Source organism: Microbaculum marinisediminis, from assembly GCF_025397915.1.
Lineage (GTDB): Bacteria > Pseudomonadota > Alphaproteobacteria > Rhizobiales > Tepidamorphaceae > Microbaculum > Microbaculum marinisediminis.
The window spans coordinates 112,510-169,266 of the sequence record NZ_JALIDZ010000013.1 but is presented as its reverse complement, the minus strand read 5'-3'; the positions used below and the strand labels follow the sequence as shown (position 1 = coordinate 169,266).

Below are 56,757 nucleotides of genomic sequence, written 5' to 3'. Positions count from 1 at the left end.
TTCGGGCAGGCGGTAGTACGGAATCCGGCTTGATAGGTGGTGCACGTGATGCACCCCGATGTTGGCGGTGAACCACCGCAGCACGGGCGGCAAGTCATAGTGCGAGCTGCCGTGCAGCGCCGCGTCGTGGAAGTTCCAGTCCGGATCGTGCTCCCAGAGCGTGTCTTCAAACTGGTGTTGAATGTAGAACAGCCAGACGCCGAGAGAAGCTGCGAGAAGCGTTATCGGCAGTTGCACGAGCAGGAACGGCACCACGCCGATAAGCCAGATAACCGCAGCGAATAGGAACGCGATCGCCAGGTTCGTCATCATTGCGCTCACCCAAGACTGCCAGTCACTGCGCATGAGGTCCGTCGGGAGCCGATGGCGCAAGATGAACAGATAGGCCGGTCCCACGCCGAACATCACGATCGGATGGCGGTAGAGGCGGTAGAGGAGTTGGCGCAATCGTGTCCGCGCCCGAAACTGTGCCACGGTCAGCGTGTTGATGCTGCCGATATCGCGGCGATCGAGATTGCCGGAGCTCGCATGATGCTGGGCATGGGAATGCCGCCAGGAATCATAAGGCGTCAGTGTCAGGACGCCGATAGCGCGTCCGACCCAGTCATTGGTGGACCGCCGGCGGAAGAAGGATCCGTGGCCGCAATCGTGCTGAATCATGAAGAGGCGGACCAGGAAGCCCGCAGCCGGCAGAGCGAGGAGCAGTCCTAACCAATAGCCGGCGTCCAACGCTGCCCACATCAGGACCCAGAGCAGCACGAACGGCACCGCTGTGATTCCCAATTCGAACAAACTGCGCGCCCTGTCCGCGTCGCGATATGCGGCAAGGTCCCCCATCAAACGACGGGCATCTGGCTTCGCTTCAGATTGTTCATGCATGCATGATTTTTCCTGATTAGATGCGGCGGTCAAATGATGAAGACCGGCAAGGTCGCCGGGCCCCAGATTCTGCGACGTTCGGCACGCTGGAAAAGCCGACCAATGGCCAGTAAATCTAACAAGATGTCGCAGAACCGTCTGTACGATATTGGACACCCCCTCCGGCGGGTATGGGTTGAGGCTCCCAGCGGGCACGCCCGGAGCCTCTCGTTCGGACATCGCGGGGCCGGACGACACTCGGCGCCCGAACGGTCTCAAACGGCCGCCTCCGTGCCGCTATTTGAATTCGCAGAGGTTGCCTGAAGGGAGCGCCTTATGACGACCAAATCTCAATTGAAGTTCGATGCAAACGCCTTGCTCTCGAAGCTCGATGGCGGCCGCAGCACCGCCGAGTTCCGAAAGGATCAGATCGTGTTCTCGCAAGGGGAAGCTGCTGACGCCGCTTTCTTCGTTCAACGGGGAAGAGTGAGGATCAGCGTGCTTTCCGAGCAGGGCAAGGAAGCCATCGTGGCGATGCTCGGCGAAAACGAATTCTTCGGCGAAGGGTGTCTTGCAGGACAGCCTCAGCGCATTTCAACGGCAACGGCTGAGACAGATTCACTCATTGTAAGGCTCAAGAAGGAAGCCCTTGTCAGTCTGATCCATGAGGATCCGGAATTCTCCGAGTTGTTCATTGTCCATCTGCTCAGTCGCGCCGTACGCACCGAAGCCGACCTTGTTGATCAGCTCTTCAATTCAAGCGAGAAGCGTCTCGCCCGAACACTGCTGCTTCTGGCGAATTTCGGCCAGGAGGGCAAACCGCAGCCGATGATCGCGAAGATCAGCCAGGAGGCCTTGGCCCAGATGGTCGGAACGACGCGGGCTCGGGTGAGCTTCTTCATGAACAAATTCCGAAGACTGGGCTTCATTTCCTACAACGGCGGGATTGAGGTGCACAGTTCGCTGCTGAATGTGGTCTTGCACGATAAGCCGCACATCGAACGTTGACCCGCCCGGCGGAAAACCGCGTGCTGGATGATGGCGGGACCGCAGGCTCACCGGAGCGCAATCCGCCCTCTGGAGGTCAATACGACCAGAATCGCGAGGCCGATGACAGCGGAAATCGTGGATCCACCCAGGATACCGAGCTTGGCCGCGTCGAGCGTGCCGGGAGAGTAGGCCAGGCCCGCGATGAACAGCGACATGGTAAAGCCGATTCCGGTCAGGAAAGCACCGGCGGCCAGGAACGACCAACTCAGGCTGGTTGCCCGAATGGCAAGGCCAAGGCGCATAGCGAGCCAACTGAATGCCAAAACGCCGATCGGCTTGCCGAGCACCAGACCTGCAAAGATGGCCACGGAGACCTGCTGTCCGATGTCGGCACCGGAAATTGCCACGCCGGCATTGGCCAGTGCGAAGATCGGCATGATCACGAATCCCGCCCAAGGATGGAGCATCAATTCCAGCCGCTCCACAGGGGAAAGCGATTCAGTCACCGCTCTTCCGGCTCGGCGAAGATCGCTTCGGTCCGGGCCATGCCCCTCTACCTCTTCTTGCGTCGGTTGCGCCAATACGCGCCCGAGAATACTGCGCAGGCGTTCGTCGCTGACCCAGATCCGCGTCGGCGTCATCAAGCCGAGCACGACACCAGCCACCGTGGCGTGAATGCCTGAGGCGTCGAAGCACAACCAGACCGCCGCACCGAAGAAAAAATAGACGGGAACACTCCGAATACCCAGACGAGCCAGCCCCGCAACTGCGGCAACGACCAGTGTCCCGAGCGCGAGCGCAAGCCAGTTCAACGCCTCGCCGTAGCCGACGGCCACGACCAGGATCGCTCCCACGTCATCGAAGATCGCCAAGGACAGCAGGAAAAGGCGCAGGCTTGGTGGAATGCGGGAACCGAAAAGCGCCAGGCATCCGATGACAAAAGCCGTGTCTGTGGCCATCACCGTGCCCCAGCCGTGCACGCCGGTCTGTCCGACCATGAGCACAAGATAGAGAGCGACCGGAACCACCATGCCACCGAGCGCTCCGGCGAACGGCAGCGCGGCGGTCCGCAGATTTCGCAGCTCGCCGAGCACGAGCTCCCTTTTTAGCTCCAGTGCGACGACGAAGAAGAAGAAGGTCATCAAGCCGTCATTGATCCAGTGCTGCAGTGAGCGTGTGAAATCCAACGGCCCGAAATGAAGGCCGATCGGTATTTCCCAAAACGCCAGGAAAGAGCTTGACCATGAAGAGTTCGCCAGGCCCAACGCAGCAAGGGCAGCGACGAGCAGCAGGATGCCGGAGGCAGCTTCAATCCTCAGGAAGCGTCCGAATGGCTTGGAAAAGCGGTCGGCGATTTCACGGGGGAGGCCCTGGCTGTCTTCAGGCATGGTGCGGACAAATCCCCTTCCTCATCCCGTATGCTGGTGGGAGCTCATTATGTGGGCTCGTTATCGGCAGGCGTATCGTGACAAAGTCTGCTTGGACGTCCCCATCTTACAGGCCCCGACCAAGACTTAGAAATCGGGGCCATGGGAAGCGGATGGCTGCGGGCGTCGGCCGAATTTCGGCAAGGACAGCGATCCGGAGCCAGTGATCGCGAAGATCAGCCAGGAGACCCTCGCCCAGATGATCGGCACGACACGCGCCCGCGTCAGCTTTTTCATGAACAGGTTCCGCAAGCTCGGCTTTATTTCCTACAACGGCGGAATCGAGGTCCACCCCTCGTTGCTGAATGCAGTCCTGCACGATCAGCCGTACATAGAGCGCTGAAGCCCTGTCGTTTCGTCCGATGATCAATTCTGTACAGCCATCGCCTCGCTGCAGGGCGTAAGTTAATCAATCCGGATCGTTCGATAGAACCCCGGATTCTTGCAAATCGGCCATAGCCCCTCGATCGCCGCCACATCGGGCCGGCAAACGCAATTTCTTCGTTCGATGGCGACCTTGAAAGGAATTCACCATGCCCAATTTCAAGTGGATGCCGGCAGTTGCGGCCGGAATGCTCGCATTGGCGATAGCGTCTCCCACGTCATTGGCTGCCGGCGAGAGCAGCTGGTGGGATCGCATGGGCCGGATGATGGGGGGCGGGCCGCCAATAGGCGAATGGGCTGAGGGCCCGATGATGGGTCGTCATGGAACGGTTGGCATGAGTGGACCTATGATGGGCCTTGGCGTCGACATGATGCTCGAGCGCGTCGACGGCCGGCTCGCTTACCTCAAGACCGAACTGAAAATTACCGACGACCAAGAATCAGCTTGGGATGAATTCTCCGCGACCATACGCAGCACCGCCGAGAGGCACAATGACACGATGCGCTCGATGATGGAGGAGTATTCCTCCGGCGAATTCCTGAGGGAGTCATTGCCCGATCGGCTGGCCCTGCAGGAAACGCATCTGGAAGCTCGCCTCGAACAAGTGCGTGCAGTTCATTCTTCGGCCGACAAGCTCTTCGCGGTCTTGACCGACGAGCAGAAAGAAATCGCCGACGAGATCGTGCTGCCGACAATAGGAATGGGCGTGGGCCGGCCGCGCGGTTTTGGCCAGCAGGATAACTAGGTGGTGTTGACGAAGTGCCGGAACCAGAGCCGGATCGAGGCGAGATGGATGAAGCCGAGATAGATTTCGGCGGTCTTGTCGTAGCGGGTCGCGAGGCGGCGTAAGCAGCGCAGCTTGTTGAAGCACCGCTCGATACGGTTTCTCAGCGCATAGACGAAGTCGTCGATCTGGACAGGATTGTTGCGGTTTCTGCGGGCCGGTATCATTGGCACCGCGCCAGCAGCTTCAAGCGATGTGCGGATATGGTCGCTGTCATAGCCCTTGTCGGCGAGGAGAACGCGCGGAGCCGGCCCATGGGCGTTCATTAAGACGTCATAGCCCTTGTAGTCGGAGACTTCTCCGCCGGTGATCTCCGCGGCTATGGGCAGGCCTTCGGCGTTGGTGCGAAGGTGTATCTTGGTCGTGAAGCCACCTTTTGAGCGCTCAAAACCCTGCTTTTGAGTCCCCCTTTATCGCCCGCAGCTTGATGGTGCGCGCGAACGATGGTGGAATCGACCATCGGCAGGCTGTCGGGTACCGCCCCGCTCTCGGCTAGCGCCTCGAGCATCAGCTCCCAGACGCCGGCGAGTGTCCAGCGGCGGAACTGGCGGTAGACCCGCGTCCATGGACCAAAATAGTCGCGAAAGTCACGCCATGGCGCACCGGTGCGTGCGATCCAGAAGATACCGTCCAGCACCCGGCGATGATCTGAAGGCGGCCGGCCTCTCTTGCCACCGGTCGCCACCACGAAGGGTTCAAGTACCCCCATTCCTCGTCCGTCATCAGCCCGCGAACCAAGACCGCCTCCCAAAAGCCAGTCTTGAATCACGCTTCGACCGCGTTGGGAATCAGCTTCGTCGATAGGACTCCAAAAATGCGATGCCCTTCAAATGCGCCGCCCAATGCTGGAACGAGACGCCGCATTGGGTCATGATCGATCCATACATGTATGTGGAGGCTGACATGGCTTACGAATACGCGGCGTATCCGAGCCCGGGCCTTTCGCGTCGCCGTATCGCCGCCTTGCCCGCCGGAGATGCAGCCCTCGCCGGATCAACCCATTGACCCGCCTCATCGTGCGTCACCGCACGACCTACCGCTACCGGCAGCCGACGGCGTTCGGTCCCCACCGGCTGATGCTGCGTCCGAAGGAGAGCCGCACGCTGCGCCTTCACAAGTATGAGCTGGAGGTCTCTCCCGCCGCGGCCGTCAGCTGGGCGCATGACGTGACGGGCAACAGCGTGGCGACGGCGACCTTCCTTGAGCCCGCCGACGCGCTCATCATCGACAGCGTCGCCACACTGACGCTCGATGTCGAGAAATGGCCGGTTTTCGACATTTCCGCCTCGGCGTCGACCTATCCTTTCCTGCTGAGCGAAGACGAGATGACCGATCTGGGCGGTCTGCGCCTGCAAGCCTATCTCGACCCCACCGGAGAGTTGCGCGAATGGGCGCGGGGTTTCGTCGCCCACGAGGGCACGGACACGCTATCGCTGCTGAAAGACATCAGCCAGGGCGTCGCCGCGCAGATCGTTTACGAAGAGCGCGAAGACGAATCCGCGCAGTCAGCCGTCCAGACGCTGGCGCGCGGCAAGGGCTCATGTCGCGATTTCGCGGTGCTGTTCGTCGATGCGGTGCGCGCGCTGGGCTTCGGCGCCCGGATCGTCTCCGGCTATATGTACGACCCGGATCGCAACCTGACCGGCTCGGGCGGCTCGGGCTCGACCCATGCCTGGGCGGAGGTCTACCTACCCGGCGCCGGCTGGATCATGTTCGACCCCACCAATCGCAGCGTGGGTGGTTTCAACCTGATACCGGTCGCCGTCGCGCGTCACATACGCCAGGTCATGCCGGTTTCGGGCAGCTTCATCGGTGATATCGCGGCGTTCGAGGCGCTTGACGTGTGCGTCACGGTCACGCCGGCATAATTTCCTCAATGCCGATTCTCATCAGGGACTTTGTCAACACCACCTAGGGCTTGTTGAGTATCAGGCTTGTGCTATCGGCGTAGCCCGTTTTGCCGATGAGGAGGATGCCCTGGCAGCCCATGCGTGTGTTGAACTCGGTATCTTTGGGATTAGCACCGCGCGTCCCGTTCAGGCAGCCTCAGCCGCACATCGAGCGCAGAACCGCCGTTGGATTCGCCCGATGATCAATTCTGCACAGTCCTCACGTCTGTACAGGCATAAGCTTTTACTGAAGGGTTCGTCCTCCTCAGATCCAAATGCCGTTAAGCGGCGGAAGCCGCCTTGGACGTTTGTCCCAGCCGGGCCCGGCGGGAACGAGTTTGGGCGCCACTTGTGGGAGCACCAAAATGACAACACTGAGTCTGTTCAGGGAGCCGCTCCGGACGACACCGTCTGTGATCGAAAGACAGTGGTCGGTTCCGGAGATCCATCCACGAAGCCAGCAATACCGCATCGAGCGAATGGCAGAGCTGCTTCAGCGCAAGGAAACTCTCCTGCGGGAAGTGCATCACCGTGTCGGCAATAGCTTGCAGATCATCGCGAGCATTCTGGCTCGGGATGCACGCAAAGTGCACTCCGAGGAGACGCGCCTGCATCTGGAGAATGCCCACCGACGCATCCTGGCGGTGGCAACTGTGCAGCAGCAACTCCAGACCTCACGCGAGGGGGGCAGGTCTGAACTCGCACCCTATCTGCGCCAGCTTTGTGAGAATTTAACTGCATCGGTTGTCGGCAACGCCAAGAGGATCGCGATCGATGTCCAGGCCGACGCCGACACGGTCTCATCCGCGGTCGCGACGAACATGGGTCTCATTGTCACCGAGTTGGTCATCAACGCCCTGAAGCATGCCTTCATGGCCGATGCCGGCACCGGCAGGATCACGGTGACCTATCAGGTCGATGGGCACGCCTGGAGGCTAACCGTTTCCGACAACGGTGTCGGCAAGCCCAATATCGATCAGTTCCCGGCCGAGATCAGCCTAGGAACGGGCATCGTCGCGGCGCTAGTCAGGCAACTCGACGCGCGCATAGAGGCATTAACGGGTCCCAACGGTTTCGGAACCTTGATTTCGATTACCGGTCGTTTTGACTGCCTCACCCACTAAACAGAAGGAGAAGAAGTCATGAACAAGGACCGCATTATAGGTTCGGCGAAGGAAGCCAAAGGCAAGCTCAAGGAAGCAGCCGGCAAGGCCGTGGGCGACGCCAAGCTGGAGGCTGAAGGCAAGTCCGACAAGATCGAAGGCAAGGTGCAGAACGCAGTTGGCGGACTGAAAGACGCAATCAAAGGCAAATAGGGTACATGGCCGCGTGTATATTCCCGTCATGAACCGCAAATTCAATGAGAACGGCGGGGTGCCGTCGACGTCGACGCGATGGACCTCCGTTTCCCTGCCGGGCGTATTCCCCCCGTCCCCCGGACGTCCGGCTCAAGGACCCCGGCCGGCCCCCACCGGCCGGGGATTTTTTTTGATAGAGGTCATCCAACCATGAATCGCAATGTGCTCTATCTAGTCATCGGTGTGCTTGCCGTGGCCGCTTCGGTTCTAGGATATCAATTCTACCAGCAGCAGAGTACCACCGGCATACAGATCGACGTGGGCAAGGAAGGCGTTTCGATCGAAACCAAATAGTACTGCAGGTCACTGACGGCGCCGTGCCGCAGCGGCAGAAGTCGGTTCGGAAATCGGCTCGCGTGCAAAGAGGCAAGTTTGGCTCAGTGCGGAAACTGGAGATAGATCATGTCGCTCGGACTCATACTCATCATTATTCTCGTTATTTTCCTGCTGGGTGGCTTTAGCGGCCGCTTCGGCGGCTACGGGTACGGCTTCGGTCACGGTGGCGTCGGCGTCATCGGCGTCATACTGATCATCCTCGTCGTTCTGCTTCTGACGGGGCGGCTTTGACCTCACGTCCGGGATGTCGAGATGAGCCGCCTTCACGCACACCCACAAAGCACTTCGTCGCGCGTAACGGGTGGATACGGACAGCGGTGCTCGGAGCCAACGACGGCTTTGTTTTTACGACAAGCTGATCGGCGCGGTCGCCGCCGCGTCGACAAACCGGAACGATGTCTTGATTACAGGTGTCGCGAGACGGGTCGCGGGAGCCATGTCCACGGCGGCCGGCGAATACGTGTCGGTCAGTTCGCAATCGGACACTGAGCAAGCGGATCTCGCCCGTGAGCGTGACCGGCGACGCAGGTTGCATTTTGGTTAGCCTGCCGCCAGGCGAATTTTCTGATCGAGTCCATTGTCCAATGAAACGCCTCGTCGGCAAGGATGCGCGCCAACCCGCATTCGACAGATTTAGGTTCACGAACAGCCACATCCCCTCAACCAAATCGGAACGTCTTGCCGGCAACCTAGCAACCGGGTTGCTCAGTATCGAGTTCGCGACGGGCGGACCCACGCGGTGGCATCCCAAGCCCGCCCCGATGCGGGGCCGTTGTAGTCACCGTCCACATCCTGATCGCGTTCGAAAGAGAGCAAAGGGGCGAGTCCGGGGGCGGTGAGGTGGCGCGGCTAGCTTTGGCCGACAAGTCGATCGACCTAAGAAAGGCGGGTTCAGTCAATCGAGGATTGCTTTGCCGCCGCCCAACAGGCTTCGCTTACGCGGTTCGACCGGGAGTAGACACACGCTAGCAATCGCCCCTTATCTTTCGTCACGCCTGTGCATACCTTGTCGGCGTCGGCTATGCAGGCTGCACGCAAATCAGATTCTTGGTCCAATCCCTGCAGGGAGTGAATGCCAGTGGGAAGATATCGCTGGAAGGTGCGGCTATTGCTGACTTTGAGGACCTCTATTTTGCAGGCGCCAGACAGGTTATCACCGTTCGCATAAAGGCACGCGGCGATTCGGCCTCGTCCCATGGAAACACCACTACAAACGGCAGCTATTTCGCCCTCGCAGGATGACATCATGTCGTCGGCTTGAGCCGTACCCGGCATAGTGATGAATAGAGCAGTCAGCAGACTGGCGGCGACCACGCTCAGCCGCAGGCGCAGATCTGTCTCCGTCTGTGCGGCAACTCCGCGGCGCTCGTCCATTTCGATGGGACGATCCGGTATAGCTGTCCCGGTCACGGGCGCCAGCCAAGGAGGCTATTCACGGCTTCGACTGTTATCTCGGGCACAATCAATAGGCAGAGCCCGGCCATGACCGCAGCGGTCAGGCAGATGTAGAATTGGCGCGAGCGCTTCTCACCCAGCTCAAATCGGTACCAGTACATTCTTCATACCTCCCGTGTTCGATTGTCGCGCTCGGTCTTTTCAGTCCGCAACCGCGCTGCGCGGACGACCGCCGCGGCGATCGAAACGAGTTGAAATGAATTGGGTCCGCGTCTGGGCACGGGCAGCAGGATGGAGGTCGATTCGATGCGATACGCCAGGAACGATATCCCTTCCAGCGGCGCTTCGATGGTCTCCACATCATACGTACCCGCCGATTGCTGGCGGTCGAGGCCCTCGACGAAAAACGGTCGCGAAAATGTAACGGCAGTCCGGCGGACTCGTTCGTGCATTTGCATTTACCGGCCTTGCAGCCCGATATCCTTCAGCCAGTTGTCGACATCCAGCATCGCTTGGTCGGGCGACAGGTTGTAACGGCATCCGGCCGCGGCGATCAGGTCGGCGGTCGTGACGATTCGAGCGTAATCCGAGATGGTCAGCCTTTCCCACTTGGCCCGTGCTTCGCGCAGATGATGTCGAACGAATTCGCGCCTGCCGATCGGGCGGGCGGGTTCGGCGGCGAACTTCGGATGCTCCTCGGGATCCATCGTGATCGACAAGGCCCGACGGCGGAGGCCGCGAAAACGGCCTCCGCGTTCGGTGCGGCCGTCCGGCTAGTTGCTGGTCGGTGCGTTCTTGCCCGCGTGCTCGGCCTTCTTCTCGGGGCTCTGTGCGGGTTTCGGATCGCCGACCGGCTTTGCCGTGTCGGGGCTGACGGGCGCGGACTTCGTGGAGTCCTGAGCGGCTTTGACGGGGGTGTTTTCGGTAGCCATGATTCCCTCCTTGGGGACAGGCTGGTAGAGCCACAGCACAGGATTGTGCTGAAAGGCTCGGCGCAGCAGTGAAGCTGCGTCATCGGCGGCAGGACACGCCTCGCCTGCGGCACGGCACATTGGCCGAATCCGACAGTAAAAGGTGACCCGCTTGATCGAATAAAAGCAATTTGTGCTCGCCCGCAGGATATTCTTGAGTTGTATGATGCAGGCGGTCTGGCGGTTTTAATACGCGGATTGACGCCAAATCGACAAGTTTTACTGTAACTATTCCGCTTTTATTTGGTGCCAACCTTTTATTATATGGAGTTCGTATTGCAGGTTTTCAAGAGGGCACCTTCCCGCACAACGATTTTCGCTTGAACAGCTTTGTGGCGCTCCACACCCGCCGCGCAACGATCCTGGCCGACACGCCGTAAGCGCGCGCCGCTTTGGCTTGGGAAAGGTAGCCTTCAGTGACCGGCAGCGCCATCTCCTCTCGACGCAGCGGCGTCGGACGGACATTCGTGCGGATGTTTATTCGGACCCTCCGGTGAATGCTGAAGTCTGGTAGCTCCGGTCTCCCCGCTTCTGTCCGAATGGACAACTGGAGTTGGAGTTCCCCCGGTTTGATAGACACGATCCGAGTTGTGAGAGGAGAGAGTCATCATGCCGAGAACGAGGAACCCTTACCCGCCTGAGTTCAGGGAGCAGATCGTTGCCCTGGCGCGAGCCGGGCGCTGCGTTGAGGATCTGGCGCGCGAGTTCGAGCCGTGCGCCGCGACGATCCATGGCTGGATCAAGCAGGCCGATCGTGACGGAGGCCGCTGCTCCTTCCGAGCAGTCGCCGCCGGAGGAAAAGTCACCGGAGCGGATTGGCCGCGAGGACTTGTACGAGGATATCAAAAACGGCGCGCAACTGACGCGAGTCTATCGAGTCTATTTTGCGATGGTGGCGCTATCGACGGTGGTGGCGGCCATTGGCCTGAACCACAACAGCATGGCGGTCATCATCGGGGCCATGGTGATTGCGCCGCTACTCGGACCGAACGCGGCATTGTCGCTCGGCATTACGTTGGGCGACCTGTCGCTGCTTCGCTTCGGCAGGCTCTCCTGACGGCGTTGGCGGGTGTTGCGGCGGCTCTGGCGTTTTCTCTGCTCGTCGGCGTGCTGCTGAACGTGGACCAGACAATGTCCGAACTGGCAGCGCGCACGCCGGTGGATCTTGGCGACGTTGTGCTGGCACCGGCGTCAGGCTGCGCGGGCGCGGTGGCGTTCACAACAGGGGTGTCAGCGGCTTTAATCGGCGTCATGGTCGCCGCGGCGTTGTTGCCGCCGTTGGCGACGTCCGGTCTGCTGCTCGGCGGCGGACATCCCATCCTGGCCAAGGGAGCCTTTTCGCTGTTTATGGTTGACTTGATTTGTGTGAACCTGGCAGGTGTGACGACTTTTTGGGCGCAAGGCATCAAACCGACGAGATGGTTGGAGAAGGACCGGCCGTGAAAGCCATGCGCACTGCCATTGCGCTGTTGGTGGTCCTGTTGGCAGTGCTGGTCGGGATGACCCTGCTGGTACGAGTGGTTTGAGCATGGTCGGTGCAGAAGCGGTGAGGGTACAATGGACGGGCATTCATGCGTCCATTCGCCTATTTTTTGTTCTACTTATTGCGCCGCTTGGCACAAAGTTGGTCGCTGCACAAATTGATACGCCGGTCGGCGTCTGGCTGCACGCAAACAAGCGGATCCAAGTTCAGATTTTCCCCTGCGGCGACCGACTGTGCGGGAAAATCGTTTGGTTCAGATGGCCCAACGACGCACAAGGCCTGCCGTTGGTCGATTTAAAGAATAAGAATCCGGAGCTCCGCTCTCGGCCCCTTTTGGGACTTACCGTCCTCCGGGGCCTTAGGCACACCGGAGAGAACACATGGACGGACGGCAAGATCTACAATCCGGACGATGGCATCAACTATGGCGCTCAAATGTCGATACAAGATGACAGTACTTTGCGCGTCCGCGCTTACGTGTTCCAATCTGCATTGGGCGAGACGCAAGTTTGGACGCGCGTCCGTTGATTGTAGTTCGGGTGTCCGTCGTCAGGGATTTTAGAGGTGGACACATCTGGTGAGACAGTTTGGCGGCATGGCTAAGGTGGATAGGGCACTGGTATCAATGCCGGGTTGCCTCAACGAATTCAAACAGAATAGTTACTACTACTCCGAATGCCCTCAAACTGACCAGTTCTCACGCTGGAGGCTGGCCACGGCGTTCTCTTCCGCGCGGGCTATATATTCGCGTGTCGTCGGCAGGATATCGATCCGGCGAGTAAGCTGCATCTGGAAGACCACCATCGTGCGTCGTCGGAAGCCGATTTCGCAGAGCACCAGATAAAATTCCCACATTCGCACGAAACGCTCGTCATAGAGCGCTGCGGCTTCGTCGGCCCGAGCCATGAAGCGCTCGCGCCAGTGGCGCAGCGTCTCGGCGTAGTGTAGCCGCAGGATTTCCACATCGGTGACAAGGAGGCCCAACGGCTCCACCGCGGCGAAGATCTCCGACAGCGATGGCAGGTCCGCGCCGGGGAAGATGTACTTGCGCATGAAGGGATTGATCGGCGCCGGCGCGTCGGCATAGCCGATTGTATGGATCAGCGCGACGCCGTCTTCGGTCAGCAGATCCCGAACGCGGGTGAAGAACTCGGCGTAATTCTTCTTACCGACATGCTCGAACATCCCCACCGAGACGATCCGGTCGAACGGACCCTCGACTTCGCGGTAGTCCCGCAGCTCGAAGCGCACCCGCAAACCGGCCGGGGAACCCGCAGCCCTCTGCATGCTGTACTCGTGCTGCTCGGTGCTCAGCGTAACGCCGGTGACATCGGCGCCAAATTTCTCGGCGAGATACAGGGCCATGCCGCCCCAGCCCGATCCAATGTCGAGCACCTTCAGGCCGGGCCGATCCAGTGTCAGTTTCGCCGCGATATGCCGCTTCTTGTTTTCCTGCGCCGCTTCCAGGGTATCTTCCGGGCTCTCGAAATAGGCACACGAGTACTGGCGATCGCTATCCAGGAACATGCTGTAAAGATCGGAAGACAGATCGTAGTGATGCGCCACGTTCCGGCGCGCCCGGCCGATCGGGTTGGCCTGCTTCACGCCCTGGCCCAACCGTTCGAGCAAGGCCACCCAGGGGTTTGTTCCGGAAACGCCGTAGTTGCGCGCCACCACGTCGAGAAAGTCGTAGAGACTTCCGTCCTCTATCGCCAGCCGGCCATCCATGTAGGCTTCGCCGACTGACAGAGCCGGATTGAGGGCGAGCGTGTATTCGCACGCCTTCGAGGTCAGGCGCATCGTGGCGGCCGGAGGCGAGCCGTCGCCGATCGCGTGTGGCCGCCCGGTGGAATCAATCACGCAAAGGCTGCCGTCCCGGACAATGGATCTAAGTATCGCCGTGAATAGCATCTGATAGGCTCGAACTTCCGTGCTTTGAAGAACCAGGTCCAGCTGACGCCAATGGGCAAAGTACCATAATCTCGTGGTTCCGCGGAAGCATTCGAAGGGAAGCTGGGTCGCGGCTCGGGAAATGGCCTGTCGGCGTGCTAGCCAAACCGGGTTATTATCGAGAATTTGGGCGCTGGATATAAGGCATTGAGATTAAATAGAGAATTCTGTTGAAATTGGTGGTGGGGTAAGAAATGAGGTAAAAGCCTTATGGCTATGGCCTCAGCAAATGAATTCCATCCCAGCGCTGTATTGGCGGAAGCGCTCCTCCGCTACCACCTTAACCCCCACGGCATGGGGAATGCGACGGGTTTCGAACTAATATATAAACATTTGATATTATTGTATTTTTTTAAATAACACTAGAAAAGATGTACCAAAAACTGTACCAAACTTATGTACCAAGCGAATGTCACTGGACTTGCCCCGAACGCTGGACCGCTGCCTTGGGCCTTCTCGCCTCTTCCAGGTCATCGGGTGGCAGGTGGCCCCGATGGATTTCATGAACTCGACCGGCGACTTGTTGCCGATCGAGGAATGCGGTCGATCGGTGTTGTAGTCATGGCGATGACGCCGGACAGGCCGCTTCTGCACGGGCGATGTCGGCATCGACGTCCTCGAGGCCGAGCAGCATCTGGTCGTCGTCGAGGCGTTCGGAGCGACGGCCGAAGCGATTGCGCTGCAGCAGCTTGACAATGTGGCGCAGCCGATCGATCTCGGCGCGCGCCTCGGCCCGCTTATGGTCGAGTGCTGCAACCAGATCGCCGATCAGGTGATGCAGCACCTCGATATCATCCGGCAGGGCGGCGAGATCGATCTCCATGGACCGATTCTACGCCCATCCCCGGCCAGGCGCCGAACCCTATACGACGCGTGAGTCAATCCGCCGCATCGTCCGCTTCACCCTGCCAGTGCCGGCCGCCAGCGCTGGTCCGGCGCGCGCCAATCAATCCCTTCCAGCAGGTGCGAGAGCTGCTCCGATGTAAGCGACAGCGTCCGTCCCGGCTCGACATTGGCCGGCCAGACGAAGACGCCATGTTCCAGTCTTTTGGTGAACAGACACAGCCCGGTCCCATCCCAGAACACGATCTTGATGAGATTGGCCTTGCGGCCCCGGAACACGAAGAGATGGCCGGTGAACGGGTCCTGGTGCAGCACCTCCTGGACGAGCACGGCCAGCCCATCCATCCCCTTCCTCATGTCGGTATAGCCGAAGGCCAGATGCACCTTGGTGCCGGCAGGCAGCAGGGTCATGACGCGACCTCCCCGCCGGCGGGCGCATCGACGACCTCGACATCGACGAACCGGACCTGCTCCTCCTGGCGCCAGCGGCAGAGTACGCGCCGGGCAATGCCAAAGCGTCGTGCCACTTCGGAGACGCTGGCACCGGGTCGGGCTGCCTCGGCAAGGATATGGGTGCGCTGCGCGTCGGTAAAACGGCGGCGATGCCCGCCACGCACCGGTGGCACGACCGGTGCCCGCGGTACCTCCAGACTGGGATAAGTCACGTGACCTGGGGTGTGACCAAAGGTGTGACTCTGCCTGTGACTTAAGGTGTGACTTATGCCGCCGCGGCGATAGAGCAGCTTGCACACTGGTGCTTCAGGTTCGGCCTTGAACTTCGCCCGCCAGTTGCCGAACGCCTTCAGCGACAGGCCTTGCGCCTCGCAATACTCTCGCTGATTCAGGTCGCTACGCTTCCAGGCCTCGTGATGCGCCCGCCAGAACGCCTCGCCATAGCGCGTCCTGCGACACGGTTCTTGTGACATGCCGATCTCCTCTCGCTTCAACACTGCGAAGCCGAGAAAACCGGAAATCTGCCAATGACGCCAAGTGTGTAGGAAATGGACGGTTACCCGAATTCCCTGATCTGCAGGATCAATTCCCTGATCTGCAGGATCAATTCCCTGTTCGCCTTCAAAGAATTCCCTGTTCCTGGGAGCAGGGAATTCGCTGTCAACGCATTGATTTTGCGCCGAGAATGGCGGGCCACAAGACGCCTCCGATGCCTAAATCGAGGCAATTTCCCTGTATTTTCCCTGTAAACAGGGAAATGTCGGCAGAGACGGGTTCGCGCCAGACTGCCAGCTACACCAATTCTCCAATGATTTCGCTAAAGCCACCTTTTTCGGAATCGGCTCAGAGCAAGGGATAGATAAGGCCGCCGCATCTATTGCGGACACGAATACTTTCCTCGTCCTGGATATTGCGAATCGCCAAAGCTCCTATACTAAGGATAGAATAGGATCGCACTTATGGCCAAGCGTAAGCAGAAGAAGCGCCACCACAAGACTCCCCGGCTCTACCTCAGCCGCTTTGCCACGTAATTACCGAGCGAGGAAGAAGAACTTTGGGTCTACGACATGGTTCTCGACGACGCGCGCGCCTCGACTCCGTTTAAGGAGGGGTGGGAGAAGCACGCGTACCGGATGGTTTTGCCGGACGGAACTCGGTCAGATGCCCTCGAAGACGTATTCGAGAAACACTTCGAGACGCCGGCGGCGCCGCTATTCGACAAGCTCATTGCCGACAAGGCCCTTGAAGCGGCAGACAGGGAAATCTTCGCCTCCTTTCTCGGTCTGATGTTTGTTCGCACCGACGGATTCCGACATCGATGGGCGCAGACCCAGCTCGCGAGAGAGCAACAGAAGCAACGCCTCGTCGCGACAAGCGACAGCATGTTTCACGCCTACATGCAGAAATTCGAGGCGGACATGCGTCCCCTATCGGACGCAGAAAAGGATGAGATCCGCCACGCTTGGCTTCACCCAGAAGGGCACGATTTATCAGTCAACAAGGGTTGGACGCTCCGGGCTCTGGTAGAAATAGAGAAAGCGGCGCCGCAACTCCACGCCATGCAGTGGTCGGTTATGTCGGCGAGCAGCGATAGCTACTTCATAACTGGCGACGACCCGGTGGTTTGCACGCTCTCGCCAAAGAACGACCTGCCCTTTGGCCCCAGCCTCGGCAATCCGTACGTACAGGTCACGTTTCCGCTTTCGCCAAAAGCCTGCCTATTGGCGAGCTGGGACGAAAACGCCCCTCGGAGGATTAATTTGCCTTCGGACGGCGTCCGCCACTGCAACACATTGCGCGCGATCCACGCCACCCGAGAGCTGTACGGCCCGCGAGAAGACGAAGCTGTTCGACAGCTCGCCAGGCAGTATCGCGATGCGCGCCCTAACTCGGCCGTCGATCTCGACGAAGGCGTCGAGTTGTCTCGCGTCTTCCTACATCGCGGCAACGAGGAACCGGCGTAGCTCGGATCAAGAGTTACGGCTTGTTACCCAGACCCAATACCGCCCGGCTAGCCCCGCCATGGCACGATTCCCGGCGCGGCTATGTCTGGTAGCGCTGCAGGCCCAGTTCGCTGACGTCGACGTCGGGCGTCTGCCCCGAGATCAGGTCCGCGAGCACCCGCGCCGAGCCGCAGGCCATCGTCCACCCCAGCGTGCCCCGCCCCGTATTGAGATACAGCCCGTCGATGCGCGTCGCGCCGACGATCGGAGGTCCGTCCGGTGTCATCGGCCTGAGGCCGCACCAGAACGTCGCCTTGTCCATCTGACCGCCGCCGCCGAACAGGTCGCTGACCGAAAAATCGAGCGGTCCCCGCCGGCCGGGCCGCAGCGACAGATCGTATCCGGCGATCTCGGCGGTGCCGCCGACCCGGATCGACGATCCCAGCCGGGTGATGGCGATCTTGTAGGTTTCGTCCATGACCGTGGAAACCGGCGCGCACTTCGTCCGCGATCGGCAGCGTGATCGAGTATCCCTTCACCGGATAGACCGGCAGGCGCAGGCCCAACGGGCGAACGAGCGCGGGCGAATATCGGATCGCTCACAATGCGATGGCGAACAGTTCGCGGCGCCGCCTTGCGCCGGCGCAGGCGGGATGGTGGGCAGCGGGGAGCCGCGCGGCGGGTTCGAGGGGGCGGCGGTTGACCGCCGCGGCGGCGCCGGCGCGCTCACGCGCCGGGCTGGATGGCCCCCTCGGCGACAAACCCGTCGATCTCCGCGTCGGCATAGCCGTATTCCTTCAGCACCTCGCGGCTGTGCTGGCCGAAAACGGGGGCGGCGCGCCAGACGCCGGCCGGCGTCTCGTCGAACTTCACCGGAAAGCCGATCGTCTTGACGGTGCCGTGCCGCAGGTGATCGCACTCCGTCACCATGCCGCGAGACACGGTCTGGGCGTCGCGGTGCATCTCGTCGACCGACATGATCGGTCCGGCGGGTACGCCGGCGGCGTCGAGGACGGCCATCCACACGGCGGTGGTGCGCTGCGACAGCCGCGCGTTGAGCTCCTGTTCTAGCGCGTCGACATTGGCCATCCGGGCGCCGTTGTCAAAGAACCGGGGATCCGTTCCAAGCTCCTCGGCGTCGAGCGCGGCGACCAGGCGGTGCCAGTTGGATTCGTTCGCCCCGCCGATGTTGATCCAGCCATCCGCCGTCCGGTAGGCCTGATAGGGCGCGTTGAGCGGATGGCGGGATCCGAGCGCGCCGGGACTGTCGCCGGTGGCAAAGCTGATGGCGGAGTGCCAGTAGCTGAAGGTGATGCCTGCCTCGAACAGCGAGGTGTCGACCATCTGTCCCTTGCCGGTGACGTTGCGGTTGTGAAGGGCGGCACAGACGCCCATGGCGGCGAGGATGCCGGCGGTGATGTCGGTCACCGGCGCGCCCATCTTGACCGGCGGTCGGCCGTCGCCTTCGCCGGTGAAACTCATGATGCCGCTCATGCCCTGGGCAACCAGGTCGAAGCCGCCCCGCGTCGCGTAGGGACCGGTCCGGCCGAATCCCGACACCGCGCAATAGACCAGCCGCGGATAGGTTTCGTGCAGCGTCTCGTAGGAAAAGCCGAGCTTGGCCATGGTGTCGTGGCGGTAGTTCTCGATCAGCACGTCGGCCTTTTCGAGTAGCCGCCGCAACACCGCCTTGCCCGACTCGGTCTTCAGATCGAGCGCCAGGCCGCGCTTGTTGCGGTTCATCATCATGAAGGCGTACGAATCGTCGTCTTCCGAAGACTCCGAGGTCACCCGGTCGCGGCGGGTGTCATCGCCGCCGGGCAACCGCTCTATCTTGATGACGTCGGCGCCCATGTCGGCCAGCATCCGGCCGCATGTCGGGCCGGCCATGACATGGGCCAGTTCGAGAACCACGATACCGTGCAGCGGCCCCTTGCGCGCGTCGTCCATAGTTGCCTCCTGAATTGTACGATCAGTCGCGATAGTGCACGCCCGGCAGGACGCACAGCATCTCGAACAGGAAATTGGCCGCGGTCAGCGCGGTGTTGCCCGACGGATCGTAGGGCGGCGATACCTCGACGAGGTCGGCACCGACCAGATCGAGGCCGCGGCAGCCGCGAATGATCTCAAGCGCCTGCTGCGGCAGCAGGCCGCCGGGCTCCGGGGTGCCCGTGCCCGGTGCAAAGCCCGGATCGAGCGAATCGATGTCGAAGGTCATGTAGACCGGAGCGGTTCCCACCCGTTCGCGCACTTCCTCCATCAGGGGGCCAAGCGAGCGATACCAGCAGTCCTCGGCAGGAACGACGCGGAAACCCTGCCGCCGCGGCCAGTCGAAATCGTCCGCGGCGTAGCCGGTGCCCCGCAGGCCGATCTGCACGCTGCGGCCCGGATCGACCAAGCCCTCCTCGACGGCACGCCGGATCGGCGTGCCGTGGGCGATCGTCTCGCCCGACATCGTGTCGTTGACGTCGGCGTGGGCGTCGACGTGGATCAGCGCCACCTTGCCGTGCCGGCCATGGATCGCGCGCAAGACGGGCAGCACCAGCGTATGGTCGCCGCCCATGCCGAGCGGCCGCACACCCTTGCCCAGCAGGTCGGAATAGAAAGTCTCGATGATCCGCACGCTGTCCTTGAGGTCGTACGGATTGGTCGGGATGTCGCCGACGTCGGCGACCGACAGTGAATCGAAGGGGGCCGCCCACGTCGCCATGTTGTAGGGCCGGATCAGCACCGATTCGGCGCGAATCTGGCGGGCCCCGAAGCGCGTGCCCGAGCGGTTGCCGGTGCCGATGTCCAGCGGGATGCCGACGAAGCAGGCGTCGAGACCCGTTGCATCGGCGACGTGGGGAAGCCGCATCATGGTGGCGATGCCGCCGAAGCGCGGCATGTCGTTGCCGCTCAGCGGCTGATGAAGGGTCCGGTCCATTGCGGGGCTCACGCTGCGGCCTGTGTCGCTTCGACCTGCGACAGAGCGCGATCGAACCGGGCGAACATGTCGGCGATCTCGCCGGCCTCGATGATCAGCGGCGGGCAGAACGCGATCACGTCGCCGATCGCACGGATGATCAGACCTTCCCGGTGACAGGCTTCGGCAACCGCCTGGCCGGTCGCGCCGGGCTGGGCGAACGCCGCTTTGGTTGCCTTGTCGGCGACCAGCTCGACGGCCCCAATGAGGCCGGCGCCCCGCGTCTCGCCGACCAGCGGCCGGTCGGCAAATCCGTGCAGGGCGTCGAGGAACGGTGCGCTCATCGCGGCGGCATGGCCGACGAGGTCCCGCTCCTCGATGATGTTCAGGTTTTCCAGTCCGACGGCGGTGGCGACCGGATGGCCGCTGCCGGTGAAGCCGTGGCCGAAGGTGCCCACCTCGGCGGATCCGTCGGCGACCGCCTCGTAGATCTCGTCGCTGATCAGCACCGCGGCCAGCGGCGCGTACGACGAGGTGATCTGCTTCGACAGCACCATCACGTCGGGATCGATGCCGTAGGTCTCGCAGGCGAACATCCGCCCCGTCCGACCGAAGCCGTTGATGACCTCGTCGGCGATAAGCCAGACATCGTGCTTGCGCAGCACCGCCTGGATCTTCTCCCAGTAGGTGCGCGGTGGGACGATGACGCCGCCTGCCCCCATAAGCGGCTCGCCGATGAAGGCGGCGACCGTGTCGGGTCCCTCGCGCACGATCGTCTCGTCGAGTTCTTCGGCGAGACGGGTCGCGAAGTCCTCCTGGCTCTCGCCGGGTTCGGCGCCGCGGTAGTGATGCGGACAGGAGACATGGAGGAAACCGGGCAGCGGCAGGTCGAACAGCCGGTGGTTGGGCGGCAGACCGGTCAGGCTCGCCGCCGCGATGGTGATGCCGTGATAGGCCCTGTGCCGCGAGATGATCTTTTTCTTCTCCGGCCGGCCGCGGGCGTTGTTGGCATACCAGATCAGTTTGATCGCCGTGTCGTTGGCCTCGGAGCCGGAGTTGGTGAAGAACACCTTCGTCAGCCGCTCCGGCGAGATGCCGACCAGCCGCTCCGACAGATCGATCACGGCGGGGTGCGATTTGTGGGCGAAGGAATGATAATAGGGCAGTTTGCGAAGCTGCGCGTCGGCGACGCGCGCCAGCCGTTCCTCGCCAAACCCGACGGCGACGCTCCACAGGCCGGCCAGCCCCTCGATGTATTCCTGGCCCTGGTCGTCGACCACGTAGATGCCGTGTCCGCGCTCGATCACCATCGGCCCGATCTGTTCGTGGCGGCGGGCGTTGGTGGCGGGATGGAGATGGTAGGCGATGTCGCGCGCGGCGGCGGAATTGGGCTTCATGGCCGTTTCTTTCCTTGCGAACCCTGCGGGGGAGTGTCGGAGCGTCAGCGTCCGACGAACTGCGGCGTCTTCTTTTCGGCGAAGGCGGCGCGGCCGATTCGATAGTCCTCGGTATCGAAGCAGTCGAACGCTTCGTTAAGCTCGGCCTCGGACAGCGGGCCGGGCTCGGCGAGCCGGCGCACGAAGCGCTTGTGCCACCGGTTGACCAGCGGCGCGGCTTCGGCGATTCGACCGGCCGTCGCCATCGCGTCGGCCTCGACGTCGCCGTCTGCGACGCAGCGCGTCACGAGTCCGATCCGCTCGGCCTCGCCGGCGTCGATGATGCGGCCTTCCAGGAGCAGCTCGAGCGTGCGCCGGCGGCCGATCAGCTCGACCAGCATGCCGAGCTCGTCGTAGTCGACGGTCAGGCCGAGCCGATTGATGGGAATGCCGAACCGGCTGCTGCGACCACAGATGCGGACGTCGCACATGCTGGCGATTTCCATGCCGCCGCCCACGCAGACGCCGCGAATCAGGGCGACAGTGGGATGGCGGCAGGTGCCGACCTTGAAGACGCTGGCGTTGGTGCGCCCGGCGTAGTCTTTCGCCTGCGCGCGGCCTTCGCGTTCGCCGCCGAATTCTGTGATGTCGCTGCCGGGGCAGAACGCGCGCTCGCCGGCCCCGCGCAGCACCACGCAGCGCACCGAATCGTCGGCGGAAACCGTGTCCATGATCGCCCCCAGGCGATCATACATGGCGGTCGTCATGGCGTTCAGCTTGTCAGGCTGCGAGAGGGTGACGACAGCAATGCCACCGTCGCGTTCCAGTAGCACGTCGCCAGCCATGTTCCCTCCGTGATGCGTGGCGTCCGACTTGTCGGATGATCGTGGTGGGCACTATAATCACTCAAAATGTTGTCTGACAACTCCCCCGACCCGGCGGGACAATCTGCGAAGGGACGACTTTTCGGTGGCTCACAGGCAGCGTGCGGCAGCGCCGGACATGATTGCGGTAACCTTGCGCGAGGAAATCGCCGAGGGCGTCTATGCGGAGGGCCAGCGTCTGCCCACGGAACGCGAGCTGTGCAGCCGGTTCGGCGCCAGCCGGGCGACGGTCCGCGATGCCATCTCGAAGCTGAAGCACGACGGCATCCTGTTCAGCCGCCGCGGCGCCGGACTGTTTATCGTCGGATCGGGCAACGGCCACGCGTTCCGCATCCCCCCCGACGCCGCTGACAGCCGCGAAGACCAGGCACAGATCTTCGAACTTCGTATGGTCATCGAGACGGCCGGCGCCGCGATGGCGGCGGACCGCTGGAACGATAGTGATATCAAAGCGATAGAAGATGCCGTGCAGAGCATGGAGGCGGCCCTGACCGACCGCGAGGCGGCGATCCAGGCCGACACCGCTTTCCATCGCGCCATCGCCCAAGCGACCGGCAACCGCTACTTCATCGATTTCGCGCGGCTGCTCGACACCAGCCTGCGCAACAATGTCGAGCTGTCCTATCCGCCCGCCGCACAAGACGAATCGGTGCTGGCCAAGAACTACATGGAGCATACCGCCATCTACCGCGCGATCCGCGCCCGCGATCCCGACCGAGCCCGCGCGGCGATGCTCGTCCACCTGACCACGGCGGCCGAGGATGCCGGGCTCCTGCCCGCCCCGAAAGGCCGCCAGAACTAAAATCCACACATCGTCGACAACAAGTATTTGTCAGACAAACTTTGTCTGGCTAGTATGCTCCGGCCGCATCGCAAGTCGCGTACGGCAACCTAGAAAATAGCCGACAATGGCAAGCTTGGAGGGAACTATGTTCCACAGTGTAGGAACGATTGCCGCCGCCATCGTGGCAGGCGGCGCGGTAATGATGGCACCCCTGGCCGGACACGCCGCCGACTATCCGTGCGATAGCGTCGAATGGATCGTCGGCTGGGGTGCCGGCGGCGGCAGCGACACGTTCGCCCGCAGCATGGCACCGGGCGTCGGCGACGCGCTGGGCGTACCGGTCACGGTGATCAACATGCCGGGCGCCTCGTCGATCACCGCGATGGAAGAAGTGCTGGCGCGCGATGCCGACGGCTGCACGCTATTCAGCGTCACGCCGGATCAGCTGACCAACGAGATCACTGGCCTGACCGACCTCTCCCACACCGACCTGGCGCCGGTGATGCGCGCGCATGTCGACATTGGCATGCTCTACGGCGCCGAGGACGGCGGCATCGGCTCGTGGGACGACGTCGCCTCGGCCGACAAGGAACTGCTGGTCGGCGGAACCGGGGCGGCGAGCTTCGACGAGATCGTCGTCTCGATCATCCTCGACTCGGCTGGCGTCGGCTATCGCTATATCCCCTACGAGAACGCATCCGACATGCACGCCGACCTGATCGGCGGCCGCCTCGACATGATCTACGACGAGGTCAGCGTGATGGCGCCGATGATCGAGGCCGGACAGGTCAAGCCGCTGCTGGCTTTGGCCGACGAGTCGCTCGAGGCCTACGCGGACGTCCCGGCCGCCGGCGGCAAGGGCTATGACGTTCCGCCATCGCTGTGGCGCGGCGTTTCTGTCAAGGCCGGCACCGACGAAGCCGCCGTTTCGCAACTCGAGGCGGCCTTCATGGCGGCGGCCGACACGCCGGTCTACCAGGAGTTTGAGGCCGGCCGGATGCTTAACCTGTATCCGGGGCGTCAGGGCGCCGCCGATTTCAGCGCGACGCTGGCGAAGGAGCACGACGCCTACAAGAGCGTGATCGGCTCCAAGAACTGATCACATTCAGCGGGAGGGGCTAATCATGGCGGATACCGACGAGCAACCGGGCACGCGAGCGGCAATGTTCGCTGAATTGGTTCTGCCGGTCGCGCTGATCGGCCTCTCCCTTTACTTGTGGACCCTGGCGGACCGGTTCACCGGCGGCGCGAAACGCTACGAGGCGATCGGGCCGGACTTCTTTCCCAAACTGCTTCTCGCGATGATGATCGCGCTATGCGCCGCGCAGGTCGTCTCTTCGGTTATCGGACGGTCGCGGACATCCGGCGGCGGCGAAGCGCTGCCGGTCTACTGGGCCGACCTGGCGATCGCGGTCGGCGCAACGGCCGCTTATGTCGCCATCCTGCCGCGCGTGGGTTTCCTGCTGGCGACGCCGCTGTTCCAGTTCGCCCTCCTGTTCTTCGTCTTCCGGGTGCGGCAACCGCGTGTGCTGCTCGTTGCGCCGCCGGTCCTGACGATCGGCCTGACGCTGCTGTTCGTCGGCGTCATGAACGCGCCGCTGCCGCGCGGCCGCGGGGTTTTCGGCGCCTTTAGTCACCTCTTCTACTAGGACGGCACCATGGAAATCCTTCAGGGGCTGCTGCTGGTCCTGACGCCGGACGTGTTGCCCTTCCTGCTGCTCGGCGTGGCGGTGGGAATGCTGTTCGGCGCCCTGCCCGGCCTCGACGCGACGACCGGCGTGGCGCTGCTGTTGCCGATCACCTACGCGATGGACCCGGCCCCGGCGCTGATCTTCTTCAGCGCGCTCTACGTTGCCGGGGTCTTCGCCGGTTCGATCACCGCCATCCTGTTCCGCGTGCCGGGCTCCTCGGAAGCCATCATGACGGCGATCGAGGGCCACGAATTCACCCGCCGGGGCGAGGCGCGCAAGGCGCTGGCCACCGCCGTCTACAGTTCGGCGATCGGCGGGTTGCTGGCGTCGCTGGCGCTGTTCTCGTTCACGCCTTTCCTGGCCTCGATCGCCTTGAAATTCGGACCGGCGGAGTATTTCGCGCTGGCCATGCTGGGGCTGAGCTGCATCGCCGCGATCACGTCGGGCAATCCGGTCAAGGGCGCCATCGCGGCCTTGATCGGTCTGATCCTCGCCACAGTGGGGATCGACGAGATCACCGGCAGCAAGCGTTTCGATTTCGGCGTCTCCTCGCTCTTGTCCGGCGTGCCGTTCGTTCCCGCAATCATCGGCCTGTTCGCGGCCTCGGAGGTCTACCGGCGGATATCGCTGCGCGACCTCGACCTGGTCAGCCAACCGATCGGCAAGCCCGGCAACATCCGCGAAGCGGCAGCGCGACTGCGCCTTGCCGAGTACCTCAAGCTGAAATGGACGGTGCTGCGCTCGTCGATCCTGGGGCTCGGCGTCGGCATCCTGCCCGGCGCCGGCGCCACAACGGCCGCGATCCTCAGCTACACCACCGAGGTGCGACTGTCGAAACATCCCGAACAGTTCGGCACCGGCAAACTGGAAGGCATCGCCGCGCCCGAATCGGCGAACAACGCGGCGACGGTCGGCGCCATGATCCCGCTCCTCTCGCTCGGCATTCCCGGCAGCGGCACTACGGCGGTATTGATGGGGGCGTTCCTGGTCCACAACCTGCAGCCCGGACCGTTCCTGTTCATCCACGAGCGTCCGCTGGTCTATGGCCTGTTTTCGGGCATCGCGCTGAGCAACCTGCTGATCCTAGTGATGGCGTTCATCTTCATCCGGCTGTTCAACCGCATGACGCACGTGCCCTACCCGCTCTTGGCCACGGGCATCCTGTCGATCGCGGTGGCCGGCTCGCTGGCCTACGGCGACTCCACGGCCGCCGCCATCATGCTGGTGTTCGCGCTGCTCGGCCTGGTCTTGGAAGCCGGCCGCTATCCGCTGGCCCCGGTGGTGCTCGGCCTGGTGCTCGGTCCGATCGTGGAGACGTCCCTGCGGCGGGCTCTCCTGATGTCGGACTTCGACCCCTCGGCCCTGGTTGCAACGCCGATCGCCGCGGGCCTGCTATTGCTTGCCGCGGTATTTTTCTTCGGTCCGCTCCTAACGGCCCTGTGGCGTCGTGCCGCCGGCAGGAACTGACGTCACCGCAACGGGAGCGCAGCCGGCGCCGGTAGCATCGGCCGCCTCGACCCGCAGTGCGGGAACATGATTGCGCCGGTCACGGGTCGCGACGAGCGTCCCGTCGGCACCGAGTGTCAGCCCCCAACCCAGACCAAGACAGACGTCGGCAATCATGTCGGGATCGTCGCTGCCGGCGAGCTTGACGGCGTCATCACGGCCCGGCAGGGCGATGTCGCAGCCGGCCACGGCGGCATGGATGACCGCGTGAGCGCATGCCAGCGGCCATCGCTGGAGCCGCGGGGTGGTGCCGTAGGCGACCCGCGAGTCAGCCACGCGGGCAATCTCGATCGCGCGAAACATCGGATAGGAGACGAGCCATGGGCTATCTCATGACAAAACTCGGTCTCAGCGCGCGGCGCAGTTGCCGCGTTGTCGACCTTATGCGGTCAGTCCGGCAGTTCCGCCCGAAGCCGACGTGATCCTTCCCGACTGAACTGATCCACCGCTATGTATACGAAACGGAGGACCACAGAAGGAGCAGCCCGATCTGACTGGTCCAGGTCGATTGTTGAGGAACGGGATGCTGTCACCTGTCGAGTACGAATGGCAGCAGAGAATGAGAACCGAGGGCATCTAGAAAACTCGGGGCGATTCACAATGAACGAGACGCCGGTATCGCCGTCACCGCCTCGGTCGCGTTGTGCAACAGGCTCGCCATCCGATACCCGGCTCGGGACCAACCTGCACAAGCGCTTGTTGCTGTCCCGGACAAGGGTTTCGAGGTCTCAGGTCCAGACAAGGCTAATCTGGTTTTCGCCGCGCTTCGGCGGGCAGCACTTTTCCCGAGCACGCCCCGAAACCAATGCGATATCCCTTGCCCGTCGCATGGCCGCGAAGCGTAATCGTATCGCCGTCTTCGACGAAACGTCGCGTGCCTCCGTCAATATCGATCGGTTCCTTACCGCCCCAACTGAGTTCCAGAAGCGACCCTCGGTTGCCGCGATCGGGCCCCGAGATCGTCCCCGAACCAAGCAGATCACCGACCCGCATCGGGCAGCCGCAGCTTGTATGGTGCGCCAGCTGCTGCGCGGCCGAGTAGTACATCTCGCGGTAGTTGGTGCGCGAAATCGCCGTCTCCTGCCCGCCGTCCGGGGTTAGCCCGATCTCGAGGGAGATATCGTAAAGCATCGGGCCGTCGTCCATCAGGTGCGGAAGCAGCGGCACCTCGCGCGGGGGGGGGTCCACCCGGAACGGATCCAGGGCGTCGGCGGTCACGATCCAGGGGCTGATCGTCGTCGCCGTCGCCTTCGACTGGAAGGGGCCGAGCGGCTGGTATTCCCAGGCCTGGATATCGCGGGCCGACCAGTCGTTCAGCAGCACGAAGCCGAAGATGTTGTCAAAGGCCTGCGCCACGCTGAGCGGACCGGCCGAGGCCTGTCCGACGACCGCGCCCAGCTCGAGCTCGATGTCGAACCGCTGCGACGGCCCGAAGCGCGGCGCCGCGTCGTCCGGTCCCTTGAGCTGGCCCCACGGCCGTCGCAGGGGCGTTCCCGAGACGACCACCGACGAGGCGCGGCCATTGTAGCCGATCGGAATGTGCAACCAGTTGGGCGGCAGCGCGTTCTCGGGACCTCGGAACATGCTGCCGACGTTGAAGGCATGATGCCGCGAGGCATAGAAATCGGTGTATTCGGCCACCCGGAAGGGCATGTGTAGAGTCGCGTCGGCTTGCGCCACGATGTGCGTTCTCAGGCGTGCTTCGCTTTCGGCTCCCTCGCGCAGCAACGCGGTCAATGTGGACCTCAGGCGCGCCCAGGAACTCTGCCCGAGGTTCATGAAGTCGTTCCAGGTGCCGGCGCGGAGCGCCTCGCCGAAGTCCAGCACGCCGGCTTCCTCGAGCGCCGCAACGTCCAGGATCTCGGACCCGATCGCGACACCGCACCGGGGCCGGTTGCTCCCGGTCGAGAACACCCCGTATGGCAGATTGTTCAAAGGGAAGTCGGTGTCGGGCGCGTTGGCACTTTCAACCCAGGATCGAACGAGGTCGGTCATCGGGGATCTCCGTCAGTTGGCGTCTGGCTGGTTTTCGGGGCGAACCAGATCGAAGGTCGGTAAGGCGGGCAGCGGGCCTCGATCCGATCAGGCGGTGGGACGGCGACAGGCCGCAGCCCCAGCGACAGGCGTTGTAGGGCTGCGGAGGAGGCGGAGCTCGGCCAGCCCGCGCGATAGCTTCGGTCGGTAGAAGCGCGGTTTCGGGACGCGTCTCTTCAAGCCGATCGAGGATCGCCATCGACTGCGTCAGCACCGCGCCGTGTCGTTGTCGTCATTCTGCTCTCCCGCGACCTGGCCGACTGGAACCGCCTCGTCGGCGATCCCCTTCAGATCAAGTGGGATTCGGACACGGTAGGACGTGGCCGAGCGCCAGTAGGTCAAAAGCCTCACTTGAGCCCCGGCGTACCGTCGAACTTCTTTTCGAGGCTCTCCCAGCAGTCGATGTAGTTGTCCTGCAGCGGCGCCTCCTTGCCGGCGAACTCGGTCAAATGCTGCGGGAACCGGGTCTCGAACATGAACGACATCGTGTTGTCGAGCTTGTCGGGACCGAGATTCGCGCGTGACGCGCCCTCGAAGGCGTCGCGATCCGGTCCGTGCGGCAGCATCATGTTGTGCAACGACATGCCGCCGGGCACGAAGCCCTGGGGCTTGGCGTCGTACTGTCCGTAGATGTTCCCCATCAGCTCGGACATGATGTTCTTATGATACCATGGCGGGCGGAAGGTGTTCTCGGCGACCAACCAGCGCTCGCGGAACAGCACGAAGTCGATATTCGCCGTTCCCGGAGAGCCCGAGGGCGCGGTCAGGACGGTAAAGATCGACGGATCGGGGTGATCGAACAGGATCGCGCCGACCGGGCAATAGGCGCGAAGGTCGTATTTGTAGGGCGCGTAGTTGCCGTGCCAGGCTACCACATCGAGCGGACTTTGCCCGATCTCGGTCCGGTGGAACTGACCGCACCATTTCACCGTCAGACCCGAGGTCGTTTCCCGGTCCTCGAAGGCCGCGACCGGCGCCTTGAAGTCGCGCGGATTAGCCATGCAGTTGGCGCCGATCGGGCCACGCCCCGGCAGGTCGAACTTCTGGCCGTAGTTCTCGCAGACAAAGCCGCGGCACGGCCCGTCGAGAACTTCGACACGGTAGACCAGCCCGCGCGGGATGACGGCGATTTCCTTTGGCTCGATGTCGATGATCCCAAGCTCCGTCGCAAAGCGCATCCGGCCTTCCTGAGGAACCACAAGAAGTTCGCTGTCCGCCGAATAGAAATACTCGTCCACCATGGACCGGGTGACGAGATAGATGTGGCTGGCCATGCCGACCTGGGTGTTGACGTCGCCGGCCGTGGTCATGGTGCGCATGCCCGTCAGCCAGGTCAGGTCGTCATCGCTGTGCGGCACCGGGTCCCAGCGGTACTGTCCGAGGCTGGTGACATCGTCCACCACGTTGGGCGCCGACTTCCAGTACGGCACATCAATGCGCTGGTAGCGGTGCGAATGCTTGACCGATGGCCGGATGCGATAGCACCAGGTGCGTTCGGGCGGATTGGCCGTGAATGCTGTGCCGGAAAGCTGCTCACCGTACAGGCCATACGCGCAGCGTTGTGGCGAGTTCATGCCCTGCGGCAAGGCGCCGGGCAGCGCTTCAGTCTCGAAGTCGTTGGCCCAGCCGGGCATGTAGCCTTCGGTTGTGCCCCCTGTATTGGGAGCGCGCAAAAGTCCCGAGATCCTTGTTTGCGTGTTCATGCTGGCTCCTTTCCGTTCTCACGACGGTATTGGTTGAGTTTGCAACCAACAAGCAAAAATATGATGATAACGACAAAATCACATGATTTTCGTTCGAAAGCCGTCATGCCCTGTCCGCTCGCAATGGCGGCAAAGCAGACAAGCCTTGCGTTTCACGGTCGCCACAAATCTCGCTACAGGGTGTTCCGGATCGAATGGCGCGTCCCCTTCCACCCAAGATGCCTCGGCGCGACGTCCGCGCGAGAGATTTCCGCCGGCGAGGCAAATCGCTTCGAGGCGGAGTTCATGTCCAGTTTGTCCGGCGAAGACTGTCAAACCCTACGCCTGTTCCCGAAGAGAATAGCATGCCTCTGGACCGTGCGGAGGAAGCAGTCAGGGGTCGTATCGTGCGATCGACCGGAAACAGGATATGCCATCTAGCTGACGCGGTGACGCCGTTCATCCAGCGGGGTTAGCCCCCAAGATCGGAACACCCACGCGCGTTGCAAGCATCGTATGATAATGATAATTTAATATTATGGAGCCGTATTCATAATATATTCGGGGTCACCGATGTCCAGTAGCGTTTCTCCAACCGGGTGCCCAATCTCGGCACAGGCCGCGGCGTTCACACCGTTCGAAGGCGCCTACCAAAGGGATCCCGCAGATTCGCTTCGTTGGGCGAGGGATACAGAGCCGGTGTTCTATTCGCCGGAGCTGGGTTACTGGGTGGTCACCCGATACGAAGACGTGAAATCCGTCTTTCGGGATCCGCTTCTCTTCTCCCCATCCAACGCTCTCGAGAAGGTGACGCCCGCGCCGCCGGAAGCGCAGGAGATACTCAAGAAGTACGGCTTCGACCTTCAGCGGACCATGGTCAACGAGGACGAGCCGCAGCACATGGAAAGGCGTCGCCTGCTGCTCGATGCCTTCCTTCCCGAAAACCTCATCAAGCACGAACCTTCTGTCCGCAACCTTGCACGGCAGTACATGGACCGCTTCCTCGACAAGGGGCGTGCCGACCTGGTCGCGGAGATGTTCTATGAGATCCCCCTGACCGTCGCCCTGCATTTCCTCGGCGTTCCCGATGACGGCGCCGAAGAGCTCAAGCAGTTCGCAGTCGCCCACACCCTGAACACCTGGGGGCGTCCGACCCGCGAGGAACAGCTTGCGATATCCGAGAACGTCGGACGGTTCTGGAAGACCGCCAACGACATTCTGGACCGGATGCGGGCCGATCCGACCGGCGAAGGCTGGATGTACGACACCATCCGCGCCCATATGGACCACCCCGAAGCGGTGCCCGAAAGCTACCTCCGCTCGATGATGATGGCGATCCTGGCCGCGGCGCACGAGACCACGTCGAATGCCACGAGCAACATGTTCTGGACGCTCCTGTCGGATCGCACCGCCTGGGACGAGGTGTGCGAGAATCCCGCCCTGATCCCAAGCGCTGTAGAGGAATGTCTCCGGGTCGCCGGATCAATCGTCGCCTGGCGTCGGATCGCGACCGACGACACAGAGGTAGGTGGCGTGAAGATCCCCAAAGGCGGCAAGCTGATGATCGTGCAGGCCAGCGCCAACAAGGACGGCCGGTACTGGGAGAACCCCGACGACATCGACATCTACCGCGACAATGCCGCCGATCACCTCACCTTCGGCTACGGCGCGCACCAGTGCATGGGCAAGAACATCGCCCGGATGGAGATGCGCGTCTTCCTCGATGAATTCGTCCGCAGGCTTCCTCATATCCGTCTTGCTGACGGACAAACGTTCAGGAACCTTCCCAACATGTCTTTTCGCGGCCCGGAGAGTCTGGTCGTTGAGTGGGACCCGGCGCTCAACCCCGAGAAGACCGACCCGGCGATCAAGGAGCGCGGGACGTCCTTCAAGATCGGCGCACCCGCAAAGGACGACATCCTGCGCCAGGTCGTGGTGGCGGAAACGGAGATGACGGCCGATGGCGTCCTGCGGGTCGCCCTGGCCGACCCGCGCGGTCGCAGCCTGCCAAGCTGGACGCCCGGCGCGCATATCGATCTGGTTTCCGGCGACATCCGGCGCAAGTACTCCCTGTGCGGCAGCCCGCAGGATACTCGGACCTGGCAAGTCGCGATCCTGCGGGAGGACGCGGGCCGCGGCGGCTCGGTGCACTTCCACGAAACGCTACAGGCGGGCGACGTCGTCCAGGTGGCCGGTCCCAAGAACCACTTCAAGCTGGATGAGACCGCCGCTGGCTACGTGCTGGTCGCCGGCGGGATCGGCATCACGCCGATGATCACCATGGCCGACCGGCTGAAGCACGACGGCAAGCGCTACCGTCTATACTATTGCGGATCGTCGCGCGGCCGTATGGGCCTGCTCGAGCGCGCGATTGCCGATCATGGCGAAGCGCTATCGGTACATATCGGCGACGAAGGCAGCCGAATTGATCTGGCAGCCGTTCTGTCGGGCCTCCGGGTCGGCGACCAGGTCTATTCCTGCGGCCCCGAGCGCATGCTCGACGCGCTCGATGCAATGTCGCAGACATGGCCGGAAGGAACGCTGCACATCGAGCACTTCAGCACCGGAAGCTCGATCCTCGACCCGGAGAAGGAGCTCCCGTTCCAGGTCGAGCTGAGCGACAGCGGGCTTACGGTGGAGGTCGCACGCGACCAGACGCTGCTCGACGCCCTGACCTCGGCCGGGATCGACGTGCCCTGCGATTGCAACGAAGGCCTTTGCGGAACGTGCGAGGTTGCCGTTCTGGAGGGCGACATCGACCACCGCGACCGCGTGCTCACGAGCACCGAACGAAAGGCCAATACCCGCATGATGGCGTGCTGTTCCAGGACCAAGGCGGGAAAGCTCCGCCTGGCCCTGTGATCCGCAGCCGGTTCAGTCCAGCCTGATCGTGATTGTCTGGGGTTGAGAGCAGAACTCCAGGCTCCTGACCCCGAACTGCTCCCCAACCCCGGAAATTCCCACGCCGGCGAGCGGCGACGACAGGTCCCTGATCTGCCAGCTGTTTACCCAGACATGCCCGACCCGCAGCTTCGGCGGCAGGGATAGACAGCGGGCAACGTTCTGGCTCCAGATCACCGCGCCGAGGCCGTAGCGGCTATTGTTGGCCAGCGCGATCGCCTCGTCCTCGTCGTCGAAGGGCGCAACATGCATGACCGGCCCGAAGGTCTCTTCGCGCATCATCGTCGCATCGCTGTCGAGACCGACTGCCACGGTCGGGCAGTAGAACGCCCCCTTGTCCCGCTCGTCGCCAAATTCCGGGATCCGGCCGCCGGCCAGGATCTCGCCCCCCTCGGGAACGACGGTATCGACCAGCGATTTCACTTTCTCGCGGTGACTGTGCGACACAAGCGGCCCGATGGAGAACCCGGACCGCTCCGGCTCCCCCATCACGATCGAGTCCGCGACACCCACCATCCGGTCGACATATTCGTCGTAGCGCGAGCGGTGCACATAGACGCGCTCCGTACAGAAACAGATCTGGCCGGTGTTGAAGAAGGCGGAGCGCATGCCGCCTTCGATGGCCCGCTCCATATCGACATCTTCGAAAACCAGCGCCGGGTTCTTCCCGCCAAGTTCCATTGAAACCTCGCGAAGGCCGGTCGCTGCCGTCCGCATGATCGCCGCCCCGGTGGCGGGCTCGCCGGTAAACGTGATCGCGTCGACACCGGGATGCTCGGTAATCCACGCCCCGGTGGAATCGCGTCCGAACCCGTGCAAAAGCGAGAACGCACCATCGGGAACTTCGGAAGCCGCGATGACCTCGGCCAGGATGGTGGTGGAACTGGGCGTTTCTTCCGAAGGCTTCGCAATCGCCGCATTGCCCATCACCAAGGCCGGCGCCAGCTTCAGTGACATCATCAGCAGCGGCACGTTCCAGGGCGCGATGCAGGCGATGACGCCTTTCGGCCTGCGCTGCGTGAGCCACACGCCCTGGAAGCCCCCTTCGCCCTCGAAATTGTTGGACCTGTTCTCCAGCGTTAGGGCCAGCTCGCAGTATTTCTCGAAGAGGCCGGTCGCACGCTTTCCGTCGAAGGTGCTTGCCTGCCAGCGCGAGCGGCCGGTGTCGGCCATGTCGGCCTCGACCAGATCGTCGACCCGGGCGGACAGTTTCTGTGCAAAGTCGCGAATGATCGCAACGCGGGCGCGCATCGGCATGGTTCCCCATTCACCGAAGGCCGCCGCCCGTCCGGCTGCGACGGCATCGTCGATCATCTGCTTCTCGGCTTCGTGCACACGGGCGACGACATGCCCACTGAAGGGGCTGATTTTGTCCCACGTCCTCGCCGAACCACGCCATTCCCCGGCAACCAGGTTCTTGAGCTCTTTCATGCTGGTCCCTCTTTCAGGCGTAGAACGGCGCGAGCGGAACCGGGTCCTGCATCGCGATCATTTTGGCCACCAGCTTCTCCGTCAGCTCCGCCTGGAGTTTCAGGCGTTGCGGCTGCCCCCATAGATTTTCGTGCTCATGCGGATCGTTCGTCAGGTCGATCAGTTCGTTTCCGGCGTCCGGCACCCCGATCGTCAGGCGATGGTCTCTCGTGATGAGGGTCCGCAGGCCCTGAAATCGTTCGAACCCGAGATTGATCCGTTGCCGGCTGTCTTCGATCAGAACCGCGTCCGGCGCGGGGTCTTGCCCTAGAACGCGCCCCTGCACGCCGTAGTCCATCTTGACATCGGCGCGCGATAGGATCGTCGGACCGATATCGATGGTTTGCGCGAGGTCGTCGATGGTCTCCGGCGTCGGATCCTCCGGGTCCGCCCAGATGAAGGGCACCCGAAGAACCCCGTGCAAGTGGTGCGGCCCCTTCAGGAGAAGCCCACGATCGCCCATGTAGTCGCCGTGATCCGTGGTGAAGATCACCACCGTGTTGTCGGCTTCGCCACTCTCTTCCAGCGCCGCCAGGACTCGGCCGATCTGATCGTCGATCATCGCAATCATGCCGTAGGTCAGGGCGATGGCTTCACGGATCTCCCGCTCCGTGGCTGCATATGGCATCTGTGTTTCGCGCTGCGCCGTACCGCCGGCGAATTGCCGATAGAGATGCCGCTCCAGCGGCATGTCGCCGTGCCGATACCCTTTCGGCAACGGAATGCTGTCAGGATCGAACATGTCCCAGTACCGGCCTGGCGGCGTGAAGGGATGGTGCGGATCCGGGAAGGAGCACTGCACGAAGAACGGGGCGTCACCAAGCTTTCGTGCAGCCAGATAGGCCTCTGTCTGCTGACCGATATAGGCGCTCGGGTAAAGCTCCTCCGGCAACTGCGTCAGCCAGGCCTGCGGTGTCGAAATTCGCTCGTCGCGCTTGCCGTGTTTGCGTCCGCGCCGGTCGTTCCAGCCACCGGGCTGGTCTTTCAGCCAGCGCTCATAGTCTCCGCCCACTTCATCGGCGTGGCCGGTCACGACATCGACGTGGTCGAAGCCGTAGAACGGCGTCCGGACGCGGAATTCCGGATCTTCCCAGGACCGCGGATCCTCATTCAGATACTGCGGCCCGCGCCGGGTCGGCAGCTCCGCCTCGCTGGGATAGCCGTCCTCGCCGGTACGATAGCGCGACGGATCCGGTTTGAACGGCGCCTCCCAGCCGGTGATCGTCTGCAGATGCGATTTGCCGATCAGCGCGGTGTGATACCCCTCTTCGCGAAGCCGCTGGACGAAGGTTCGGGATCCCTCGCCCAAGGGGGTTCCATTGGAGTAGACGCCATGCCCGGATGGCATCCGGCCAGTCATGAGCGAGGCGCGGTTCGGCATGCAAACGGGGTTGGCGACATAGAACCGCTCGTACCGTTTTCCACGCGCCGCCAGCGCATCGATGTTCGGCGTTCTGACGATCCCGTTGCCGTAGCAGCCGAGATGATCCGCGCGGTGCTGGTCGGTGATGAACAGCAGGATATTCGGACGCCGTCCCATCTGCATTTACCTTTCTTCGGTCTCAAGATCCTCGGCGGCGGGGCTCGAGTGTCCGGCAACGAGGTACGACAAAACCCGAGGGCCAGACCGGCGACGTTGGTGGCCATCGATAGCGTTCCAATGTCCGTCGGCACCAGCAGCAGCAATCCACTGGACGCAAAAGCCAGCCGCAACACCGGCGTCAATTGCGCATTGGCAAACCCGACCATGGCCGATGTGACGAACCAGATGCCCACAAGCGCGGTTACGAACGACAGGCCAATATGAAGCCAGCTGCCCTGCATGATAAAAACGGGCGAGGTGACGATCAGGAATGGGATGAAGTATGCCACCCACCCCACCCGCACGGCCGCGATTGCCGTCTTCACGGAGTCGGCACGCGCCACGGTCGCCGCGGTAAACGCCGCGATTGCCACCGGCGGCGTGACCAGCGACATCAGACCGAAGTAGAAAACGAAGAGGTGCGCGGACAGATCGGGAATGCCAACCTCGACGATCGCGGGAGCAAGCAGCGTCGCCAGCAGCAGGTAGACGCCGACCGTCGGCATGCCCATGCCGAGAATGATGCTCAGGATGGCCACGACGATCAGCAGCACCACGACCGCATCCCCCAGGAACACAGCCAGTTCAAGGGTAAGGGCAAAGCCCAGGCCGCTGATATTGAGTACGCCGATTATGATCCCCGCCGCCGCCGAGATCATCAGGATCTCGAGCGCGGCCTTTCCGGTCCGCATCAGCAGTGGGATCGTGTCACGGACTCGCAGCTTCTCCCCTTTGTAACCGAGGAACAATCCGATCGGGATGATCGAGACCGTCGCATAGATGGCCGCGGTTTCCGGAGGCAGGAAGAGAAAGAATAGGCCGTAGACGATCACGACGAATGGCACGAAGAACAGGAAATCCTTCAACGACAGCGAGCGCAGCCGCGGAATATCTGCGCCCGACAGCGGCTTGATATTGTTCTTGACCGCCAGAAGGTCGACGTGAACGAAAATGGCCCAGAAATACATGAGCGCAGGGATGATCGCTGCGACGACGACCGCGGCATATGGCTTCTGAAGCGTCTCCGCGATCAAGAAGGCTGCGATGCCCATCAGCGGGGGCATGAGTTGCCCACCCGTAGACGCCACGGCTTCGACACCGGCCGCCGTCTCGCGCGTGTATCCCGACTTTCGCATCAGCGGGATGGTTACGACGCCGGTAGACACGACGTTCGAAACCGCGCTCCCGGAAATCGAACCGAACAGTCCGGATGCGATAACGGCGATCTTGGCTGCGCCGCCGCGTTTTCTGCCTACAAGCGCTTTCGAGAAATCGGTGAAGAACGCTGCGCCGCCTGACTTCTCAAGCACGAATCCGAACAGCAGGAAGGCGACGATCATCGTTGTCGCCACGTGCAAGGCGAAACCGAAGAGCCCGTTTATGTCGATGCCAAGGAAGACGACGTAGCGGGAAAAATCGGTCTGCTCACCGCGAATGGCGAACGGCATATAGTGACTGTAGAAACCGAACAGCAGGAAGAAGACCAGAAAGAAGAACAGGGTGCGGCCCGCAGTTCGCCTCAGGCCTTCCGCAATTCCGAGGATGAGAATAGACGCGGCAATGACGGCATCGGTCGGTGCCTGGTATAGCCGGTCGAGGATGAACGGATAATAGAGCGCCAGATATCCGGCTGCCCCTGCTGTCGCTGCCGCGATCGCAAGGTCGTAGGGCGGAGCCGGCGCGGGCTGCGACGCCCCCGAAGCCCGAAACAACAGGAACACCGCCGGCATCGCCAGCGCCAGCATGCCGGCCTTGAACTGCTCGTTCATGAACGACATGCCAATTTCGCGGTAGACATCAAGCCCCCAAGCCAGCGAGCCCACGCACAGCAGGCCTGACAGGACCAGTCCGAGCATATAGGTCGCAGGAAGACCGATCAGCCTGGCCGGTATCGCATCGTCTTCCGGTAGTTCCGTTGTGTTCGGTTCCATCGACTCACGCATCTCCGGGAAATGCGCCGCCCCGGGTGCCCCCGAGGCGCCGCATCGCTGCTTGTTGTCTTTGGGGAGTTCAGCGCGCTGATCAGTTGATCAGCCCCTTGGACTTGTAAAATTCCAGAGCGGCCGCGTGATAGGGAATACCGACATCGGCATACATCTTCTGAGGATCGAAGGATTCGAACCCCGCATAGGACTTGACCAGCTCGTCTTTGTTCCCCCAAAGCGCCTCCAGAATGGCGGCGACGGCGGCAGGGTCCGTGTTCTTGTTCCCCAGCAGAAGGAACGGCGCGACGAAGACGTGGACGGGCTCCTCAACCCCGGGAAATGCGGGACCAGGCGAGATTTCGCCGATCAGTGCGCCTGGCACGTTCTTGGCTACGATGGCGATGTTTTCGTCGGTCGGCTCCAGGTCGATGTAGCGGATGCCGATCTGGGCCTGCGCTTGCTGGGCGGCACCGGAATCCATCGTATAGACCGTGCCGGCGACCTTGCCCGCGACCATATCTTCAAGCGACCGACCGCCGGTGGGCGCGGGATAGGGTTCGATATCCTCAGAGGTGAAGCCGCCGATTTCATAGACGGCGTCCAGCAGCTTCTTCATCACCCTCTGTGTGTTGAATTCGGACGGCATGGTCTTGCCCTTGAAATCGGCGGGCGTCTGCACGTCCGAATCCTTGGGCACCATGACGCCGAGCGGCAGCGTGCGCAGGGCGGCAACGACCACAACATCTTCCAGCGGGCCGATAGGCTCGAACATCTCGACACCCTTGTGTCCCATGGCAGCGACGAAGCTCACCGCGATCGAGAAGTCGAGGTCTCCGGAGGCGACCAGCGGCGCCGTGACGACCGGGCCGCCTTGCGGCATCGCCCGCAGACGAATGCCCGCTTCCTTCAGCGTGACTTTCGCCATCGCGCTGGTCATGGCATAGCCGGATGAGCCTTGCTCCGTGGTCCCGACCGTAAAGGTCTGGGCCGACGCGCCGGTCGCCGCGACGGCAAGTGTGACGGCAATGGCCGTACCTTTGAGATATCTTCTAAGCATTGGTTCCTCCCCTTGCTTGGTCTCTAAGTGAAGTCGTTGACTAGGTTCCTCAGTGCCGGGATCAGGGCTTGGTTGGCCTCTTCACTCCCGACGGTGATCCGCAGCCAGTCCGGCAGCGCATTCTGATTTGCCAGCCGTCCCACGAACCCCAGATCCTGCAGCGTCTGATCGAACGCCGGGGCCCCACCGGCGGTGCCGGGCACCTTGAGCAGCACGAAATTCCCGACGCTGTCCGTTGTCTGATAGCCCAGGGCGCGGATTTCTCTTTGAAGCCAGTCCCGCCATCGCGCGTTGTGATCGCGCACCGCCTGGCAATGCGTCTGGTCTTCCAATGCCGCGACGGCGGCGTCGAGACCAAGCTTCGATACGCTGAACGGTCCGCGCAGGCGCGACAGCGGCCCCATGGCACGACGCGGCGCATAGGCCCAGCCGACACGAAGCCCGGCCAGACTGTAGAACTTCGAGAACGTTCGCGTGACGATCAGGTTCTCCGGCCAGTCGTCGGCCAGGGCGAGGCCACTCAGGTAATCGTCCTTCTCGACGAACTCGGCATAGGCCTCGTCCAGAACCAGCATCACGCTGGCGGGCAGGTCCGCGCGCAGCCGCCTGATCTCGGAAACCGGCAGGTATGTCCCTGTCGGATTGTTGGGATTGGCCAGGAAAACGATGCGCGTCCGCGGCGTCACCGTCGCGAGCAGGGCATCGACATCGGCATGCAGTTCCGATTCCGGCGCCGCGACGGGGACGGCCCCGGACGTGAACGCCCGGATCCTGTAGCTCTGAAAGCCGTGCGCCGAATAGACGACCTCGTCACCTGGCCCGGCCCAGCCGCGGACGATCCAGCTGATGATCGTGTCCGATCCAGGACCGACCAGCACCCGCGCCGGATCCAGCTTATGATGCTCGGCGAGCTTTTCGGCCAGCGGCAAACCCGCCGCATCGGGATACAGGTGCTGTTCCTTCGCACCCTTCAGGATTGCCTCGACGGCGGCCGGGCCGATCCCCAGCGCGGATTCGTTGCTGGAAAGCTTGTAGACCGTCTTGTGGCCGCCCCCGAACGTCATCTTGCCCGGCGTGTACTCGGGCCCCTCGGCCACATGGTCCAGCGCCTTCGGAAAGTCCGAAGCGTCCAGTCTCAATGTCGCGTCCGCTGCGTTCACCCTAGACCTCCCTGATCTGGTCGATGGTTTTCTGGGTGTTGATCACCTCGGGATCGGTCATCAGCTCGATGAAGATCGGTCCGGGCGTCTTGGCGCGTAGGTCGCGATAGGTCTTTGCGATTTCGGTGGGAGCGGTGATGCGGGCCGACGGGATGCCGAACGATTTCGCAAGGTCCTGGAAGTCGGGATTGTCCAGAGTCGTCGCGACCCCGATCGCGGTCTTGGTCAGTTCCTGGTGCATCCGGATGGAGCCGTAGATGCCGTTGTTGAACATCACCACCGTGACCGGCAGCTGCCGTTTCACCGCGACGACGAGCTCTTGGGGGTTCATGAAAAAGCAGCCATCGCCGACATAGGCGCAGGCCTCGGTGCCAGGCGACCCCATCGCGGCGGAGATAGCCGCCGGCACCGCATATCCCATCGGGCCGGAAAGAGGAGCAAGCAGCGTACCCGGCTGGCGGTATTCGATATGGCGCAGCAGAAAATGCGTGGTGTTTCCTGCGCCGCCGGTGAAAATCGTACCCTCCGGCAGCTCGTTCTGAAGAAGCCCCACTGCGACGCCCGGGTTGGGCCGTTCGCCGAAATCGACAGGCTGTCGATAGGCCTCGTATGTCTCGCGAAGTGTCTTCCTAGCGCCCGACCAGACGATATCGACCTGGGTCGAGATAGCGGCCAGGGCTTCGGCGAGCGGGCCAACGTCGGTGGAGATCGCAAGATCCGGGGCGAGAACTTCGCCGAACTCGTCGTCCAACGGCGCGGCATGAACCAGCTCCCGGTGCGGTTCAGGCGCGCAGAGATAGGCATACCGTCCGGTTTCGATCTCGCTGAGGCGGCCGCCCAGCAAGATAACCAGATCCGATGTCTTCGCGTATTCGATAAGTCCGGGATGCGGGACTGGCCCGAATGACCCGACATAGTGGCGCGACCGATTGTCGATCAGGTCGTTGCGGCGGAATGTCGTTGCGACGGGCAGGTCGAAATGCCCGGCGAACGCCTCAACGTCGGCACAGGATCGCGCGTCCCAGCCGTTGCCGCCGAGAATGACCAGCGGCGTCTTGGCACGGCCCAGCATCTCGGTCAGGCCGGAAATTGCATCCGGTGCCGGACACATCACAGGCCGCGTGATCGGTGGTGTAAACTGCACCGGCACGTGCTCCACCAGAACGTCGTCCGGAACCGCGAGCACCACCGGCCCCGGTCGCCCGGATATCGAGATCCGGATCGCGCGGGCGATCATGTGTGGGATATCGCTTGCCCGTTCGACGACGCCCACCCATTTGGAGGTGCCGGCGAACATGGCGCGCGGGTCGATTTCCTGGAACCCGAATCTTTGGGCCGTTCCGGTCGACACATGCCCGATGATCAGGATCATCGGCGTGCTTTCCTGAAAAGCCGTCGACACACCGATCATCGCGTTGCAGGCGCCGGGACCACGGGTGACGAGACAAAGCCCCGGCTTGCTCGTTTGCCGACCGTACGCCTCGGCCATGTACGAGGCGCCACCTTCGTGCCGGCAGACGACGAGGTCGAAAGCGCCGTCCGTGTCGCCAAGGGCATCGAGCAGGCCGAGAAAGCTCTCACCGGGAACGCAGAAACCGCGGGAAACGCCATGCTCCATGAGGTGTCGGGCTATCGAGCGACCTCCGGTTTCAAAAAGTGCCTCCGCTCGTGTCTCCGGAACAGTCCCGCGCATCGCCTAGTCACCTGCACTCAATTCCAATTGCGATATTCTTAACATGAAAAGATAATCATCACATTAAAAAATTTTCGTCCTTGCAATTCAGCCGGATGCCAGACGTGCCAGATCAATGCGTGGCGATCGCCCCGTGCCCGACACTGTCTGGGCACGCGCCCTCGGAAGGGCTGTCGGTGCCGATTTATTCCGGCTATGAGACCGGTCTGTCATTCCGATAAGAGCTGCCCGCAAGGCGAACCGACCAAACGCCCGCGGAAGCGACGCACCTTCGAAAAGGGAGGTTTCGTTCTTGTCATCCTCCGGTTTCTCGCAGCGCATGTTTGTTGCCGGCTGGCAGGTTGGTCGTGGATGGAAATCGCACGGAGACGCACCGGAAAACCGCGGCCAACCGTCGCCGTCGAGAGACATGGAACGCGGCGGCAATCCTGCCGGTCACCCGCCGTGCCCGCTACGGACCACACCGCGCTTTCGCATTTGATTTATTTTGTATGATTAATGTTAAATTATGTGACCATAAAGGCCGAAGCTGGCGTGTTCTGGATCGTGTGACGGGTCTAGCCCGGAACCCCGTTTTCAGTCTCTTCGAAGAAACGCTTCATGTTTGTGAGCGCTTGCAGGACATGCTGGCGGAGCCGTTCCTTTCCAGTCTCGATGTCACGATCGAGGGCGATGTCACCCAACTCAAGGTGCTCTGAGAGATTGACGTCGCTCGACTGCATGTACTTCGCGGCCACGACGAAATATCGCGACGATTGAGTGAATATCTGCCGACAATACTGCATCCGCCGCTCCGATCCACAGCCGGCGATGAGCGCTGAATGAAATCCCGCATGAATCTCCAGCCAGCCATGCGCGTGTTCCGCTCGCTTGCTTGCGCCCGCCTCGGCGACGAACTTCCGCATCAGATGCTGTGCGCGCAGGACGCCAACCTCCCAATCGACGTCTCCCTGCTTCATCGATGTCTCGAACGCCGGAAGCTCCAGGTCCAACCGCAATGCGGCGAGATCCTCCAGGTCCTCCAACGAAAGGCGGCACACGGCGTAGCCTTTTCGAGCACTGCTGGTGACGAGTCCCTCGTGCACGAGCTTGGGGAGCACCTCACGTATCGTGGTCTGGCTAACTGAATAGCGTTCCTGAAGCTCGTGGATCTTGAGTTGCAGACCGGGTTTCAGCTGACCTGTGATGAGGTCGGTACGCATGCGTTCCTGAGTTGCGTCGGCCTTTGTCGGCTCTTTTGCCTCTACGTCGTTCGTCATCTGCCTCTTTCGTCCGGGTTAACTCAATGCGCGCGAATGCCTGCCGTGAATGATCATATCAAGTGAATTTGATAGCAGGAAGTCCACTGCCTGATATGTTTCCCTTCTCATCCGGCAAGCGATCGACCTTGTAGGCCGCGACGATGTCGATCACACCGGAGCGCGTCTCTTCCAGGAAGCCGTTGCAGGACAGGGCAATCCATCGGCTCGCCCGCCTAGGCATCATCATACTAGGCCGCAGGCATTCGCATCATATTCCGCTAAACCTCGTTATCCCGTTTGGCGCGTCGCTGCCAGCGATCGGGCCTGCCTTTAACTGCGTACCCTGCACCTGCTTCAGCGCGGCGCCTTTTGTTTGCAGCGAGGACGGTGTCGGAAGGACGTTGCCATCGTCACGCCCGGCAGCGGCGATCAGGATGGCCAATTGCGTGTCGGAGAGACGTTTGGATTTCGCTTCCGTCGGCATCGGGTGGCTCCCGTCGTTCGCGCTGGTCCCGAACCGGCGCTTCCACCCAAAGCCCGGAGGTTGATCCGGGCCACGGTTCGGCAGTGCCGCAGCGTCCCGCCGAGAGTTTGCATCGCTACCGCACAGGCCTCCCCTCGACATCCGAATCATCACAGGGCATCTGAAAGCGATTCCGATTCCATCGCGGATACGCTAGTCGAAGCGGGCTGGAGTCGGTTGCCTCGATCCGCCACCCTCGTGCCGGATCCACGCCGCAGCCATACCCGTTGGAGGCAACATGTCTGGCACCCTCGAACCCCTGACCGGCATCGTCACCACTGATCTGGCCGCCGTCACGCGCGGGCGCTTCGTCGCAACGACTGATATCGATGCCACCGCGGCGACCGGGGTAGGCTGGATCCAGTCGAACCTGTCGCTGACTGCATTCGGCGGGCTTTCCAATCCCAACATCTGGAAGTCATCAGGCGACCTGCGCCTGATCCCCGATTTCGGTGCACGCTTTCTGACCCATGCCACCGGCGGCGACATTCCCTTCGACATGGTGATCGGCGATCTTGTCGAGATCGACGGCAGTCCGTGGGCTGCCTGCCCGCGCAACGCCCTACGGCAAGCCGCAGCGGCGTTGGAGACGGAGACCGGACTGAGGCTGAAAGTATCTTTCGAGCAGGAATTCTACCTGCTGAGGCCGGAAGAGGCGCCCGATCACCCGCTAGCCTTTTCAGCCCTGCGGCGCTCCGGCGCATTCGCCCCGCAACTGGTGGCCGGGTTGCGCGAAGCCGGATTGCGGCCAGAAAACATACTCGCCGAACTCGGCCCCGGACAACTGGAGATCAGCATTGCCCCCTCGGCTCCAATTCCCGCCGCCGATCAGGCCGTCGCGGTGCGCGAGATCGCCCGGGAGCTGGCGCACAATTTGGGCCAAAGGGCCAGTTTCGCACCCAAACCCTACGCCGGCCATTCGGGCAGCGGCGTGCACATTCATTTCAGCCTGACGGATTCCGAAGGACATGCGCTGACCTATGACGCGGACGGGCCAGCAGGATTATCACCGGAAGCAACGCGCTTCTGCGCCGGCATCCTGCGCCACCTGCCGGCACTCACCGCCTTCACCGCTTCCAGCCCTGCCTCTTTTGAGCGACTGAAGCCCTATAGCTGGAGCGCGTCCTATACATGGCTTGCCGATCAGGACCGCGAAGCAACGCTGCGTGTCTGTCCGGTCCTCGCCATGAAGTCCGCGCCAGCCGACCAGCTCAACATCGAGTTCCGGGCCGCGGATGCCACCGCCAATCCCTATCTGGCGCTTGCCGCCCTTATCCGCGCCGGACTCGAAGGGTTGAGAAACAGCTATGAACTACCGCCGCTGGCCTCGGCCAATCCGGAAGAGCTTTCGGAGGCGGAGCGTCAATATCATGGGCTGAAGCGGCTGCCGACAAGCCTGTCGCAGGCGCTTGCACAGTTGGAGGCCGATGCGACGGTGGGTGAATGGTTCCCGCGCCCGCTGTTCGACACGTTTCTTGCCGTCAAACGTACGGAAGCGGAAATCGGCGAAGGCTTCGACAAAGATGATCTACTTGAAACCTACCGCGCGCTTTACTGAACGAACCGCCCGCCCGGTGCTCGAGCGGGCGGGCGTTGACTGAGCTTTGCGTTGACTGAGCTTTGCGGGGCATCAGCCCTTTGCGGCTTCAAGGAAGTCCAGCGTCTCCTGCGAGGAGGCGACATGGCAGTAGATCATGTTGATGATCTCCAGCTCGTTGTCGTGCAACTGCTTGGTGGCGGCCGCACAGCAGTCTTCCACGACCACGACGTTGAAGCTCTCGTCAGCAAGGCTGCGCACCGTGGACGCAACGCACTGGTCGGTGAAGATGCCGACGACGATCACGTTCTTCACGCCCATGTTCTGCAGGATAAGGCGCATGTTGGTGCCGGTCAGCGCGCTGTCGGTCGTCTTGCAGAATACGATCTCGTCGCCTTGCGGTTCCAGCTCGGGGACGATCTTCGATTCCTCGCTGTCCTTGGGCAGCAGCAGATAGTTCCAGCCTGGCTTCTTCTGGCTCAGCGAGCGGTCGCGGCCGTCGTTCTTCATGCAGGCTATGCGGGCAAACATCACCTCCACGCCCTGCTCGCGGCTGGCCTCGACCAGCTTGGCGATGTTGGGGATGACGACGTCGTTCATGCGCGCCCGGAACGGCTCCCAGCGGTCGCGCTGAACCGGATCCTCCGAGGGCACGAGATAGGTGCTCTGCACATCGACCACCAGCAGCGCGGTTTCGGTCGGGTCGAGGACGATGTCTTCCGGCTCCGGGGCTCCCTGATAGTAGAACGAGCGATAGTTCGTCTTCCAGTTCATGACAGTCTCCAAATGAACGGGTGGTTGAAACCGGTGAGCCGGCGTCTCAGCCGCGGCGTCGCAATTTCCGCCAGGTGGCGCCGAACTCCTCGGCCTCGATCAGCCCGCCTGGCCGTAGCGCCAGCACGGCGATCATGGCCAGCGCCAGCACGATCTCGGTCAGGCCGACGAGCTGCCAGGGGAACACGGACGAGCTGTTGAGCGCGTTTTCGGTGGCGCGCAGTGCCTCGAAGGCGAAGGTAACGACGAAGGTGCCGAGCACCGCGCCCGATACCGTCCCCGCGCCGCCAATGACCAGCATGCCGAGGATGACGAAGGTTTCCTTCAGGTAGAAGGCCGACGGCTGGTAGGAGGTGATGAAATGTGCCCACAGCCCGCCGGCGAAGCCGGCCAACAGAGCGCTGAGCACGAAGCCCTTCCAGCGCAGGAGAGACAGGTTCGCTCCCATGGCGCCGGCCGCGACCTCGTCGTCGCGCACGGCCCGCAGCAGAAGGCCGGTCCGCGATTCCTTGAAATACAGCGCTATCAATGCGGCCAGTATCGCGCCGGCGGCAGCAAGATAGATCGTGGTGGCCTTCGGCACGCCGAACAGGGTGCGCGGACCATTGGTCACCTCGCTCCAGTTGACCATGATGGTGTGCATGACCACCAGAAGCGCGAAGGAGGTAATGACGGCTGCGGCATCGGAAAGCCGCATCAGCGGATAGGCCACCAGCGCCGCGACCAGCATGGCCGCCACCGCCCCCACCGCGATCGCGGCATAGGGGCTGAGCAGGATCGGCTTCAGCACCGGATAAAGATCGGGCAGCACCATGCCGCGCATCTGCAACGGGATGGTGAACAGCGACGATGTGTAAGCGCCGATGCCCATGAAGGCTATGTGGGCGAAAGACAGGATACCCGAATTGCCCATGAACGCCTGAAGCCCAAGCACCAGGATCATGTTGATGAAGAGAAGGGTGACAATGCGTTCGAACACCGGGAAGCCCAGGAAGCGCGCGGCCAGCATGACGGCGAGGACCGGAATGACGATCGCAACGAAGGTGATCAGCTTGCTGTTGTTCATTGTCTTGCTGACTGTCAGGTGCGCTGGCCGGTCGCCGGCCCTTGGATTAGCCCGTCGGGACGCCACAGCAGGATCAGGATGACGAGCGAGAAGGTGAAAGCATCCCGGAACTTGAGAAGCTCGGGCGGGAGCAAATAGTTGAAGGTTGTGACGATCAGCGCCAGCAGGAATCCGCCGAACACTGCGCCCTGCAGACTGCGCATGCCGCCGATGACGGTAGCGATGAAGGCGACGAGCAGCGGCTCCAGACCGATGCCCGGCACGACCGAGCCGATGCGGCCAAGCCAGAACAGGGAGACCACGCCAGCCAACAGGCCGCTCAGCGCGAAGGCCGAGGTGATAACCAGATTGGCCGGGATGCCCAGCATCCGCGCCATGGTGAACTTGGTGGCGGCGGCGCGCATTGCCAGACCCAGAACAGTCTTCTTCATGATGAAGGAAAAGATCGCCAGCATGATCGCGGCGGCAACGATGGTGAGGATGTTGCGCAGCGGAATGATCGCGCCGAACAACACCACGGTATCGGAGAAGATGTCAGGGAGCGGCACGGTGCGGGCGCGCGGCGAGATGAACAGCAGCGCCGCGTTCTGCAGCAAGGTGGAGAAAGCGAAGGAGGTGATGAGCACCGCCGTCACCGATTTGGAGCGCACCGGGCGGAAGGCGGCGTACTCGGTGGCGATGCCGGCTCCGATGGCCATCAGCACGGCGACCGCCGCCATGACCAGCCAGGGAAGCGGCGTGCCGCCGAGCAGGAACAACGAATATCCGGCGACCATGATGAGTTCGCCATAGGCGAAGTTCACCAGTTTGAGGATGCCGTAGACGATGACCAAACCGAGCGCCATCAGCGCATAGAGGCTGCCAAGGCTCAGCACGTCGATCAGGAACTGTACATAGACCGCCACGGCGTCACCCCAGATAGATCGATTTCAGGTCGGACCCCGCGGCGATGTCGGCCGAAGCGCCGGACGTCGCGACACGGCCGAGTGACAGCACATAGGAGCGGTCGCTGATCTTGAGCGCCTTGGAGGCGTTCTGTTCCACCAGAAGGATTGTCACGCCGGATTGGCGCAGCTCTAAAATCATCTCGAAAATGCGATCGACGATAACAGGCGCAAGGCCAAGCGAGGGCTCGTCGAGAAGGAGCAGCCGGGGATCGGACATCATGGCGCGCGCGATGACGAGCTGCTGCTGCTGGCCGCCGGACAACGTTCCGGCCGGCTGGCGGATGCGCTCGGCAAGCAGCGGGAAAAGCTCGAACATTCGTTCTTGGCTGGCCGCAACACCGCGCGTATCCCTGCGGCGACAGAAAGCGCCGAGCTGCAAGTTTTCCTCAACAGTCAGATCGGGGAACACGTCGCGGGTTTCCGGCACCATAGCCACACCCCGGCGCACGAGTTGCTCAGGCGTCAGCCCGGAGATGTCGCGCCCATCGAGCCGAATTGTGCCGCGCGCCGGTTTCAGGACGCCGGCGATGGATTTCAGCGTGGACGACTTGCCGGCGCCATTTGCCCCCAGCAGCGTGACGAGTTCCCCCTGCTCCACCCGCAGGCTCACGTCGCGTACCGCCTTGACGGCACCGTAACGCAGTTCGATCTCTTCGATCTCAAGCATGGTCTTCAGTTGTCAAAGCGTCGGCGCCCAGATAGGCCTCGATCACCGCCGGCAGGCGACGCACCTCGTCCACCCCGCCCTCGCCGATGGTTCTTCCCTGAGCAATGGCCTGCAGGCGGTGGCATAGGCGCATGATGAGCGGCATGTCGTGGTCAATGATGACGATGCCGAGGTCACGCTCCTGCGGCAGACGGGCGAGAATCTGCATGAGCGTCGCCGACTCGTCCTCGTTCATGCCGGCAGCGGGTTCGTCGAGCAGCAGATATTTCGGCTCGGCCGCCAGCGCCCGGGCAATTTCGACACGACGCTCGTCGCCGTAACTGAGCGAACCGGCGAGTTCGGCGCGATAGGTCCCCAGCGAGAACTCCTCCAGCAGGCGATCGACGACCCTGCCGGCCTCTCGACGCGAACTGCCTTTGGCAATTGCGGCGACCTCGATGTTCTCCTCCACCGTCAGATTGGAGAACAGTCGCACGGTCTGGAACGAACGCAGGATACCGTGTAGAGCCCTTTCGCGCGGCAGCAATGCGCTGATATCCTCGCCGTCGCAGGTGACTGTGCCGGAGACCGGCTTCACCTGCCCGGTAAGCACATTGATGAGCGTCGTCTTGCCCGAGCCATTCGGCCCGATGAGGCCGAGAATCTCGCCCCGGTTCAGCGTGAGGCTGACAGTGTCGAGAGCCCGCAGGCCGACGAATTCCACCGTGATGGAATTCGCCTTCAGGCTTTGATTGGCCATGTTCTTGCAGCCGGATTGTGTGGATGACTTGGAAAGGTGAGACCTTGCCGAATCCGGAAAGTACGTGCCGGCAACTGCGGGGAGAGACTGGCAACGTCCCGCCCCGCCGCCGATTTCAGCGCATCAGAGAGGCGGCTGGCTCTCGGCGCGGCGCCAGCCGAGGAAGGAGGGCTTGCCGCCGCTGATGCCGATGAGCGCAGCGGATTTGTCCGGCTGATGGCCGAGCTCGGCATTGGAATAAGAGAGTTTGCCGGTGAGCAGGTCGAACTCGTTTTCCTCGAGCGCCTTGGCAACGGCCGCACCGTCGGTGGAGCCGGCGATCTCGACCGCCTGTGCCATCAGCATGACCGTATCCCAGCCGGTGGCGACAAAGGAGGTGTCGGGCTCGGCGCCGTGCTGGGCCTTGTAGAGCTCGATGAACTTGCTCATGTCGGGATGCGCCTCAGAACCCATCCAGGTATGGCTAACGAAGTAGATGTCGTTGCCGAAGCGCTCGCCCAGAGCTTCGAAGAGGCTCGGATCGTCGTAGGAGTCACCGCCCATGATGGGCGTCGTGATACCGACTTCGCGGATCGCGCGGATGATGGTACCGAGGTCCGGCATATAAGACGAGATGAAAATCACATCCGGCTTTTCGGGCAGGGCCTGAAGCCGGGCGAGTTGCGCCGAAAAGTCCTGCGCGCCCTGCGTGTAGGCATCCTCAAGCACGACCTCGCCACCCAGGTCCTTGTAATGCTGGGTGAAATACTTGCTCAGGCTCTTGGTATAGGCAATGAACTGGTCGGTGACGACATAGGCTGACTTCCAGCCGCGCTCATTGAAGGCATACTCGGCCGCGGTCGCGCCCATAGCCGTGTTCCACATCGACAGCGTGAACTGCTTGTCGCCGAGCGACCAGGCGCTGTAAAGCGGATCGGAGGCGCAAGTCGAGATGCCGACGATATCCGCGTTCTGCGCCTCGCGGCTGGCGGGACCGCCGAAATCGAAATCGCAAGGCGCAATGATCAGCTCGGCTCCCTGATCGATCACGTTGATGGCGTTGTTGCCGACAGTCACCGGATCGCTCTTGCCGTCGATGTTGATCAGCTTGACCTTCTTGCCGAGCAGGCCGCCCTGGTCGTTCAACGCCTTCACGGCAACTTCAGCGCCCTTGAGGCCAGGTTCATCAAGCGGCGCCTGAACCCCGGTCAGGCTGAGCGCACCGCCGATGATGATCTCTTCTTCCGCCACAGCGCTGCCCGCCAGACCGAAGCCAAGTGCAGCCGCCAGAACCAGGCGCGAAACTCCCCTGCGAAAAACCACGTCGATTTCCTCCGTAGATCAAATTGGGCTTCGGGACCTCTCCCTGAAGCCGGCTCCCGGAGTCGACGCTATGAAGGGGCAACAAAATTGTCAATAATGAAAATTTTCTTATATGAAAATCAGGAATTTCCGCGGTGAGGAGGCCGCGTGGACACGAAGATGATTTCGGCCGGATCGGTACTTGTGCAGACATAGGCATGGGGAATGCCTGAATCGAAACAGGCGCTGTCCCCCTGTCCGAGAAGCAGCGGTTCGTCTCCCTCGAGATACAAGCCGATAGAGCCGAAGAGAACCGTTACCACCTCCTCGCCTTCGTGATTGCTCCAGTCGATACGGTCCGGCACTTTCTTCGTATGGACAACCATGATGCCGGAATTCAGTCGCCCGTGCACGCGGGTGGCCTGCGGATAGTAGTCGTAGAGCGACGTGCGGTGCGGCTCGATATCGCCACGCCGCTGCAAAACGATCTTCTCGTCTTGATCGACCTCCGGCTCCAATATGTCGGTCACCAGAAGACCGAGTCCCCTTGCGATCTTGTAGATCGTCTGGAAGCCGCCGGAGACCTTGCCGGTCTCGATCTTGGAAATGGTGGCGAAGGACACGCCGCATTTGTCGGAAAGCTCGACGAGCGTCAGATTCTGCTCCAGTCGCCGCTGCCGCAGATGCTTTCCCACATTGTCCTTGGTCGTTGGCAGCGGGGCATCATCCTGCGCATGCTTGGATTTTTGCACTGCCATCGATTGCTGCGCCCTGGCTCGATCCTGCTCCATCCTGCAGCTACACAGAATTACCCATCATGTTTCCCATTTTCAACTTTGAAAATACCAGCGAAATGCACAGATCCAAGCCGCGCCCAGCCTGCCCCGTGATCCGGGCCAGCTCCGTGCCCATAACCGAGTCCAACGCCTAGCGCAGGACCTCGATTGCTCCGATAACCCCGGTCAGCAACACTCCCGACAGGGCACATGCTATGGCAGATTTGAAGGGCCGGTTTGGCAGCGCAAAAAACCGCCTTATCAAAGCCGCTAAACCATCCCAATAGCAGGTCCGCCTTTCTCGGGCATGCACAGCGTGACCAATTGCTTGCCAAGGCCGCTTCCAATAGACCGTGACGGCGCGATACTTCACGATCTGGCGCGATCAAGAAACGGAACACCACGTCGAAAATGTCCGAGACGTCCACCGCCTCTCACGGTCTGACCGGCCAACAACTGGTGCGGCGGCGTACGCAACGATACATCGAGACGCTGCGCTGGCTCATCACCAACCTCGTCCTGTTCAGGCCGCTGCAAGTCGCACTCCTCGTTGGCCTGGTAACAGTGGGACGCAGCCTGCAAGCGGCGGCTTTTGCCGGTTTAATCTGGTTCTTTTCTTCGGCCCAGACGAACACGGCGCTGGTCGTGCTTGGGCTTTCCGTCGACACGCGCGACGGGGCGTGGATGGCGCTGATGTTGACCGTCGTCGCTGCAGCGATGGTCACGGCGACGTTCGTCATCTACCTGAGCGCGCGAATGAGCTTCTACCTGTCGACCGCGTTCGCCGAGAAGATCGTCGAATCGGTGTTGAACCTCGAGGGCGGATATCCGACCCGCACCGGGCTCGAGCGGAACGGCTCCATCTCGAAGCAGGTCCTGGATGTGACGAACGGCAAGCAGATGATGTTTCGGCCGATCAACGTGCTTCTGACACTGCCGCGCCACATCCTCCTCGTTATACCCGCCGTAGTCGGCATGATCTGGATCGCGGGAGAAGTCGTCGCCTTCCTGGCGCTGCTGGTTATCCCGGCGGCGGCGCTCAACTACATCATCAGCCATCGCGTGGTTGCGGTGCAGAAGAGCCGCAAGGAGGTGAATCGCGCCTTCCGCAAGGCCATGCACGAAACACTCGACACGATCGGCGACGAAAACACGGTGATAGCCGACCGACCGGCGCTCGCACAGAACCTGATCGAAAGCGATTCCAATCGGGCGAGCATCGAAGTTTTCTCGTCCTACATCCTGTCACCGCGACAATCCGAGTTCGTATCCAACGTTCTGGCCGCGGTCGCCGTCGCCGCAATCGGCTTTTATCTTGGCTACGAGGCGCTTTCCGGGGTCATGCCGCTGGCGCAGGTCATCGGCTTTTTCGTCATGCTGCGCGTTACCATCAGCGGCCTGACCGGCACCACGATCGCGCTGACCACCTACGCTCGGTTTTACGGCGTCCTGCGCAGCGCCTATGAATATCTGACGAGCCCGCTCAAGGATCCGGGGCGCTTCTTCGGCAAGCCGGTGCTGCACGCGGCGAAGCAGGCCAACCACGTGCCCGGTGCCTTGGGGAAGGACGTCCCGGTGCAACGCGGCGTTCCGGTCGCGATCATCGCGCCGGCAAAGCTCAATCGCTATACGCAGTATTTCTTTGCCTTGGCCCTGACCCAGCGCTCGCGGCAGACAACGCGCGAAAAGCTCAACGCAACGGCGCTTCGCTGCACAGCCGCCCTCGCCGAACCGGACCGCCTGGCCGAAAACGGACTGCTCTCCTTTACCGAAGACACTCTCGAAGCGCGTCTGGCGGGAACCGCAATCGCCGAAATAGCACCGACGATCGAGATAATCCGCCAGGCAGCGGACGACGGCGATGGTCTGGACGGACGGGATATCGCCCGTATCGCATTGCTGACGGCGTACCTGTCGAAAGCGGAATACATCATTATCGGCTTTCGCGTTCTCGCCGCGCTTCCCGACGCGGAGATCCGACTCTGGCTGGCGGCACTGACGGATCGCTTCATCGCGATCGCCTACCGTCCTCGGGGGTTCGATGGCTGCATCGGCGGCGAAGCGCATGCAGTCTTGCTCGACAAGGAGCGGGCGGTCGCCGTTGTCGAATCGCAGAATGCCGCTGACGCCGCCCGCGCAGTGACCGCAATCCTGAAAAGCGATGGCAACGAGACAGAGTCTCTGGATGACGAAATGGACGAAGAGTAGCGGTCGGCGCGAAGGCCGGATGGTTGAACTGCCGGAACCTTTCGGATAGGGGAATCCAGCCGGCTAGGCGCTGGAAAAGACGTCGGTTTCAGGCTCGAAGAACAGTACAGTCAGAGAAAGTGGACCCCATGAACACATCGGCACAGCCATCGGATGACGCGCCCTTCATCGCAGCGATTGAAGGAATCGTCTCTACCGTAACCGGCCGATCCGACGTGAAGCTCGCCGGCGATACCGACCTGATCGACGACGGAATCCTGGACTCACTGGATTGGTCGGTGTTTCTGCTCGACCTCGAAAAGCACTACGACATCAAGATCCCCGACGAAACCGCCGAGGAGCAGGGTTTGCAGACCGTCGGCAAACTCGTCAGCTTCATTCGCAGCGCGCTGTGAGCGCCACGCCGTTCCGGCCGTTTATCTACGGTCACCGCAACTACATCCGGGGCGTGGATTTCACGATGCACGTCCTCACGGAAGTAACGCCGCTCGCTGGGGCGTCTCCTGGTTCGATGGACCTGCGTTTTCCCCGCTTCTCCACGAAGGACGGCCAATTCGCGCGAGCGGCGCCCCCTGCCGAGGCCCGCGACGCTGCCGCCGTCCTCCATCTGCGGTCCGGCGACGACAACGCGATGTTCGTCTACATCGAAAGCGATCAGGATGCGCGACGGTCCGCTGACGATCCCGAGGCTGCCTTTAAGGGTCGTGCATCGCTTGAAGGCGAAACCGGCAAGATCACCGAAATATCCGGGCCGGACCTGTTCAGCGCGGCGATCTACCTGACCAAGACGCTGCACGAGCGCGTCGTCGAGACGTCGGGAAAGTGGATATACACCCGCTTCCGCACGGACTCCGCCGCCCGCATACAGGACCTTGTGGCCGACCAGGCCGCCAAAGACCTGGAGGTCCGGATAACAGGCATGCGCGCAAATCAGTGGAGCGCCAGCGATCTCCTCGTCGACGGCTCCGTCGTCGGAGAGATCTTTTTTGCACGAATCCCCGCATGACGACGGGGCGCATAACAATCCGCGCCCCACGTTTCATTCGTGAGCAGCTGCCGTGACCATCGTATTCGACAACCTGATGTCGGCGGTGGCGTTCGTAATGGCCTTCATGCTCGGGCATCTCGGCGCACATCTCCTGCGATCCGAACGGCTGGTCCTCGCCAACGCCCTTCTGTTCTCGATCGCCTTCGCCTTCATCGCATCGGCTGAAACGGCGATAACGGCAATTCTGATGGCGGCCTACGCCGCCATCTTCGTGCATCTGGACAGCCGGCGTTGGGTATCGGCCGGCGTCGTACCGGTGACCGCGATCTTCATTGCCGGGCGGATTGCGAGCGACCACGGCGACCTCTCGCTCCTGTTCCTGCCGTTCATCTACATCAGAACCCTCGGCACCATCGTCTGGACGTGGCGCTTTCCCAAGGAGCGCTTCGCACCGCGCGATGTATTCCTCTCGCTCCTGTTCTTTCCGACCCTGCCGATCGGGCCGATCCAGTTCGCCGACCGCATCAACGTCGCGGCGCTGTGCACGCTGCCCGCGAAGGAAGATGTCGCCTACGGTGCCAGGCGCGTGCTGATCGGCATTGCCAAGGTGGCGTGGCTGGGACCGGCGGTCACGTCACAGCTTGCTGCCCGGTTCAGCGGCATGGACGACGGCACCGTCGGATTGCTGTTCAAGGTTTTCGCCCTCTGGGCCGGCCTTTTCAACATCTACGTCATGTTCTCGGGCTACGTCGACATCGCCGTCGGCCTGTGCCGCTTCGTCGGCATCGAGAGCCGGGAGAACTTCAACCGCCCCTGGATGGCGCGCACTATCCAGGAATTCTGGCAGCGCTGGCACATGAGCCTGGTCTGGGTGACCAACAATCTCGGCTACCACCCCTATGTGCGCCGGACCGGGCACCGTTACCTCGGGATCGTCCTGGCCTTCACCTTCATCGGCGTCTGGCATGCCTTTACCTGGAACTACCTGCTGTGGGGCTTTGGCCACGGTGTCGCCCTGGCACTCTTCGCGTGGACTCAGCGCAATCCGCAGGTGCGTGCTATATGGGCCCGCTCGCAGGAGTATCCGGCGCTGAACCTGCTCCTGCAGGGCCTGGGATGGTTCGCTACGATGACTTACGTTTCGGCGCTTTCCGATTTCGCCGCGGGAGAACTGGGATGACCTTGGGCACGGCCAAACGCTGGCTCTGGACAGAGACCAAAGCCGTTCTCCTGCTTCTCCCCGTCGCCATCGCCATCCTCGTTATCCTGACGCAATGGCCGCTGTCGGACGTGGAATTCCTCTACGTGGATCTTTGACCGATGCGGTCCTTCCTCCGGCTCCTGGTGGCTCTCTGCCTGGTCATCGCGACGGCGCATCTTCTGCGCCAGTCCGGGGCGCTGATCGCTCTGAAGTCGGCCCTGGAGCCGCATGGCAAGGATTACAGGGCGAGCCTTGCCTTGTTTCGGAACGACGGCACCGAGAAGCCGATGGTCTTCGGCGACAGCTGGTTCCAGAAACAGCTCGGGAAAGCATGTGACGGGCGTCCCCCGATATTCGTCACGGTGCCGCAGACCTTTTTCAAGGATCTGGCCGACCTGGTCGCGTTCGCGACCGTTCACACGTCCGGACCGATCGTTGTCCAGATCGGCAACTACACCTGGTTCCCCAACCGAGATAACCGGGGCTTCAACTTCGACTACCTGCCCGCGAGTGAGCCCTTTTCCCCCGTGGAGGCCTGGCAGTCGACCGGCAGGCTGTTCGGCTTCGTCGAGGACTTGGCGCGGCGGGACAATACCGGCAGAGCGCGAAAGCCGAAGGAAGGGTATTATTTCGCGTCGGCAGACCTCAATGGCCTTGCCACGTTGGCCGAAGCCGCTCGGGCGGCGCCGGGCCGGCTCTTTCTGGTCTCTGCGGACAAGCACGAACTCAAGGACGTCACCCCCCGGCAGATCGCCCGGAGAGACGAGGCAATCTTGATGAATCGGGATCTCGGCCTTTATTCCGATATTGCAACTTTCGCCGCGGAGACCGGCTGCGCTCCCCTTCGCGCTTCGCAACACCGAACCAGCCAGAAGAAACACAAGCCATGATCGAGAAGATTGCCGTCGCTCTGCCAGATTGGATCGTCGACGCCGACGAGGTCGCCGGGTGGACGGATTCCGATCCCCAGTTCATCCGCGAGAAGGTCGGCATCGAAACGCGCCGTTTTCTACGCGACGACGAGACCGGATGCGATCTCGCCTCGCGTGCGGTTCGTGAGGTTCTCTCCGACGGCGGGACGGCTGGCGATGATC

The 56,757-nt window shown here is 62.3% G+C and carries 54 protein-coding genes and 8 pseudogenes (2 of these 62 cut by a window edge); 27 read left to right on the top strand and 35 right to left on the bottom strand.

What is annotated here, in order from left to right:
• Positions 1–879, bottom strand: the 5' portion of a protein-coding gene (locus MUB46_RS22725; protein WP_261618257.1) for a fatty acid desaturase. It extends 144 nt beyond the left edge of the window; only the first 879 of its 1,023 coding nucleotides appear in the window; the start codon lies at positions 877–879; its stop codon lies beyond the left edge, outside the window.
• Between the two features lie 315 nt (positions 880–1,194).
• On the opposite strand from MUB46_RS22725, the gene MUB46_RS22720 reads away from it, so the two are divergent.
• Positions 1,195–1,866 carry a Crp/Fnr family transcriptional regulator gene (locus MUB46_RS22720; RefSeq protein WP_261618256.1) on the top strand — a complete coding sequence of 224 codons (672 nt, stop codon included), beginning with the start codon at positions 1,195–1,197 and terminating at the stop codon, positions 1,864–1,866.
• Positions 1,867–1,913: 47 nt separating this feature from the next.
• Here the strand turns inward: MUB46_RS22720 and nhaA are convergent, their stop codons facing one another.
• Complete coding sequence (gene nhaA / locus MUB46_RS22715; protein WP_261618255.1) at positions 1,914–3,236, bottom strand: Na+/H+ antiporter NhaA; 1,323 nt, start codon at positions 3,234–3,236, stop codon at positions 1,914–1,916.
• Between the two features lie 172 nt (positions 3,237–3,408).
• On the opposite strand from nhaA, the pseudogene MUB46_RS22710 reads away from it, so the two are divergent.
• Positions 3,409–3,618: pseudogene (locus MUB46_RS22710) on the top strand (helix-turn-helix domain-containing protein); the annotation flags it as partial.
• A 190-nt stretch (positions 3,619–3,808) separates the two neighbouring features.
• Positions 3,809–4,405 carry a Spy/CpxP family protein refolding chaperone gene (locus tag MUB46_RS22705; RefSeq protein WP_261618254.1) on the top strand — a complete coding sequence of 199 codons (597 nt, stop codon included), beginning with the start codon at positions 3,809–3,811 and terminating at the stop codon, positions 4,403–4,405.
• Here the strand turns inward: MUB46_RS22705 and MUB46_RS22700 are convergent.
• Positions 4,402–5,167 (bottom strand): annotated as a pseudogene (locus MUB46_RS22700) (IS5 family transposase). The gene MUB46_RS22705 and the pseudogene MUB46_RS22700 overlap by 4 nt on opposite strands.
• Positions 5,168–5,445: 278 nt before the next feature.
• Between MUB46_RS22700 and MUB46_RS22695 the strand changes: the two are divergent.
• From MUB46_RS22695 to MUB46_RS22670, 6 genes and pseudogenes are all read left to right on the top strand, one after another.
• A complete protein-coding gene (locus MUB46_RS22695) occupies positions 5,446–6,312 on the top strand; it encodes a transglutaminase family protein (protein ID WP_261618253.1) in 867 nt (288 codons plus the stop codon).
• Between the two features lie 386 nt (positions 6,313–6,698).
• Complete coding sequence (locus MUB46_RS22690) at positions 6,699–7,457, top strand: sensor histidine kinase (RefSeq protein ID WP_261618252.1); 759 nt, start codon at positions 6,699–6,701, stop codon at positions 7,455–7,457.
• Between the two features lie 18 nt (positions 7,458–7,475).
• Positions 7,476–7,649, top strand: coding sequence for a CsbD family protein (locus MUB46_RS22685; protein WP_261618251.1), 174 nt, complete (start codon positions 7,476–7,478; stop codon positions 7,647–7,649).
• A gap of 192 nt (positions 7,650–7,841) precedes the next feature.
• A complete protein-coding gene (locus tag MUB46_RS22680) occupies positions 7,842–7,985 on the top strand; it encodes a hypothetical protein (protein WP_261618250.1) in 144 nt (47 codons plus the stop codon).
• Positions 7,986–8,093: 108 nt separating this feature from the next.
• Entirely contained in the window at positions 8,094–8,258 is a 165-nt protein-coding gene (locus MUB46_RS22675; RefSeq protein WP_261618249.1) for a DUF3309 family protein, read from the top strand.
• Between the two features lie 21 nt (positions 8,259–8,279).
• Positions 8,280–8,541, top strand: a pseudogene (locus tag MUB46_RS22670) (VIT1/CCC1 transporter family protein); the annotation flags it as partial.
• 377 nt (positions 8,542–8,918) lie between these two features.
• Here the strand turns inward: MUB46_RS22670 and MUB46_RS22665 are convergent.
• From MUB46_RS22665 to MUB46_RS22645, 5 genes and pseudogenes are all read right to left on the bottom strand, one after another.
• Positions 8,919–9,401 (bottom strand): hypothetical protein, encoded by a 483-nt coding sequence (locus MUB46_RS22665; RefSeq protein WP_261618248.1) that lies wholly within the window; start codon positions 9,399–9,401, stop codon positions 8,919–8,921.
• Between the two features lie 185 nt (positions 9,402–9,586).
• The gene (locus tag MUB46_RS22660; RefSeq protein WP_261618247.1) at positions 9,587–9,874 is read right to left on the bottom strand and encodes a hypothetical protein; all 288 of its coding nucleotides are present in this window, start codon (positions 9,872–9,874) and stop codon (positions 9,587–9,589) included.
• 6 nt (positions 9,875–9,880) lie between these two features.
• Positions 9,881–10,129, bottom strand: coding sequence for a hypothetical protein (locus tag MUB46_RS22655; RefSeq protein ID WP_261618246.1), 249 nt, complete (start codon positions 10,127–10,129; stop codon positions 9,881–9,883).
• Between the two features lie 66 nt (positions 10,130–10,195).
• Complete coding sequence (locus MUB46_RS22650; RefSeq protein WP_261618245.1) at positions 10,196–10,354, bottom strand: hypothetical protein; 159 nt, start codon at positions 10,352–10,354, stop codon at positions 10,196–10,198.
• 382 nt (positions 10,355–10,736) lie between these two features.
• A pseudogene (locus MUB46_RS22645) lies at positions 10,737–10,874 on the bottom strand (helix-turn-helix domain-containing protein); the annotation flags it as partial.
• Between the two features lie 128 nt (positions 10,875–11,002).
• Here MUB46_RS22645 and MUB46_RS24475 point away from each other — a divergent pair.
• The 4 genes and pseudogenes from MUB46_RS24475 to MUB46_RS22630 all read left to right on the top strand — a co-directional run.
• A pseudogene (locus MUB46_RS24475) lies at positions 11,003–11,092 on the top strand (hypothetical protein); the annotation flags it as partial.
• A 31-nt stretch (positions 11,093–11,123) separates the two neighbouring features.
• Positions 11,124–11,450, top strand: coding sequence for a DUF389 domain-containing protein (locus tag MUB46_RS22640; RefSeq protein ID WP_261618267.1), 327 nt, complete (start codon positions 11,124–11,126; stop codon positions 11,448–11,450).
• Between the two features lie 5 nt (positions 11,451–11,455).
• A complete protein-coding gene (locus MUB46_RS22635; protein WP_261618266.1) occupies positions 11,456–11,836 on the top strand; it encodes a DUF389 domain-containing protein in 381 nt (126 codons plus the stop codon).
• Positions 11,837–11,921: 85 nt separating this feature from the next.
• Positions 11,922–12,404 carry a DUF2147 domain-containing protein gene (locus MUB46_RS22630; RefSeq protein ID WP_261618244.1) on the top strand — a complete coding sequence of 161 codons (483 nt, stop codon included), beginning with the start codon at positions 11,922–11,924 and terminating at the stop codon, positions 12,402–12,404.
• A 153-nt stretch (positions 12,405–12,557) separates the two neighbouring features.
• On the opposite strand, the gene MUB46_RS22625 is transcribed toward MUB46_RS22630, so the two are convergent.
• From MUB46_RS22625 to tnpA, 4 genes are all read right to left on the bottom strand, one after another.
• The gene (locus tag MUB46_RS22625; protein WP_315902777.1) at positions 12,558–13,736 is read right to left on the bottom strand and encodes a class I SAM-dependent methyltransferase; all 1,179 of its coding nucleotides are present in this window, start codon (positions 13,734–13,736) and stop codon (positions 12,558–12,560) included.
• A 649-nt stretch (positions 13,737–14,385) separates the two neighbouring features.
• Complete coding sequence (locus MUB46_RS22620) at positions 14,386–14,649, bottom strand: transposase (RefSeq protein WP_261618242.1); 264 nt, start codon at positions 14,647–14,649, stop codon at positions 14,386–14,388.
• 77 nt (positions 14,650–14,726) lie between these two features.
• Positions 14,727–15,080, bottom strand: a complete 354-nt coding sequence (gene tnpB / locus MUB46_RS22615) for an IS66 family insertion sequence element accessory protein TnpB (protein WP_261618241.1) — start codon at positions 15,078–15,080, stop codon at positions 14,727–14,729.
• Entirely contained in the window at positions 15,077–15,595 is a 519-nt protein-coding gene (gene tnpA / locus MUB46_RS22610) for an IS66 family insertion sequence element accessory protein TnpA (RefSeq protein WP_261618240.1), read from the bottom strand. The genes tnpB and tnpA overlap by 4 nt, the downstream gene beginning before the upstream one ends.
• Positions 15,596–16,177: 582 nt before the next feature.
• On the opposite strand from tnpA, the pseudogene MUB46_RS22605 reads away from it, so the two are divergent.
• Positions 16,178–17,086 (top strand): annotated as a pseudogene (locus tag MUB46_RS22605) (DUF4238 domain-containing protein); the annotation flags it as partial.
• Positions 17,087–17,165: 79 nt separating this feature from the next.
• Here MUB46_RS22605 and MUB46_RS22600 read toward each other — a convergent pair.
• The 5 genes and pseudogenes from MUB46_RS22600 to MUB46_RS22580 form a co-directional block, all read right to left on the bottom strand.
• A pseudogene (locus MUB46_RS22600) lies at positions 17,166–17,655 on the bottom strand (FAD-dependent oxidoreductase); the annotation flags it as partial.
• Positions 17,656–17,791: 136 nt separating this feature from the next.
• Positions 17,792–19,015, bottom strand: coding sequence for a CaiB/BaiF CoA transferase family protein (locus MUB46_RS22595; protein ID WP_261618239.1), 1,224 nt, complete (start codon positions 19,013–19,015; stop codon positions 17,792–17,794).
• 22 nt (positions 19,016–19,037) lie between these two features.
• Positions 19,038–19,991 carry an agmatinase gene (gene speB, locus MUB46_RS22590; protein WP_261618238.1) on the bottom strand — a complete coding sequence of 318 codons (954 nt, stop codon included), beginning with the start codon at positions 19,989–19,991 and terminating at the stop codon, positions 19,038–19,040.
• A gap of 8 nt (positions 19,992–19,999) precedes the next feature.
• Positions 20,000–21,367, bottom strand: a complete 1,368-nt coding sequence (locus MUB46_RS22585; protein ID WP_261618237.1) for an aspartate aminotransferase family protein — start codon at positions 21,365–21,367, stop codon at positions 20,000–20,002.
• A gap of 44 nt (positions 21,368–21,411) precedes the next feature.
• Positions 21,412–22,191, bottom strand: a complete 780-nt coding sequence (locus tag MUB46_RS22580) for an enoyl-CoA hydratase-related protein (RefSeq protein WP_261618236.1) — start codon at positions 22,189–22,191, stop codon at positions 21,412–21,414.
• Between the two features lie 28 nt (positions 22,192–22,219).
• On the opposite strand from MUB46_RS22580, the gene MUB46_RS22575 reads away from it, so the two are divergent.
• The 4 genes from MUB46_RS22575 (at position 22,220) to MUB46_RS22560 (ending at position 26,172) form a co-directional block, all read left to right on the top strand.
• Complete coding sequence (locus MUB46_RS22575) at positions 22,220–23,032, top strand: FadR/GntR family transcriptional regulator (RefSeq protein WP_261618235.1); 813 nt, start codon at positions 22,220–22,222, stop codon at positions 23,030–23,032.
• Between the two features lie 127 nt (positions 23,033–23,159).
• Entirely contained in the window at positions 23,160–24,113 is a 954-nt protein-coding gene (locus MUB46_RS22570; RefSeq protein WP_261618234.1) for a tripartite tricarboxylate transporter substrate binding protein, read from the top strand.
• A gap of 25 nt (positions 24,114–24,138) precedes the next feature.
• Positions 24,139–24,663, top strand: coding sequence for a tripartite tricarboxylate transporter TctB family protein (locus MUB46_RS22565; RefSeq protein WP_261618233.1), 525 nt, complete (start codon positions 24,139–24,141; stop codon positions 24,661–24,663).
• 9 nt (positions 24,664–24,672) lie between these two features.
• On the top strand, positions 24,673–26,172 hold the full coding sequence (locus tag MUB46_RS22560; protein WP_261618232.1) for a tripartite tricarboxylate transporter permease: 1,500 nt from the start codon (positions 24,673–24,675) through the stop codon (positions 26,170–26,172).
• Here the strand turns inward: MUB46_RS22560 and MUB46_RS22555 are convergent.
• The 3 genes from MUB46_RS22555 to hmgA all read right to left on the bottom strand — a co-directional run bounded on the left by MUB46_RS22555 (position 26,134) and on the right by hmgA (position 29,948).
• Positions 26,134–26,487: a PfkB family carbohydrate kinase gene (locus MUB46_RS22555; RefSeq protein WP_261618231.1), complete on the bottom strand. Its 354-nt coding sequence runs from the start codon at positions 26,485–26,487 to the stop codon at positions 26,134–26,136. The genes MUB46_RS22560 and MUB46_RS22555 overlap by 39 nt on opposite strands.
• Before the next feature lie 468 nt (positions 26,488–26,955).
• Complete coding sequence (gene fahA, locus MUB46_RS22550; RefSeq protein ID WP_261618230.1) at positions 26,956–28,206, bottom strand: fumarylacetoacetase; 1,251 nt, start codon at positions 28,204–28,206, stop codon at positions 26,956–26,958.
• A gap of 386 nt (positions 28,207–28,592) precedes the next feature.
• A complete protein-coding gene (gene hmgA, locus MUB46_RS22545; RefSeq protein WP_425256302.1) occupies positions 28,593–29,948 on the bottom strand; it encodes a homogentisate 1,2-dioxygenase in 1,356 nt (451 codons plus the stop codon).
• 678 nt (positions 29,949–30,626) lie between these two features.
• Here hmgA and MUB46_RS22540 point away from each other — a divergent pair.
• Positions 30,627–32,789, top strand: coding sequence for a cytochrome P450/oxidoreductase (locus tag MUB46_RS22540; RefSeq protein WP_261618229.1), 2,163 nt, complete (start codon positions 30,627–30,629; stop codon positions 32,787–32,789).
• Positions 32,790–32,801: 12 nt separating this feature from the next.
• Here the strand turns inward: MUB46_RS22540 and MUB46_RS22535 are convergent, their stop codons facing one another.
• The 8 genes and pseudogenes from MUB46_RS22535 to MUB46_RS22500 all read right to left on the bottom strand — a co-directional run bounded on the left by MUB46_RS22535 (position 32,802) and on the right by MUB46_RS22500 (position 43,440).
• Positions 32,802–34,259, bottom strand: coding sequence for an aldehyde dehydrogenase family protein (locus MUB46_RS22535; protein WP_261618228.1), 1,458 nt, complete (start codon positions 34,257–34,259; stop codon positions 32,802–32,804).
• Positions 34,260–34,272: 13 nt separating this feature from the next.
• Complete coding sequence (locus tag MUB46_RS22530) at positions 34,273–35,838, bottom strand: sulfatase family protein (RefSeq protein WP_261618227.1); 1,566 nt, start codon at positions 35,836–35,838, stop codon at positions 34,273–34,275.
• 113 nt (positions 35,839–35,951) lie between these two features.
• Positions 35,952–37,736 (bottom strand): annotated as a pseudogene (locus tag MUB46_RS22525) (TRAP transporter permease); the annotation flags it as partial.
• Positions 37,737–37,902: 166 nt separating this feature from the next.
• Positions 37,903–38,862, bottom strand: coding sequence for a TAXI family TRAP transporter solute-binding subunit (locus MUB46_RS22520; RefSeq protein ID WP_261618226.1), 960 nt, complete (start codon positions 38,860–38,862; stop codon positions 37,903–37,905).
• A gap of 23 nt (positions 38,863–38,885) precedes the next feature.
• Positions 38,886–40,022 (bottom strand): pyridoxal phosphate-dependent aminotransferase, encoded by a 1,137-nt coding sequence (locus MUB46_RS22515; protein ID WP_261618225.1) that lies wholly within the window; start codon positions 40,020–40,022, stop codon positions 38,886–38,888.
• A 1-nt stretch (position 40,023) separates the two neighbouring features.
• Positions 40,024–41,715, bottom strand: a complete 1,692-nt coding sequence (locus MUB46_RS22510; RefSeq protein ID WP_261618224.1) for a thiamine pyrophosphate-dependent enzyme — start codon at positions 41,713–41,715, stop codon at positions 40,024–40,026.
• Between the two features lie 557 nt (positions 41,716–42,272).
• Entirely contained in the window at positions 42,273–42,974 is a 702-nt protein-coding gene (locus MUB46_RS22505) for a GntR family transcriptional regulator (RefSeq protein WP_261618223.1), read from the bottom strand.
• Between the two features lie 250 nt (positions 42,975–43,224).
• On the bottom strand, positions 43,225–43,440 hold the full coding sequence (locus MUB46_RS22500) for a hypothetical protein (protein ID WP_261618222.1): 216 nt from the start codon (positions 43,438–43,440) through the stop codon (positions 43,225–43,227).
• A gap of 277 nt (positions 43,441–43,717) precedes the next feature.
• On the opposite strand from MUB46_RS22500, the gene MUB46_RS22495 reads away from it, so the two are divergent.
• Positions 43,718–45,037 carry a glutamine synthetase family protein gene (locus MUB46_RS22495; RefSeq protein ID WP_261618221.1) on the top strand — a complete coding sequence of 440 codons (1,320 nt, stop codon included), beginning with the start codon at positions 43,718–43,720 and terminating at the stop codon, positions 45,035–45,037.
• A gap of 72 nt (positions 45,038–45,109) precedes the next feature.
• On the opposite strand, the gene MUB46_RS22490 is transcribed toward MUB46_RS22495, so the two are convergent.
• The 7 genes from MUB46_RS22490 to MUB46_RS22460 form a co-directional block, all read right to left on the bottom strand.
• The gene (locus MUB46_RS22490; protein ID WP_261618220.1) at positions 45,110–45,790 is read right to left on the bottom strand and encodes a cysteine hydrolase family protein; all 681 of its coding nucleotides are present in this window, start codon (positions 45,788–45,790) and stop codon (positions 45,110–45,112) included.
• A gap of 46 nt (positions 45,791–45,836) precedes the next feature.
• Positions 45,837–46,856 carry a branched-chain amino acid ABC transporter permease gene (locus tag MUB46_RS22485; protein WP_261618219.1) on the bottom strand — a complete coding sequence of 340 codons (1,020 nt, stop codon included), beginning with the start codon at positions 46,854–46,856 and terminating at the stop codon, positions 45,837–45,839.
• Between the two features lie 14 nt (positions 46,857–46,870).
• Positions 46,871–47,761: a branched-chain amino acid ABC transporter permease gene (locus tag MUB46_RS22480; RefSeq protein WP_261618218.1), complete on the bottom strand. Its 891-nt coding sequence runs from the start codon at positions 47,759–47,761 to the stop codon at positions 46,871–46,873.
• A 4-nt stretch (positions 47,762–47,765) separates the two neighbouring features.
• Complete coding sequence (locus tag MUB46_RS22475) at positions 47,766–48,470, bottom strand: ABC transporter ATP-binding protein (RefSeq protein ID WP_261618217.1); 705 nt, start codon at positions 48,468–48,470, stop codon at positions 47,766–47,768.
• Complete coding sequence (locus tag MUB46_RS22470; protein ID WP_261618216.1) at positions 48,463–49,209, bottom strand: ABC transporter ATP-binding protein; 747 nt, start codon at positions 49,207–49,209, stop codon at positions 48,463–48,465. The genes MUB46_RS22475 and MUB46_RS22470 overlap by 8 nt, the downstream gene beginning before the upstream one ends.
• A gap of 123 nt (positions 49,210–49,332) precedes the next feature.
• On the bottom strand, positions 49,333–50,511 hold the full coding sequence (locus tag MUB46_RS22465; protein WP_261618215.1) for an ABC transporter substrate-binding protein: 1,179 nt from the start codon (positions 50,509–50,511) through the stop codon (positions 49,333–49,335).
• Between the two features lie 119 nt (positions 50,512–50,630).
• On the bottom strand, positions 50,631–51,281 hold the full coding sequence (locus tag MUB46_RS22460; RefSeq protein ID WP_261618214.1) for a helix-turn-helix domain-containing protein: 651 nt from the start codon (positions 51,279–51,281) through the stop codon (positions 50,631–50,633).
• Between the two features lie 396 nt (positions 51,282–51,677).
• On the opposite strand from MUB46_RS22460, the gene MUB46_RS22455 reads away from it, so the two are divergent.
• From MUB46_RS22455 to MUB46_RS22425, 7 genes are all read left to right on the top strand, one after another.
• The gene (locus MUB46_RS22455) at positions 51,678–53,474 is read left to right on the top strand and encodes a hypothetical protein (RefSeq protein ID WP_261618213.1); all 1,797 of its coding nucleotides are present in this window, start codon (positions 51,678–51,680) and stop codon (positions 53,472–53,474) included.
• Positions 53,475–53,602: 128 nt separating this feature from the next.
• Positions 53,603–53,869, top strand: coding sequence for an acyl carrier protein (locus tag MUB46_RS22450; protein WP_261618212.1), 267 nt, complete (start codon positions 53,603–53,605; stop codon positions 53,867–53,869).
• The gene (locus MUB46_RS22445; protein ID WP_261618211.1) at positions 53,866–54,480 is read left to right on the top strand and encodes a hypothetical protein; all 615 of its coding nucleotides are present in this window, start codon (positions 53,866–53,868) and stop codon (positions 54,478–54,480) included. Before MUB46_RS22450 ends, MUB46_RS22445 begins: the two co-directional genes overlap by 4 nt.
• A 52-nt stretch (positions 54,481–54,532) precedes the next feature.
• Entirely contained in the window at positions 54,533–55,642 is a 1,110-nt protein-coding gene (locus MUB46_RS22440; protein ID WP_261618210.1) for an MBOAT family O-acyltransferase, read from the top strand.
• A complete protein-coding gene (locus tag MUB46_RS22435; RefSeq protein ID WP_261618209.1) occupies positions 55,639–55,779 on the top strand; it encodes a hypothetical protein in 141 nt (46 codons plus the stop codon). Before MUB46_RS22440 ends, MUB46_RS22435 begins: the two co-directional genes overlap by 4 nt.
• A 141-nt stretch (positions 55,780–55,920) precedes the next feature.
• Positions 55,921–56,553 carry a hypothetical protein gene (locus tag MUB46_RS22430; protein WP_261618208.1) on the top strand — a complete coding sequence of 211 codons (633 nt, stop codon included), beginning with the start codon at positions 55,921–55,923 and terminating at the stop codon, positions 56,551–56,553.
• Positions 56,550–56,757: the 5' end (the start) of a ketoacyl-ACP synthase III gene (locus MUB46_RS22425; protein WP_261618207.1), read on the top strand. 770 nt of this gene lie beyond the right edge of the window; 208 of the gene's 978 nt are visible here — the first part of the coding sequence; its start codon is at positions 56,550–56,552; its stop codon lies beyond the right edge, outside the window. Before MUB46_RS22430 ends, MUB46_RS22425 begins: the two co-directional genes overlap by 4 nt.

Bases quoted from the DNA above. Each gene is read 5' to 3' on its own strand.
- MUB46_RS22680 (WP_261618250.1), top strand. From the start codon at position 7,842: ATGAATCGCAATGTGCTCTATCTAGTCATCGGTGTGCTTGCCGTGGCC.
- tnpB (WP_261618241.1), bottom strand. From the start codon at position 15,080: ATGACCCTGCTGCCTGCCGGCACCAAGGTGCATCTGGCCTTCGGCTAT.
- MUB46_RS22570 (WP_261618234.1), top strand. From the start codon at position 23,160: ATGTTCCACAGTGTAGGAACGATTGCCGCCGCCATCGTGGCAGGCGGC.
- MUB46_RS22595 (WP_261618239.1), bottom strand. From the start codon at position 19,015: ATGGACGACGCGCGCAAGGGGCCGCTGCACGGTATCGTGGTTCTCGAA.
- MUB46_RS22665 (WP_261618248.1), bottom strand. From the start codon at position 9,401: ATGGACGAGCGCCGCGGAGTTGCCGCACAGACGGAGACAGATCTGCGC.
- MUB46_RS22495 (WP_261618221.1), top strand. From the start codon at position 43,718: ATGTCTGGCACCCTCGAACCCCTGACCGGCATCGTCACCACTGATCTG.
- MUB46_RS22485 (WP_261618219.1), bottom strand. From the start codon at position 46,856: ATGAACAACAGCAAGCTGATCACCTTCGTTGCGATCGTCATTCCGGTC.
- MUB46_RS22470 (WP_261618216.1), bottom strand. From the start codon at position 49,209: ATGGCCAATCAAAGCCTGAAGGCGAATTCCATCACGGTGGAATTCGTC.
- MUB46_RS22450 (WP_261618212.1), top strand. From the start codon at position 53,603: ATGAACACATCGGCACAGCCATCGGATGACGCGCCCTTCATCGCAGCG.
- MUB46_RS22720 (WP_261618256.1), top strand. From the start codon at position 1,195: ATGACGACCAAATCTCAATTGAAGTTCGATGCAAACGCCTTGCTCTCG.
- MUB46_RS22690 (WP_261618252.1), top strand. From the start codon at position 6,699: ATGACAACACTGAGTCTGTTCAGGGAGCCGCTCCGGACGACACCGTCT.
- MUB46_RS22520 (WP_261618226.1), bottom strand. From the start codon at position 38,862: ATGCTTAGAAGATATCTCAAAGGTACGGCCATTGCCGTCACACTTGCC.
- MUB46_RS22490 (WP_261618220.1), bottom strand. From the start codon at position 45,790: ATGAACTGGAAGACGAACTATCGCTCGTTCTACTATCAGGGAGCCCCG.
- MUB46_RS22510 (WP_261618224.1), bottom strand. From the start codon at position 41,715: ATGCGCGGGACTGTTCCGGAGACACGAGCGGAGGCACTTTTTGAAACC.
- MUB46_RS22585 (WP_261618237.1), bottom strand. From the start codon at position 21,367: ATGAAGCCCAATTCCGCCGCCGCGCGCGACATCGCCTACCATCTCCAT.
- MUB46_RS22475 (WP_261618217.1), bottom strand. From the start codon at position 48,470: ATGCTTGAGATCGAAGAGATCGAACTGCGTTACGGTGCCGTCAAGGCG.
- MUB46_RS22660 (WP_261618247.1), bottom strand. From the start codon at position 9,874: ATGCACGAACGAGTCCGCCGGACTGCCGTTACATTTTCGCGACCGTTT.
- MUB46_RS22675 (WP_261618249.1), top strand. From the start codon at position 8,094: ATGTCGCTCGGACTCATACTCATCATTATTCTCGTTATTTTCCTGCTG.
- MUB46_RS22505 (WP_261618223.1), bottom strand. From the start codon at position 42,974: ATGACGAACGACGTAGAGGCAAAAGAGCCGACAAAGGCCGACGCAACT.
- MUB46_RS22460 (WP_261618214.1), bottom strand. From the start codon at position 51,281: ATGGAGCAGGATCGAGCCAGGGCGCAGCAATCGATGGCAGTGCAAAAA.
- MUB46_RS22535 (WP_261618228.1), bottom strand. From the start codon at position 34,259: ATGAAAGAGCTCAAGAACCTGGTTGCCGGGGAATGGCGTGGTTCGGCG.
- MUB46_RS22685 (WP_261618251.1), top strand. From the start codon at position 7,476: ATGAACAAGGACCGCATTATAGGTTCGGCGAAGGAAGCCAAAGGCAAG.
- MUB46_RS22640 (WP_261618267.1), top strand. From the start codon at position 11,124: ATGGCTGGATCAAGCAGGCCGATCGTGACGGAGGCCGCTGCTCCTTCC.
- MUB46_RS22530 (WP_261618227.1), bottom strand. From the start codon at position 35,838: ATGGGACGGCGTCCGAATATCCTGCTGTTCATCACCGACCAGCACCGC.
- speB (WP_261618238.1), bottom strand. From the start codon at position 19,991: ATGGACCGGACCCTTCATCAGCCGCTGAGCGGCAACGACATGCCGCGC.
- MUB46_RS22630 (WP_261618244.1), top strand. From the start codon at position 11,922: ATGGTCGGTGCAGAAGCGGTGAGGGTACAATGGACGGGCATTCATGCG.
- MUB46_RS22455 (WP_261618213.1), top strand. From the start codon at position 51,678: ATGTCCGAGACGTCCACCGCCTCTCACGGTCTGACCGGCCAACAACTG.
- tnpA (WP_261618240.1), bottom strand. From the start codon at position 15,595: ATGTCACAAGAACCGTGTCGCAGGACGCGCTATGGCGAGGCGTTCTGG.
- MUB46_RS22620 (WP_261618242.1), bottom strand. From the start codon at position 14,649: ATGGAGATCGATCTCGCCGCCCTGCCGGATGATATCGAGGTGCTGCAT.
- MUB46_RS22705 (WP_261618254.1), top strand. From the start codon at position 3,809: ATGCCCAATTTCAAGTGGATGCCGGCAGTTGCGGCCGGAATGCTCGCA.
- MUB46_RS22580 (WP_261618236.1), bottom strand. From the start codon at position 22,191: ATGGCTGGCGACGTGCTACTGGAACGCGACGGTGGCATTGCTGTCGTC.
- nhaA (WP_261618255.1), bottom strand. From the start codon at position 3,236: ATGCCTGAAGACAGCCAGGGCCTCCCCCGTGAAATCGCCGACCGCTTT.
- MUB46_RS22560 (WP_261618232.1), top strand. From the start codon at position 24,673: ATGGAAATCCTTCAGGGGCTGCTGCTGGTCCTGACGCCGGACGTGTTG.
- MUB46_RS22500 (WP_261618222.1), bottom strand. From the start codon at position 43,440: ATGCCGACGGAAGCGAAATCCAAACGTCTCTCCGACACGCAATTGGCC.
- fahA (WP_261618230.1), bottom strand. From the start codon at position 28,206: ATGACCGACCTCGTTCGATCCTGGGTTGAAAGTGCCAACGCGCCCGAC.
- MUB46_RS22650 (WP_261618245.1), bottom strand. From the start codon at position 10,354: ATGGCTACCGAAAACACCCCCGTCAAAGCCGCTCAGGACTCCACGAAG.
- hmgA (WP_425256302.1), bottom strand. From the start codon at position 29,948: ATGAACACGCAAACAAGGATCTCGGGACTTTTGCGCGCTCCCAATACA.
- MUB46_RS22435 (WP_261618209.1), top strand. From the start codon at position 55,639: ATGACCTTGGGCACGGCCAAACGCTGGCTCTGGACAGAGACCAAAGCC.
- MUB46_RS22655 (WP_261618246.1), bottom strand. From the start codon at position 10,129: ATGGATCCCGAGGAGCATCCGAAGTTCGCCGCCGAACCCGCCCGCCCG.
- MUB46_RS22565 (WP_261618233.1), top strand. From the start codon at position 24,139: ATGGCGGATACCGACGAGCAACCGGGCACGCGAGCGGCAATGTTCGCT.